The organism is Nitrospira calida (genome assembly GCF_976986435.1).
In genome coordinates this window covers 2,679,779-2,727,500 of the sequence record NZ_OZ335950.1, presented here as the reverse complement: position 1 = coordinate 2,727,500, position 47,722 = coordinate 2,679,779, and the positions used below count along the sequence as shown (strand labels likewise).

41 protein-coding genes, 1 rRNA gene and 3 pseudogenes (1 of these 45 only partly in view) are annotated in these 47,722 nt (G+C 59.7%); 29 read left to right on the top strand and 16 right to left on the bottom strand.

All coding sequences use genetic code 11. The features are described 5' to 3' along the window. The first annotated feature begins 80 nt into the window (after window positions 1-80). A 5S ribosomal RNA gene (gene rrf, locus ACWHTU_RS13430) occupies window positions 81-197 on the top strand. A 351-nt stretch (window positions 198-548) separates the two neighbouring features. On the opposite strand, the pseudogene ACWHTU_RS13425 reads toward rrf, so the two are convergent. The 4 genes and pseudogenes from ACWHTU_RS13425 to ACWHTU_RS13410 form a co-directional block, all read right to left on the bottom strand. Next, window positions 549-1,583 (bottom strand): annotated as a pseudogene (locus ACWHTU_RS13425) (IS481 family transposase). 523 nt (window positions 1,584-2,106) lie between these two features. Further along, on the bottom strand, window positions 2,107-3,810 hold the full coding sequence (locus ACWHTU_RS13420) for a cation:proton antiporter (protein ID WP_447859881.1): 1,704 nt from the start codon (window positions 3,808-3,810) through the stop codon (window positions 2,107-2,109). 54 nt (window positions 3,811-3,864) lie between these two features. Next, entirely contained in the window at window positions 3,865-4,779 is a 915-nt protein-coding gene (gene secF / locus ACWHTU_RS13415) for a protein translocase subunit SecF (RefSeq protein WP_447859880.1), read from the bottom strand. Between the two features lie 1,030 nt (window positions 4,780-5,809). Next, complete coding sequence (locus ACWHTU_RS13410) at window positions 5,810-6,124, bottom strand: transposase (RefSeq protein WP_447863365.1); 315 nt, start codon at window positions 6,122-6,124, stop codon at window positions 5,810-5,812. Between ACWHTU_RS13410 and ACWHTU_RS13405 the strand changes: the two genes are divergently transcribed. Then, on the top strand, window positions 6,123-6,737 hold the full coding sequence (locus ACWHTU_RS13405) for a hypothetical protein (protein WP_447859879.1): 615 nt from the start codon (window positions 6,123-6,125) through the stop codon (window positions 6,735-6,737). The genes ACWHTU_RS13410 and ACWHTU_RS13405 overlap by 2 nt on opposite strands. Before the next feature lie 400 nt (window positions 6,738-7,137). On the opposite strand, the gene ACWHTU_RS13400 is transcribed toward ACWHTU_RS13405, so the two are convergent. Next, window positions 7,138-7,749 carry a 2OG-Fe(II) oxygenase family protein gene (locus ACWHTU_RS13400; protein ID WP_447859878.1) on the bottom strand — a complete coding sequence of 204 codons (612 nt, stop codon included), beginning with the start codon at window positions 7,747-7,749 and terminating at the stop codon, window positions 7,138-7,140. A 107-nt stretch (window positions 7,750-7,856) separates the two neighbouring features. Beyond that, a pseudogene (locus ACWHTU_RS13395) lies at window positions 7,857-8,153 on the bottom strand (2-oxoglutarate and iron-dependent oxygenase domain-containing protein); the annotation flags it as partial. Between the two features lie 285 nt (window positions 8,154-8,438). Between ACWHTU_RS13395 and ACWHTU_RS13390 the strand changes: the two are divergent. The 4 genes from ACWHTU_RS13390 (at window position 8,439) to ACWHTU_RS13375 (ending at window position 10,926) form a co-directional block, all read left to right on the top strand. Further along, window positions 8,439-8,657 (top strand): ribbon-helix-helix domain-containing protein, encoded by a 219-nt coding sequence (locus ACWHTU_RS13390; protein WP_447859877.1) that lies wholly within the window; start codon window positions 8,439-8,441, stop codon window positions 8,655-8,657. Next, the gene (locus ACWHTU_RS13385; RefSeq protein WP_447859876.1) at window positions 8,654-9,067 is read left to right on the top strand and encodes a putative toxin-antitoxin system toxin component, PIN family; all 414 of its coding nucleotides are present in this window, start codon (window positions 8,654-8,656) and stop codon (window positions 9,065-9,067) included. Before ACWHTU_RS13390 ends, ACWHTU_RS13385 begins: the two co-directional genes overlap by 4 nt. 169 nt (window positions 9,068-9,236) lie before the next feature. Beyond that, window positions 9,237-10,067, top strand: a complete 831-nt coding sequence (locus ACWHTU_RS13380) for a formylglycine-generating enzyme family protein (protein WP_447859875.1) — start codon at window positions 9,237-9,239, stop codon at window positions 10,065-10,067. 544 nt (window positions 10,068-10,611) lie between these two features. Continuing rightward, window positions 10,612-10,926, top strand: a complete 315-nt coding sequence (locus ACWHTU_RS13375) for a PH domain-containing protein (protein WP_447863364.1) — start codon at window positions 10,612-10,614, stop codon at window positions 10,924-10,926. Window positions 10,927-10,936: 10 nt separating this feature from the next. On the opposite strand, the gene ACWHTU_RS13370 is transcribed toward ACWHTU_RS13375, so the two are convergent. Further along, window positions 10,937-11,263 (bottom strand): hypothetical protein, encoded by a 327-nt coding sequence (locus tag ACWHTU_RS13370; RefSeq protein WP_447859874.1) that lies wholly within the window; start codon window positions 11,261-11,263, stop codon window positions 10,937-10,939. A 503-nt stretch (window positions 11,264-11,766) separates the two neighbouring features. Between ACWHTU_RS13370 and ACWHTU_RS13365 the strand changes: the two genes are divergently transcribed. Both ACWHTU_RS13365 and ACWHTU_RS13360 read left to right on the top strand, forming a co-directional pair. Beyond that, window positions 11,767-12,120, top strand: a complete 354-nt coding sequence (locus tag ACWHTU_RS13365; protein WP_447859873.1) for a PilZ domain-containing protein — start codon at window positions 11,767-11,769, stop codon at window positions 12,118-12,120. A gap of 200 nt (window positions 12,121-12,320) precedes the next feature. Beyond that, window positions 12,321-12,932, top strand: a complete 612-nt coding sequence (locus ACWHTU_RS13360; RefSeq protein ID WP_447859872.1) for a hypothetical protein — start codon at window positions 12,321-12,323, stop codon at window positions 12,930-12,932. An 83-nt stretch (window positions 12,933-13,015) separates the two neighbouring features. Here the strand turns inward: ACWHTU_RS13360 and ACWHTU_RS13355 are convergent, their stop codons facing one another. Then, the gene (locus tag ACWHTU_RS13355) at window positions 13,016-13,732 is read right to left on the bottom strand and encodes a tetratricopeptide repeat protein (RefSeq protein ID WP_447859871.1); all 717 of its coding nucleotides are present in this window, start codon (window positions 13,730-13,732) and stop codon (window positions 13,016-13,018) included. Between the two features lie 187 nt (window positions 13,733-13,919). On the opposite strand from ACWHTU_RS13355, the gene ACWHTU_RS13350 reads away from it, so the two are divergent. Genes ACWHTU_RS13350 through ACWHTU_RS13335 form a run of 4 tightly spaced genes read left to right on the top strand, consistent with a single transcriptional unit; the run spans window position 13,920 to window position 17,406 of the window. Further along, window positions 13,920-14,702: an ABC transporter permease gene (locus ACWHTU_RS13350; RefSeq protein ID WP_447859870.1), complete on the top strand. Its 783-nt coding sequence runs from the start codon at window positions 13,920-13,922 to the stop codon at window positions 14,700-14,702. After that, window positions 14,699-15,427: an ATP-binding cassette domain-containing protein gene (locus tag ACWHTU_RS13345; protein ID WP_447859868.1), complete on the top strand. Its 729-nt coding sequence runs from the start codon at window positions 14,699-14,701 to the stop codon at window positions 15,425-15,427. Before ACWHTU_RS13350 ends, ACWHTU_RS13345 begins: the two co-directional genes overlap by 4 nt. A gap of 51 nt (window positions 15,428-15,478) precedes the next feature. Further along, window positions 15,479-16,465, top strand: a complete 987-nt coding sequence (locus tag ACWHTU_RS13340) for an MlaD family protein (RefSeq protein WP_447859867.1) — start codon at window positions 15,479-15,481, stop codon at window positions 16,463-16,465. Beyond that, on the top strand, window positions 16,462-17,406 hold the full coding sequence (locus ACWHTU_RS13335) for a tetratricopeptide repeat protein (protein WP_447859866.1): 945 nt from the start codon (window positions 16,462-16,464) through the stop codon (window positions 17,404-17,406). The genes ACWHTU_RS13340 and ACWHTU_RS13335 overlap by 4 nt, the downstream gene beginning before the upstream one ends. Before the next feature lie 48 nt (window positions 17,407-17,454). On the opposite strand, the gene ACWHTU_RS13330 is transcribed toward ACWHTU_RS13335, so the two are convergent. From ACWHTU_RS13330 to ACWHTU_RS13305, 6 genes are all read right to left on the bottom strand, one after another. After that, window positions 17,455-19,770, bottom strand: coding sequence for a GspE/PulE family protein (locus ACWHTU_RS13330; protein ID WP_447859865.1), 2,316 nt, complete (start codon window positions 19,768-19,770; stop codon window positions 17,455-17,457). A 228-nt stretch (window positions 19,771-19,998) separates the two neighbouring features. Further along, window positions 19,999-21,714, bottom strand: a complete 1,716-nt coding sequence (locus ACWHTU_RS13325) for a proline--tRNA ligase (protein ID WP_447859864.1) — start codon at window positions 21,712-21,714, stop codon at window positions 19,999-20,001. 137 nt (window positions 21,715-21,851) lie between these two features. Further along, window positions 21,852-23,243, bottom strand: a complete 1,392-nt coding sequence (gene rseP, locus ACWHTU_RS13320; protein WP_447859863.1) for an RIP metalloprotease RseP — start codon at window positions 23,241-23,243, stop codon at window positions 21,852-21,854. Between the two features lie 85 nt (window positions 23,244-23,328). After that, window positions 23,329-24,489 carry a 1-deoxy-D-xylulose-5-phosphate reductoisomerase gene (locus ACWHTU_RS13315; RefSeq protein WP_447859862.1) on the bottom strand — a complete coding sequence of 387 codons (1,161 nt, stop codon included), beginning with the start codon at window positions 24,487-24,489 and terminating at the stop codon, window positions 23,329-23,331. Between the two features lie 117 nt (window positions 24,490-24,606). Continuing rightward, a complete protein-coding gene (locus tag ACWHTU_RS13310; protein WP_447859861.1) occupies window positions 24,607-25,488 on the bottom strand; it encodes a phosphatidate cytidylyltransferase in 882 nt (293 codons plus the stop codon). Further along, a complete protein-coding gene (locus ACWHTU_RS13305; protein ID WP_447859860.1) occupies window positions 25,485-26,282 on the bottom strand; it encodes an isoprenyl transferase in 798 nt (265 codons plus the stop codon). The genes ACWHTU_RS13310 and ACWHTU_RS13305 overlap by 4 nt, the downstream gene beginning before the upstream one ends. 215 nt (window positions 26,283-26,497) lie before the next feature. Here ACWHTU_RS13305 and tldD point away from each other — a divergent pair, with 215 nt between their 5' ends. The 4 genes from tldD (at window position 26,498) to ACWHTU_RS13285 (ending at window position 30,713) form a co-directional block, all read left to right on the top strand. Beyond that, window positions 26,498-27,934, top strand: coding sequence for a metalloprotease TldD (gene tldD, locus ACWHTU_RS13300; RefSeq protein ID WP_447859859.1), 1,437 nt, complete (start codon window positions 26,498-26,500; stop codon window positions 27,932-27,934). Window positions 27,935-27,967: 33 nt separating this feature from the next. Beyond that, complete coding sequence (locus ACWHTU_RS13295; RefSeq protein ID WP_447859857.1) at window positions 27,968-29,356, top strand: TldD/PmbA family protein; 1,389 nt, start codon at window positions 27,968-27,970, stop codon at window positions 29,354-29,356. Between the two features lie 95 nt (window positions 29,357-29,451). Further along, window positions 29,452-30,165 (top strand): dienelactone hydrolase family protein, encoded by a 714-nt coding sequence (locus ACWHTU_RS13290; protein ID WP_447859855.1) that lies wholly within the window; start codon window positions 29,452-29,454, stop codon window positions 30,163-30,165. A gap of 68 nt (window positions 30,166-30,233) precedes the next feature. Then, complete coding sequence (locus ACWHTU_RS13285; RefSeq protein ID WP_447859854.1) at window positions 30,234-30,713, top strand: hypothetical protein; 480 nt, start codon at window positions 30,234-30,236, stop codon at window positions 30,711-30,713. A gap of 23 nt (window positions 30,714-30,736) precedes the next feature. Here the strand turns inward: ACWHTU_RS13285 and ACWHTU_RS13280 are convergent, their stop codons facing one another. Continuing rightward, on the bottom strand, window positions 30,737-32,179 hold the full coding sequence (locus ACWHTU_RS13280) for a uracil-DNA glycosylase family protein (RefSeq protein WP_447863363.1): 1,443 nt from the start codon (window positions 32,177-32,179) through the stop codon (window positions 30,737-30,739). 15 nt (window positions 32,180-32,194) lie between these two features. Next, a pseudogene (locus ACWHTU_RS13275) lies at window positions 32,195-32,449 on the bottom strand (uracil-DNA glycosylase); the annotation flags it as partial. Between the two features lie 219 nt (window positions 32,450-32,668). Between ACWHTU_RS13275 and ACWHTU_RS13270 the strand changes: the two are divergent. From ACWHTU_RS13270 to ACWHTU_RS13210, 13 genes are all read left to right on the top strand, one after another. Next, on the top strand, window positions 32,669-33,331 hold the full coding sequence (locus ACWHTU_RS13270; RefSeq protein WP_447859852.1) for a MarR family winged helix-turn-helix transcriptional regulator: 663 nt from the start codon (window positions 32,669-32,671) through the stop codon (window positions 33,329-33,331). Beyond that, window positions 33,328-33,669: a hypothetical protein gene (locus ACWHTU_RS13265; protein ID WP_447859851.1), complete on the top strand. Its 342-nt coding sequence runs from the start codon at window positions 33,328-33,330 to the stop codon at window positions 33,667-33,669. The genes ACWHTU_RS13270 and ACWHTU_RS13265 overlap by 4 nt, the downstream gene beginning before the upstream one ends. 16 nt (window positions 33,670-33,685) lie before the next feature. Continuing rightward, entirely contained in the window at window positions 33,686-33,964 is a 279-nt protein-coding gene (locus ACWHTU_RS13260; RefSeq protein WP_447859849.1) for a response regulator transcription factor, read from the top strand. 170 nt (window positions 33,965-34,134) lie between these two features. Next, complete coding sequence (locus tag ACWHTU_RS13255) at window positions 34,135-34,452, top strand: hypothetical protein (RefSeq protein ID WP_447859848.1); 318 nt, start codon at window positions 34,135-34,137, stop codon at window positions 34,450-34,452. Window positions 34,453-34,484: 32 nt separating this feature from the next. Then, window positions 34,485-36,662 (top strand): type I secretion system permease/ATPase, encoded by a 2,178-nt coding sequence (locus ACWHTU_RS13250; RefSeq protein ID WP_447859847.1) that lies wholly within the window; start codon window positions 34,485-34,487, stop codon window positions 36,660-36,662. A gap of 111 nt (window positions 36,663-36,773) precedes the next feature. Beyond that, a complete protein-coding gene (locus ACWHTU_RS13245; protein WP_447859846.1) occupies window positions 36,774-38,171 on the top strand; it encodes an HlyD family type I secretion periplasmic adaptor subunit in 1,398 nt (465 codons plus the stop codon). Window positions 38,172-38,367: 196 nt separating this feature from the next. Continuing rightward, window positions 38,368-39,330, top strand: coding sequence for a hypothetical protein (locus ACWHTU_RS13240; protein WP_447859845.1), 963 nt, complete (start codon window positions 38,368-38,370; stop codon window positions 39,328-39,330). Between the two features lies 1 nt (window position 39,331). Continuing rightward, complete coding sequence (locus ACWHTU_RS13235; RefSeq protein WP_447859844.1) at window positions 39,332-41,848, top strand: hypothetical protein; 2,517 nt, start codon at window positions 39,332-39,334, stop codon at window positions 41,846-41,848. A gap of 32 nt (window positions 41,849-41,880) precedes the next feature. After that, the gene (locus ACWHTU_RS13230) at window positions 41,881-42,783 is read left to right on the top strand and encodes a hypothetical protein (protein ID WP_447859843.1); all 903 of its coding nucleotides are present in this window, start codon (window positions 41,881-41,883) and stop codon (window positions 42,781-42,783) included. 19 nt (window positions 42,784-42,802) lie between these two features. Beyond that, on the top strand, window positions 42,803-45,733 hold the full coding sequence (locus ACWHTU_RS13225; protein ID WP_447859842.1) for a calcium-binding protein: 2,931 nt from the start codon (window positions 42,803-42,805) through the stop codon (window positions 45,731-45,733). Then, on the top strand, window positions 45,734-46,348 hold the full coding sequence (locus ACWHTU_RS13220; protein ID WP_447859841.1) for a hypothetical protein: 615 nt from the start codon (window positions 45,734-45,736) through the stop codon (window positions 46,346-46,348). A gap of 2 nt (window positions 46,349-46,350) precedes the next feature. Then, entirely contained in the window at window positions 46,351-46,758 is a 408-nt protein-coding gene (locus ACWHTU_RS13215) for a hypothetical protein (RefSeq protein ID WP_447859840.1), read from the top strand. Then, window positions 46,755-47,722, top strand: the 5' portion of a protein-coding gene (locus ACWHTU_RS13210; protein WP_447859839.1) for a calcium-binding protein. 397 nt of this gene lie beyond the right edge of the window; only the first 968 of its 1,365 coding nucleotides appear in the window; the start codon lies at window positions 46,755-46,757; its stop codon lies off the right edge, out of view. Before ACWHTU_RS13215 ends, ACWHTU_RS13210 begins: the two co-directional genes overlap by 4 nt.

Below are 47,722 nucleotides of genomic sequence, written 5' to 3'. Positions count from 1 at the left end.
ATGCTGAATACTGAATGTAGAATGCTGAATTGAGGATGGGAAAAATTTAGAATTCAGCATTCGCGCACCTTGCGTGTGTTCCCGGTGGCCATGCCGGAGGGGTCACACCCGTTCCCATCCCGAACACGGAAGTTAAGCCCTCCAAGGCCGATGATACTGCTGCCGCGAGGCAGTGGGAAAGTAGGACGCTGCCGGGTTACAAAAAGCCGGTCAGGTTGTACAACCTGACCGGCTTTATCTTTTACAGCCCGAGAGCGTCCGCGACTTTCTAATACTAATAAGTTAAGAAGAAAGTCGCAGGCGTTTATCCGTCTGCAACGGTCACGATAGCGCGATGAATAGCCGCGCGGTACGCGCAAGCGAGGTTTGAACCTCTGCCGGGTTACAAAAGGTCTGTTGGGTCTCACGACCCAACAGGCTTTTCTTTTTCGGACAAAGATCAAGACGGCGGGCTGGCCAGGCCGTGCCCTGCTTAGACGTTACGGCGTGATCGTGCTAAGCTGTATAATGCATGATTTCATTTGACGGACAGTGAGTCCTCACCGGGTTTAGGCCGCTAACATTTTCTCCTTCGTCAGCGACACGCTCGCAACAAATGGCTGCATCGGCGGCTTACCAGAACACCCGCGTCTCTGATGGGTTCGCTGTTCGTTGTACGCCTGCAACCAGGCATCCCAGTCAGTCTGGATGCTCGCCCAGCGTCCGATAGAGCTTCTTCCAGAACGCCACGCGATAGAACGCATTGAGCAGGGGCGTGTGGAATCGTTCACCGATTCCGTTGGTCTGGGGATGCTGCGTCTTGGTCCGGGTGTGATCGATGTTCTCGACGGCGAGATACCATTCGTACTCATGGCGCTCCGGCGCCCCACCGTACTCCGTGCCGCGATCCGTGAGGACGCGATTCAGCGGAATCGCGTGCTGCTCGAAGAACGGCAACCCCCGGTCATTCAGCAGCTCGGCAGCCGTGACCGGCGTTTGGGGGTCATACGGCTTGGCAAACCCGACCTTGCTGGAGGTATCGCTGAAGGTCTGTTGGTCGATCCGGCCCACGCCCTGGAGTGTCCCGAGAGAGAACGTGTCCTGCGCCCCCCAGGAGCCCGGGCATTCACTTTCAAACTCGCCATGCGCTTCTTTGTCCGCTGGGGCTTGCTCCAAGCCACGACTTGGGTTTCGGTTAAGACGCGGCCTTCTTGGGCGCCCTTCGCGTCTAGCGCCCTCAGCTGCGTCCGCATCGTCTCCAGATCGTGCCGGAGCCAGATGCACCGGATGCCCACGGGGGAGATTGGCAGGGCCTGTTTGCGGAGTTCGTTTGCCACGCGCTGTGGGCCCCAGGCTGGTTGGTCGCTGGCCATCTGCACAAGGGCCTGTTCCCCGTCGGGCGAGACCTGATTCTTCCAAAGCGGCTTCCGCCGGGAAATCTCCTGGAGGGCGGCCTCGCCCCCTGGGGCATAGAGTTCTTTGAACCGATAGAAGCTAGCTCGACTGTAACCCATCACCTGACAGGCCTTCGGGACGCTGCCGAGTTGCTTCGCCAACTCCAAGACATCCACCTTCGTCTTGATGATCTTCGGTTCCGTGGTCAGCGTCCTCGCTCCTTTCGGTGAAGGCAAGGACTCTCCCTGACTGTCCGATTAAGTTCTAGCTTTCACATATGAAAAGGCCGCTGGTCGAAAAATCAGCGGGCCTTTTCTTTTCTGACGAAAATCGAAGATTAAGATCGGCGGGATGGCAGACCTTAGCTGCTCAGATGCTCCGATTCCACCCGACTAAGGCTCGATCTGCTCGGCTGCGGAACTCGCTCCGATTCAAGCCGCGCTTGATCGGCGCTCAAACATTCTCGCCGGCCTGCGGCACGCATCTCTTCGCCAAGTCGGGTCCCGGAAGCTCCGCAATTCGCGACTGCAGGTCCGCCATCCCGTTTCAAGTGCTATTGAGGCTAAAGAGGAGACGGTGGAGCGCTGCGGTCGCTTGTAGACCGCAGCGCTTTAGGCGTTGACGCTCGGCGAACTGTTTGCCAGTGACGATCAACTCTGCCGAGAGTCGGTCCGCAAGGCGGGACGGTTCCCAGCCGATTGATGATGTCATTGACGTCGTCCCATCCTCTTGTCATCCCGCGTCCTGACGTTTCGTCTGCATCGCCTCGCGGTATCGTTCCAAATATTCGAGGACACCCTCCTTCGGCACCGCGAACAGGCTCAAGGCGTGGCGGATAAGCGTCGTAGAGGCTTCCACCTCAGGTTGGATGACTTCAGTCGAGCCGACGGCAGCGAGTTTTTCGGCCTCCATCAGTCCATGCGCGCGGGCCAGGATCGGCACCATGGGGTTGGGCGTGCGGACGCGGCGCACTGCGAGCACGGCGGGTTCGATTTCCGGCAACGCCACGACCACGAGCAACGCATCTGCTGTTCCGGCCTTCGCGAGCAATTCTTGATGCGACGCGTCGCCGTAGAGGCAGGGGGTGCCGCGGATCTGTAACCGGCGAACGATGTCTGGATCTCGCTCGATCACGATATATGGCAGTGCGAACGTATCCAGCGCTTTGCCTAACGCGCTGCCGACCCGACCAAAGCCGCACAGAACCACGTGCTGACGCGGCGTCTCGCGTTCCGATGGCCATGAAACCGAATCGTGCGAGTCCCGTGCGAGTCGCCGCCTGCCTATCCACACGGGCACGTACCGAACGAGGATGGCGTTCAGGAGAATCGTCAAAAGCGAGGCGGCGAGGGTTGCATTGTACACATCGATGCCGACATGTCCCGCCGTTTTCGCCATCTGCACAAGGACGAATGAGAACTCTCCGATCTGGGTGAGACCGATCCCGACCAAGAGCGCCGTCGCCAGCGCATAACCGAAGATCCGCACGACGACCGTCCAGATCAGGAGTTTGCCGGCAACGATCAAGGCGATCATCGTGGCCAGCAAAGAGAGATTTTCGACAATGACACGCGGGTCGATCAGGACGCCGATCGTCACGAAGAACAGCGCGACGAAGGCGTCCCGAATCGAGAGCAGCCGGGTCAGCGTCTCGTGCCCGTAGTCGGACCCACTGATGATCAGGCCTGCCAAGAAAGCTCCCAAGGCAAGCGACAGCCCAACCATCTGTGTGGCGGCTGCCGTTCCAAGCCCGATGGCCAGCGCGACGAGCAGGAACAGTTCTTGGTTCTGGGTCCTGGCCACGCGCGTCATGATCGGCGGAATGACCTTCGCGGCCAAATAGCCGAATGGAGCTAGAATCAGCAGTGCCTTCGCCAAGGCTTGGCCGATCAGGACCAATCTTCCCGACTCGAACGTGCCAAGAGCCGGAACAAGCACGGTCATAGCCACCACCGCCAAATCTTCGACCAGGGTAATGCCAATCATCACGCGCCCGTGCCGGGAATGGAGCTCGCCACGATCGAGGAGCAGGCGGGCGAGGACCATGGTGCTGGCCATAGAAATGGCCGCGCCGATCACGATGCTTTGGGAGGTAGGCCAGCCGATCAGGCTGCCCACGCCGACGGCCAATCCGATAGACATCAGGATCCCGAGGGGCCCCCCTACGAGAGCCACCCATTTGACCCGCATCAGATCCTTCACCGAGAATTCGATGCCAATCGAGAACATCAAAAGGACGACGCCGACCTCGGCAAACAACTCGAACGTATGCAACTCCGAGATGGCCGGTCCCGGTGTAAATGGGCCGATCGCGATGCCGCCCAGCACGTAGCCGAGGATCAACGGTTGGCGGGCGATCCATGCGAGCGTGCCACCGGCCACGGCGGCGAGGAATACAGCGGCGAGGTCTCGGAAGAATACCGGATCGGGTATCATGCGGCCCTCTGAGTCTCTACAGCAAGACACGGACGTGCACGTGTCACGGCGCTCCTAAGCTCGGAACAGATGCTTCCCGGGCGTCTTCCAGAGAAGGAGAAGGGGACTGGCCACAAAGACGGACGAGTAGGTTCCGATGATGACGCCAAGTAAGAGAGCTATTGAGAAATCATGGAGGACCTCGCCGCCCGCGACGGCGAGTGGAAGGAGGACGATGACGACAGTCAGGCTTGTGACGATCGTACGGCTAAGGACTTGATTGATCGCGTGGTTGATCACAATCTCCACCGAATCGCGCCGTCTCTGTCGCAGCAGCTCTCGGATCCGATCAAAGACGACGACCGTGTCCGTCAACGAATATCCGGCCAGCGTCAAGAGAGCCGTCACGACAAGGAGGGTAATCTCCTTATCCATGGCATAGAAAATCCCCAACACAGCGAGCACATCATGGAACGTGGCCAAGGCTGCCGCGATGCCGAAACGGAACTCGAACCGTGCCGCGATGTACAGTACGATGCCGGCGAATGAAATCAGGATGGCGATCAACGCATCTTGTTGGAGCTTCTTTCCGATGCTTGGGCCGATCTCGCTCGTTGCCTCGACGACAAACCGATTCTCGGGGAAGTCCTGGGCGAAGATTGAGAGAATCCGGTCTGCGACCCTCTCCTCCAGCGCACTTCCGAACTTGACCCGAATGAGCAGGGTGCGCTCGCCTACAAACTCTTGCAGTTCGGCATTATCGAGGCCGTTAGATTCGAGCGCCTTCCGCGCGGCGTCGAGCAGGACAGGTTGTTCGAACTTGAGCTGCACCGCGGTGCCGCCGGCAAAATCGATTCCAAGATTTGCTGCCCCACGCGCGATTTGTATCGTCGCGAGGAGCCCAAGAATCGCGAGTACAGAGGATAAGACAAAGGAATGGTAGCGCCATCCCATAAAATCAATGGACGTCTTCCCAAGAATCTCGAGCATGCTAGCCCCCTTCTTGAAAGCCACGCAGGTAGACAGTTGCGTCCACTGCGGTGACGGTCACCGGTAAGACCGCGAAGAAACGCGGCAGACCTGCGTTGGCAATATCCTAAGTGGATCGGTGCTGAGACTTAGGCGAGGAGGCTCGGGGGAGCACGCGAGGCGGCAGCGTCATCAAGCGTCCATGCCGCAGACGACTGCGTACCAGGTGTTTGGTTGCCAGCAAAGCAACCGGAATCGTCTTGAGTGACGGTTAAACTGCCATAGGCAATGGCCTTCTCGAGCAGAAGAAGAGATAAAGGGGGAAGGGTGGCGAGAGCCGGCACCAGAACTGGTTCAGGGGCGGTCACACGATGAGGAAGATGGCGCTCATCACTTGGATCAGGACCAGGATGGAGATGGAAAAGGGGCAGAAGTATCAGCAAGAGGCTGAGAGCGGCCAGGTTCGCTTGGCGTCTTATCAGGCAAAGTCGTCGCATGCGTAGCCTATTCCTAGGACAGTGTATACAGCCAGAGCCCCAAGTGCCACCCCCTTTAAGGTCAGAAGTATGTGAGGACGAAAAGGGGGCGCCCATCTCGAAGGCTCCGGTCAAGGGGGAAAACAACTCCTCCGCACGCCGCTGTGACCCTGATGCGGCGTGCACCCGTCGTGTTTTGGGCTCCTTCACCAGGTGCGAGCCCTGAGGCGCACCCCGGTTCTCGCTGCTCGTGGTGTCGACTCCATCAACTGAGTCGCACCGGTCACCCATCAGGATCAAGGCCAGGAAGGAGCACCCAGGGGTGCTCCTTCCGCCCTTGGCACACGCGGTGCCCCAGAGCACTGTCGGGACCCGGCTACGTCCATGGCGTTCGCACGCCGCACAGAACTCGTGGCTGCCTGGTGGCGCCACCCTTCGCGTGGCTCGCGGCCGAGGCGGCTCAGCTCCCTCACCGGTGGTGAAAGCGTCGGGGTGGGCAGGCGCCAGGCCACTCAGAAACGGCGGGCTCGCAGCCCCACCCCTTTGCGGGCTCCACACGCCTCCCCACGACTCTCTTACGCCGCGAACGCGCGGGGCACCTGAAACGGGACCTGGTCCCGCAGGAGGTGAGAACAGGCCCGCGCCAGTTTGTGCGCGACGGCTTTCAGTGCCACGAACTCGGCCGGCCGGGCGGCCTTGCGCTGGGAGAACCGGCGGATCAGCGGATCGTAGCGAATCGCAACGTGGGCCGCCTCAAAGAATGCCCAACGGAGATACTTGCTGCCGTTCTTGGTATTCCCGGCCCCCTTGCGTGTGCCGTTGCTCAGGGACTGGCTGCTCGCGCACCGACAATAGGAAGCGAACTGGCCGACGGTGGCGAAGCGCCGGATGTCGACGGTCTCCAGCAGAATCGTCGAGGCGAGTGTGGGACCAATGCCGCAGGGTGAAGCCGGGACGCTGATCGGCTTGGTGACGGACGGCGCGGTCCACCTCCGTGATCTGCGCCTCGAAGCAGCGCAGCACCGTCAGGGAACTCATGACGGACCGTCCCTGCTCCGGCGCCGACATGAGCGTGGCGACGGTCTCCGGGCTGCGCTGACGGATCCGATTCAACGAGAAGCGCTGACCCGTGAGCCGCGCCAGCAGGCTTTGCAGACTGAGGATGACGGTGGTCTTCTGCCGTACCTACTGCCCGCGCTTGCGCAGCAGGTCTCGCAGGGGCTGGTCAGCCGTCAGGTAAATGTGCCCAGTTGGCAGCCACCCCAGTCGCAGGAGGTGCGCCAACCAGCGCGCATCATGGGGATCATCGGCGTGCTTCCAGCCACTATCCGGCGGAAGGGCCGGGACCTGGGCGAGGTGCACGACGTAGCCCGCGTCCATCAGGCCGTCCACGAGCCAGTACCAATGATAGGTGGACTCCACGGCAATGCCCTGCAGGGTGTCCCGCAAGGGGGCGAAGGCCGCAGGATCCCCGCCAGCTCGTTGCGAAGCCGCTTCTGGTAGAGGACACGATCGTCTTCATCAAGCACCACGACCACATTGTTCGTCCCATGCAGATCGATCCCAGCAGCGCTCTTCATCGCAACCTCCTCTCTGTGGGGAGTCACCAGCACGCCGCCACGAAGTGACCTTATTCTCCAGCGAGGAGCCTTCGAGATGATTATCAGGAGTCGTTACGGCCTACACGAGAGGGTCGCCTCAGGCGACTCAGTGGCGGCTTTCCAGAGTTCTATGCGGCTACGTCTGCGCGAGTCCGCAGGCGGATCGGATGTCCCAAGGAGTCTGGCTGCAGCAGACGCAAGTCCGCCGTTCGCGCGTGATGATTGACGGTTTGAGCATACTTCATTTGAACAAGCGGCAGGGAATGCTCCGTTCCGGGTATAGGCAAGATACGATTCCTCGCTCAGGCTCTATCAACGCCGCGAATGCGGTAATCCGAGATCTGATTTTCTGGACCGTAGTCGGCGTAATCGCCTTGTTGTCTCTTCCACCGGAACTCCCCCCAGGTGATGGGCCGATATCTGGGCGGTGAGTGCTCGTTCGTTACAGCCGCAAGCGGCGCATAGATGGCCTCGTAGGCCGGGTTAAAGAAGAAGGGCAGGCTGTAGCGCTCGCGGTTCGTGCTCGCCCGCACGCGATGGACCGGTGCCGGATAACGATCGTTGCTCCGGACCTGGGCGATGTCGCCGATATTGACCACCAAGGCGCCGGTCACCGGCTCCACCAGAATCCATTGGCCATCAAGGCTGATCTCAAGGGCGCTCACTTCGTCATGGAGGAGGACGGTCAGCGCCCCGGCATCGGTGTGATGATGGATACCCAGATGACCCGTTGCAGAGGCCGGCTGCTCCGGACACAACGGATCGTGGCAGGGGTAATAGTTCAACCGAAGGAAGCTCGTGTGCCGACCAACGAAATCGCGGGTGAGCGCGTCGGGTGGCACGCCGAGGCTCTCGGCGATCGCCTCGAGCAGCGCGAACGCGACCCGCTCGCACGCGCGGAAGTATTCCTGCATTGTGGGTCTGAAATCGGGGCACAGACGGGCGTCGGGCCAACGGTTGAAACCATCTTGAGTCCAGTTGGCCGGATCATCGTCAGGGAGTTCCGGGTGGGGGTATACCAGAAGTCGAACACCTCTTTCATGTCTCGGGTGTTCTTTGTGAGTTCGCGGTTGTACCACCCTCGGGCGTTCTCCTTCGAACGCGACACGGCTTGTTTCGCGTCCAACGGGAGCGCAAAAAACCGCTTGGTCTCACCCCAGACGCGCTCGATCAGATCCGCCGGTAGGCCGTGTCCGGTGATGTGGAAGAAGCCGTACTCGCGACAGGCTGCCCCGATCGCCGTTATCGTCTCGTCGTGCCGGGGGCTCCGGCTGCTGAGGGGCTTTATGTCGATCGCCGGAACTCGCTTGGCAGGCATGGCGAGTCTCACAACAAGACCATTACTTGTCGTCAATCCAGCCATCCATACGCAAGGTCTGGACAGCCGCGCCCGTCGGCGAGAGCTTGCCGAGGCAGCCTTAGCGTTGCAGAGTTCCGACGCCCGTGATAAGGCAATCCATCGTGGATGTGCGGGGATAGGATTACCAACCTCATGGCCAGTGGGGAAAGGTTCAAGGGTCTTGTAATCGCACATTGGGTGGGCTGGCGGGGATGAGCTGGCCCGCCCTTGCTCTTCTTGCGGACTTGTATTACATTGTCTGACATGAAAGGTGTGATAACCATACGGCTGGATGCGGAGCTGGAGCGGATGCTCGACACGTTTTGTCGCCGATCCAAGCGCAAACGCAGCGAGGTGGTGCGGGATGCCTTGCGGCGTCAACTGTCGTTGTTCCTGTTCGAGCAGCTTCGGCATAAAGCGATGCCCTTCGCCGAGGCGCGCGGCTATCTGACGGATGAAGATGTGTTTAAAGCGGTGTCGTGAAGGTCTTGCTCGACACCAACGTCCTGGTTAGCGGTTTTGCGACGCGGGGACTGTGTGCCGACGTTATCCGCTTGGTGCTGGCCGAACATGAACTGATTGTAGGGGAGATCGTGCTGGAGGAAATCCGGCAGGTCCTCTGGAAAAAAATCCGTCTTCCGGATCCGCTCATCGCCGACATTCTCGCGTTTTTCGAAAACCAAACCATTCGGCCGAAACCAAAGACGATCCCCTCGATTCGCCTGCGTGACGGGGACGATCTCCTGGTTCTTGGATCAGCCTTAGCTGCGAAGGCCGACGTCCTGATCACCGGAGACCACGATCTCTTGGATGTCAGAGAGCAGGTGCATAACATGTTGATTACGGACCCACGCGGTTTCTGGAATCTAGTTCAGAAAAGACCAACGAAATAGTCAAAAGCCGGCAACGTGGGCGGGAGTCTTATAGAGACTTATAGAGACCTGAATGTGAATTGGGTATTGATCCGATGCCGGAGGAAAATGCGACACTTAATAACTCGGTGAGGGTATGACTGGCCACTACAGGGGACGTGTTCCTTTCGTTGCGGTTCTCTTCTTCAGCATGGTTTCGGGCTCCGGGACGGTGACCGCGGCCGATCAGGCCGGCGAGGGGCTTCAGAAAGAGTCCGGCGGCGAAGCGGCGCCTGCGGCGAAAGCCGACACCGCGGCCATGCCGAAGGAAATAGTGGGCAAAGACGGCGCGCCGATGGTGCTGATTCCGGCTGGCGAGTTTGTGATGGGGTCGCCCGACGGCGAAGGCCTGGATAACGAGCAGCCCGAACACAAGGTTTGGGTGGATACGTTTTATTTGGATAAGTATGAGGTGACGAACGCGCGGTACGAAAAATTCATGGAGGAGACAGGGCGCGCGAGGCCGAAATTCTGGGAACAGTTGGACCTCACCGTCCATAGTGAGCTGCCGGTCATTGGCGTAAGTTGGCACGATGCGAAAGCGTACTGCGAATGGGCGGAGAAGCGTCTGCCGACGGAGGCCGAATGGGAGTATGCCGCCCGAGGGACGGATCGCCGGCGATATCCGTGGGGCAATGCGGAACCGAACGGGCAATTGGCGAATTACGCCAAACGCTGGTCTTACAAGTTCTATGACGATCGTCTGGAGCCGGTGAACAGCCACGAGGCTGGCAAGAGTCCGTTTGGCATCTACAACATGGCGGGCAACGTGTTTGAGTGGGTGGCCGATTGGTATGAAATCAAATATTACATGCGCAGTCCGGATCGGAATCCCTCCGGCCCTGAGACCGGTGAATTGAAAGTTATGCGGGGCGGGTCGTGGAACTTCGCCGGTGAATATATCCGGACGACCAGCCGCATGAAGCTGAAACCCACGGAACGGGAGGCGGACGTCGGTATCCGGTGTGCACGCAGTCCTTAGCCCGTATTCTTGAAGAAGAACGCTGATACATCGGGAAAAGGCATGCAAGAACGTGCCGGGACACCGCGATCGTACTTATGGGTCACTCACACGCAATATTCAGCGATGGATCGCAGAACAGTGGTCCGATGACCGGCGGTCGCATGTACCGGCCAGAAGGATCTTGCGCACCCATCGGAGTATTGAGCGGCGGCCCGCCCGGCATGCCAGGAAGCCCACGGCCTGCGGTGCCAAACACCGTTTTGGCACCCGAGCCGACCGGCGGGTTGACCGGAGCCGGCACCGATGTCTGTTCTGAAGCTGCCGTGGGAACCCCGACGCTCGGCAAGGACGGTTGTAAACCGCCTTGTCCACTCTGCGGGGTTTGGCTCTGCGCACTAGGTGATACGGACACCGTTTGCGCGGCGCACGGCAACGTCATCGCGCTCAGTCCAGCGAGCACCCCGAGAGAGAAGGCCATCCGGACAGGTGGCTTCATGACCTTCCTTTGTTCCGACTGTCTTCTTTCAACCTCACGTTCATATCCTAGCTCTAGGATCGGAGGATAAGCCAGCTTTCTGCACTGCTGTGCACCGCAGCCTCGCGCCGATGGGCTCAATATGTCTTTACGTCACGCCGTGTCATCGTGAAAAACGGGTGCGCGGGCCGAGCTATTCAGGCAGTGACTCTCGATGACATCGCCGAGATCACAGTGCAGCAGGAGCCCGTTGCGCGGTTCTTTGACCTCAGACTCGGATTGTCCGGTTTTCCAGGGGAGACCGAGTCATCGTACTGCACGGAGTCCGCCATCCCGAAATATTCAAGGCGTGTATCCACACCCTCAGGCTGTCGGTCGGAACCGGGTAGGCGCGTGGTGTAGCGGTGTTCCCTCACAGACAGCCGACGGGGACGAACCCGGTCCCGAAAAGCCTTGCCAATGCGACCCATCGGGCATTGTCGTAAAACGAGTAGCTCGGCAACCGGAGGGTGCGCCCGGTTGGGTCGCCTCCATAGGAAGGGTCGCTGCCGAAAAAGAACCCGCCTCGGGTCCGTTCGTTTAGCCTGATCCATTCGGTGTAAAGGGCGCAAATCTCTTCGCGAGTCGAACCGGACGAAGCGACGCCGGCGTACCAGTCCTTCGACCAGTTAGGAACGTCCCCGATGCGCCCGGACCCTGGTACGTTTGCGTACCAATCGATCGGCGGCGGGTCGCTCAAGCGTCCAACTGCAGTGCCCGGCGTCTTTGGTTTGTCCGGGAGGCCGATAAACGGCGGAACCGTTGACAGCGGCTTGAGGTCGAGTGCGCGACATCCCGGCCGCTCGCGGTTAACATAAAGGGTCGTTCCTCCCGATTGCGGACATTCCCACACCTCAGCGGTGCCAGAAGGGGCAGGGGGTGGACAGGGCGGGGAGAGCGGTGACGAGCACGCCACCGACGGCGTACAGGATCAGATGATTCGGTCGCATAAGGCACCTCCATCATCATGATGCCCACTCAGAAGCAATTTATTGTATCGCGTCATCAAGGTGACAGGCTATGGCCGAGGGGAGCGATAGCTAGCCGGCTTTGGAGGGGGGGGACTACTAAAGGAGGGGCTTTCAGTATCGTGTTTGCGGGAGATCCGATCGGATTGCGTTTTTGATTCACCGGAATCCGCGTTTGCGGTACGCTCAATACGCAACGAAAATCGCAACGGCTTTGAAGGAGCATACCCAACCGATGCGTATGCAAGGACGACAGCACCAGAGAATGCAGGTTCCTGCTCCGTTCGTGTGTTCATTGCGGCGTCATGGGCTGGCGCCATTGTTCGCTCGGCGCAGCGCCGGCCTCGGTATCGTGTTCGATATCTCGCCCAAAGGGGCCAAGGTGATGAGCGAGACCGCGGTGAAAGCGGGAGATCGGCTTTCGCTCACCCTTCGCCTGCCGAAGCAGATGGTTCCCGTCTGGATCGAAAGCGCCACCGTCCGATGGGCCAAAGATCATACCTTTGGAGTGGAGTTCATGGTCCTTTCCCCGGTCGCGCAGATGCGTCTGCGAAAGTTCATGACGCTCACCTCAAGTTCGTCGCACTGATTCGCTCGCCTCGCTCGTAAACGACCGGCGATCCCGGCAGAGACTGTTCTGGGCACAGTGTGGGCGATCCACGCGCTTGGGACGACGCCCAGGAATGGTTTTCGCGAGGCGGCCGTTGACCCGTGGCAACAGTTCGGCTAGAAGCGAAGATCACTTGGAGAACCCGGCCAGAAGGAGCGGGCTGGGCGGGATCTGCTGATATGATGACACGGGTTCGAGGTGGCTTCGTCGCGGCCTACGATGCGTGCTGGGGTCTTGCCCTGCTGCTGGCAGCCGGATTGAGTGTCATGGTCGCACCGGAAGTTGGGTCTTCACCGAATGATCAATTGCAGACCGCAGAAACACAGCGGGCATCCATCGTTCAGGTTCTTCGGGCACCAGACTGGAAGGGAGCGGTGGAACTCGGGGATGAAGGGTGTATCGCGTCCCACGGGGAATATACCGTGTGGGTGTACGCCAAAGGGTCTCAGTGCGGTGTGCCGCGCGAGCAGGCCGATCGCGTCGTGGTGATCCGTCAGCCATTACCTGGCGTTGCTCCGATCAGAGGTGAGACACAACTTCCTGGAGGCCGCTACAAGGTATGGGTGTACGGCGCAGGCGATCCTGGCCATCCCGGATTGCGGTTGTGCGCCAAGATTTGCGTGACCGGAGTCTTGTCTGCAACGCCCAATTGGGTGTCTCTCGGCTGGATCGAACTCCGCGACAACCAACTGCTCTTGCTGCGGTCATGGGACCAGCCGGAAGCCCACAGCCTGTACATTCAGGCGGTGGTTCTCTCGTCGAACGACGTCCAACCGGATTGGACACCTTGAAGAAGACGTCGCGGATGACGTGTCAATCGTGCAAGTGGTCCTCGCGTTTAACGATGAACGTTCAACGCTGAACGATCTGCCGGCTATTCCCGGGCGAAGAGGGTATCGAGAATCCGGCGGGCGGCTTGCGCAACCCGCTCCGGATCGTGTTGAGCGCTCAGAATGGTCTCCAGCAGATGGTGAGCGTCCGCATTGTCCGGTTTGAGCTGGACCGCAAGGCGGAGGGCTTCGATTGCGTCGGTCGGATTGCCTTGGACCATGCGCACCAGCCCGAGATCGGCGTAGGTTTCGGCGTCGTCCGGTCTCAGTCGCGCGGCCGCCTCTAACGCGGCAGCGGCGGCGGTCCATTCGCCTCGCGCCATCAAGGCGCGGCCCAGCCAATAAAAGGCTTCCCCGTCGTGCTCGCGCAGCTGGACCGTGGCGCGGAGCGCTTCGACTGCCCCAGCCCAATCATGCCGGTCCATCAGCACGACTCCGAGACGACGGTGAGCCTCGGCGAATTCGGGGTTCAGCTTGATTGCTGCGCGGAACTCCTCGGCCGCTCCGGTCAAGTCCCCGTGGTGGTGCAGAGTCTCACCGAGCCGAAAATGGGTCTGGGCATCGTCGGCCTTGAACTCGGGAGAAGCCCGCAGCGCATCACGGGTTCTCCGAAAGTATTCTTCTAGGTCGGCTTCCGAGATCGATTCGTCCGCGCGACCAGTCTCTCCCGAACGACCTGCTGACCGGGCGGCTTCGCCAACCTCCAGTCCGATCGATGACCAGGTGAGGAATAGGAGCAGGCCGGACAGCCACACAGACATGGCCACATGCTACCGTTCGATTGCGCCCCAGGCAAGGGCCGTGGATCGGTGAAGCCTGATGAGGTTTTGGCCGAGAGGTCGTTGCGTTACCTGCAGGGTTCACCTACAATTTCGCCTCCGCTGGTCCGTAAGGCCCAGCGGCCGCTGGATCGCTGGTGGAGGCTGGAAACGGGATAGGTTACCGCGGATGATGGAATGGGTCGGACAGAAAGTCCTCGATGCGTTCGACTACGCCCGAGCGTTGTGGAAACTGATCGTGCGGGCCGCCTGGGAATTGGCGCGGCCGGCGGAACGGGGACGGCAAGAGGCGCTTCGGGTCATCACACGGCAGGTTCTCTTCACCGGCGTGGATGCCTTGCCGGTGACGAGCACGATCGCGCTGATGCTCGGCATGATCGTCATCACCCAAGCCGGGACGCAACTGCCCAAGCTGGGGGCGGGTGGGTTGGTTGGGAGCATCATCGTTATCGTGATCATCCGCGAGCTCGGCCCACTGGTTACCGCGCTGATCATCGCCGGCCGGTCCGGCACCGCCATCGCGACAGAACTGGGGAATATGTCGGTCAATCGGGAAGTCACCGCCCTCACGCTGATGGGGATTCCGCTCCAGCGGTTTATCGTCATGCCTCGAATGGTCGGTGTGGTGGTGGCGATGTTCTGCCTCACGGTTTATTTCGACCTGGTGGCCGTGCTGGGCGGATTTCTGATCGCCAACGCGCAGTTGACCATTCCGTTCGAAGCCTTCATCGAAGGCATCACACGCGCGCTGTCTTTGGCCGATGTCGGCTTCACCGCGCTCAAACCGCTGGCGTTCGGCGCCGCCGTCGCGGCGATTTGTTGTCATCACGGGCTTTCCGTCAAGGCGTCCTTGACGGAGGTCCCGCAGCAGACCACCAAAGCCATGATCAATTCCGTTACGGTTTGCCTGGTGTTGGACCTGCTGATCACCGTGCCGGCGTATCTCTCATGACCGCAGCCGTTGAACTCGCCGAAGTCGTGGTCGAGTTGGAAGGCGAGGCGCGTTCCAGCCGGATCTCGCTGACGGTGGAGTCTGGGGAGTTTCTCGTCTTGCTGGGGCCGAACCGATCCGGCAAGAGCCTAATTCTGGAGCTGTGCGCGGGGCTTGTGACGCCGCAGGCGGGCGCGGTCCGGGTGTTCGGCTATGACTGGGTCGACTTGACCGATGCCGACGCGATGGAGCTCCGGCTCCACATCGGGACGGTGCTGCAGCAGCCCGGATTGCTGAGCAACATGACGCTCTTCAACAACGTGGCCCTGCCGCTGCGCTATCATCGGGCGGACCTGTCGGAGCAGGAAATTCGGCGGACCGTGATGGCGCATTTGGACTCGCTGGGGATTGCGCACCTGGGCGACCGATTTCCCGCTCAACTCAATCCGGGGGAAATTCGGTGCGCCGCGATTGCGCGGGCGATGATTCTGGATCAGGAGCTGCTGCTGTTGGATGATCCGGTAGCTGGTCTCGACGCCGACATGGTGCTTCGACTGGTCCAGCATCTGGCGGCGTGCCGGAACCGCCGCCCGCTCACGATCGTGGCCACACTGCGCGCGCCCTCGCCCTTCATGGACCTCGCCGATCGGATCGCCCTGGTGCGCGCGGGGCGGATCGATGCGATCGGGCCGCGTGCGGCGCTGGCCCAGTTGGCGGGAGTGGGTATGGAAGCGTATCGGAACTGAGCAGGCAAAACGTCGAACCGTGACCGTCGCTTTCTTTCGATGGGGTGACGCATGAAAATGCATTATTCACACAGCTTGTCGAGCCGCCGGATTGCGCAGATCGTCGGAATCTTCGTCGTCGTTCCGCTCGCCGTCTTGGCGGTGGTGGGCATCTTTATGGCCAAGGCCCAGCACCTGTTCGAGCGGAAATATCATGTGAAGACCAGCCTGAGTAAGTCGTACGGACTGGAGCCGGGCTCCCCCGTGTTGTTCTCCGGCATTCCCATCGGACGTGTGGAACTGGTGGATCTCAATGACCGGGGTACGGTGGATGTCCTGCTCCAGCTTCGCTCGCGGTATCAGGAATTGGTGCGGGAGGATTCGGAGGCGCGCATTGCCAAGAGCGGGGTCGTCGTCGGTCAGACGCTGGTGGATATCACCATGGGGAGTGCCACGAAGCCGGCTTTGAGGGACGGAGCCATGATCAGAGCGGTCGAACCGAAGGATATCGGCGAGTTAGTGGACGAGATCAAACCGGTGCTGGATTCGGTCAAACAGACGCTGTTGCGGGTGGAGGACATCACCAAGGATATGCAGGCCGCTGTTCAGGCTGGCGGGCGGGTGGTGGGACAAGTCGAAGAGGCGACCCGCGAACTGCCCACTCTGATCGCTTCCGTTCGGAGCACGATTTCGTCGGTGGAACACACGGCCGCGTCCTTGCCGAATCTTACGGGCTCGATCACCAAAAGCCTAGCGTTGGTCGACGGGATCGCACGCGATGTGAAAACGACGACTTCCCGGCTGCCGGCGGTGATCGATTCCGCCGAGCAGACGGTTCGGAACGTGAGAGAGCTGACGCAATCCGTCAAAGGCGTAACAAACGAACTGCAGCCGATTCTCGAGACAACCCAGGCAACGATGGAGGACATTTCCACGATCGTGCGCGGAGCCAAAAACACGTTTCCGATCAGCACCTTCGTGAAAAACGCCGGCTCGGCTTTCGCCGACCGGTCGACTCCGGGCTTGACGAGTCTCCGCGGAGATCATGTAAACCGGTGAAACCGGGCGCTTTCATATGGTTCTGCACGGTCGGTCTGGGAGTCTGGACGGCGTGCATGGGCTGCGCGGCCGCACCGCCCGATCAAGCGGCTGCGCTGGTTCCGGAGGCCCAGCACCTGCATCTCCGTGGGCAACTCATCTTGCAACGGGGCGACGCGACCCGCGCCAAGGCGATGTTTGAAAAGGCCAAGCAATTGGCCGAACGTCGCGACGACCGGCTCGGGTTGGTGTATGCGCTGAACGACTTGGGGGCGGTCGCCTTAGCGGAGGGCTCTCCCGTCCAGGCGTTGAAGCTTCACCGGGAAGCGCTCTCGATCGCCGAGGGATTGGGTCAGCCGCCGGCCGTATTACTCAGTCTCGGGCACTTGGGTATGGCCCTCCAGCAGGTAGGGCGATCCGAGGAAGCCATCGCGGTCTATGGTCGGGCAGTCGGGCTGGCCCGCGACTTAGTCGATCGGCGGATGGAAGCGGTCTTGCTCAACAATCTCGGGCTGGCGCAACAAGAGACGGGAGCGTTCGGCGACGCCGCGCGGTCGTTCCAGCAAGCGCTGGATCTCAACCGGCGGTTGGGGGAACGGCAGGCCGCAGCGGCCAACCTCGTCAACTTGGGTTTGGCGGCCGAACGAAACGGATTGCTCGTGGAGGCGCAGCAGCGGTTGGAAGAGGCCCTCGCGCTCGACAAGAGTGTGGGCGAGGCTCGGCACATTGCGGCGGACCTTGCGCACCTGTCGCGGGTGGCTTGGCAGCGAGGGCTCGGAGCTTTGGCCTTGGATTACGCTGAGCGGGCTTATCGAGGCTATCGGGCATTGGGCGATCTGACGCGCGCGCGCGGTGAGCTCCAGCGCGTGCTCAAGCTGGTCCGTGAACAGGGAGATCAGCAGGAGATCGAACGATTCGAGACCGAACTGCGATCGCTGGGCGCCAACCATGCGATTCCGTGAGCGGGGCAGTCCGGGCAGAATCGGATCTGACGAACGTCGCGCTCACCGTTACTTGATCGCGACCGCTTTGACCTGCTTGTACGTCGTGTGGCCCTGGAGGACTTTTTCGATACCGTCCTGGACCAGCGTCGTCATGCCTTCCTCCAAAGCGACCTTCAGCATTTCTTCCGTCTTGGCTTTCGCTTGGATCAGCCGCTTCATACGGTCGGTGCCCAGGAGAAGCTCGTGCAAGGCGATCCGGCCCTTGAACCCGGTATTATTGCAGGCTTCGCAGCCCTTGCCGCGATAGAGCTGGAACGAGCTGTTGTAAGCGAGGCCGAGTCTGTCCCATGCTTCCGGCCCATAGCCGCTCCGCAGTTCCTCGTATTCTTCCTGCGGCGGATGGTAGGGTTCCTTGCAGTTCTGGCAGATGCGCTTGGCCAGACGCTGGGCGAGCACGCCCAGCATCGCGTCGGCGAAGCTGAAGGAATCGCACCCCATGTCCAGAAGCCGGGTAACCGTTTCGACCGAGCTGTTGGTGTGCAGCGTGCTGAAGACCAAGTGGCCGGTCAGTGACGCCTCGATGCCGATATCGGCCGTCTCTTTGTCCCGCATCTCGCCGACCATGATCACGTCCGGGTCGGCGCGCAGAAACGCCCGCATGGCCGCCGCGAAGGTGAATCCGATCTTCGGGTGAACCTGCACCTGCCGCAGACCGTATTGGGTGATTTCGACCGGGTCCTCCGCGGTCCAGATCTTGCGTTCCGGTTTGTTGATATACCCCAACACCGAGTGCAAGGTGGTTGTTTTCCCGGAGCCCGTCGGTCCGACGCAGAGGATGATGCCATACGGTTTCTCGGCGATCTTTTTCAGTTCCCGCAGATTGCGTTCCGAAAAGCCCATCCTGTCCAAGGGCAACGGCTCACTTGCAGCCAGAATACGCATCACCACGTCTTCGTTGTATCCGGCCGTCGGGACGGTGGCCACGCGCAGCTCGATTTCCTTGTTTTCTCCCAGCTTGAATTTGATCTTGCCGTCCTGCGGCTTGCGGCGTTCGGCGATATCCAAGCTGGCCATGATTTTCAGACGCGAAACAATGGCTCGTCGGTAGCTCGGCGGAATCTTCATGTACTCGAAACAACTGCCGTCCAGCCGGAAGCGAACCAGCGTCTCCCGTTTTTCGCCGTAGGGCTCGATATGAATATCTGAGCAGCCCAGCTTGTAGGCATCGGCGATGATCTGGTTGGCCAATCGGACAATCGCGCTGTCGTTTTCGTCGAGACCGCTGGTGGAGGAGGCTTCTTCCTCCGCTTCCTGTTGGGCCTCGCTGACAAGCTCGCCGAGAATGTCGGACACGCTTTCGTTGAGCTTGCTGAGCGTGTCGCCCTGTCCGGTCGCGGCTGCAAGGAACTGGGCGATATCGCGACGGAGGCTCACCGCAAACCGGATGTTCAGGCCGGGGAAAGTCCGTTTGATGTCCTGGACCCGATCCAGATCGCCAGGATCGTCGGTCAGGATTTCGATGGCGGTCTTGTCCCGCTTGAGCGGCATCCAGTGGTTTTTTTTGAGGTAGTCGATGTTGAGGTTTTTGAGCAGTTCGGGATCCACCAGGGTCCGTTCGTTGTATTCGATATACGGGCATCGGTGGAACTGCGCCAGCGATTTGCCGATGTCGGCCTTGGGCACTTTATATTTTTCGATCAGGATGGTCTCGATGTCGGACTGACCCTTGCGGGCTTCGGCGATGGCGGCGTCCAGTTCCGCCTGGGTGATCCGGTTGTTGGCGACGAGGTAGTCGAATTTCGTCGGGGTTTTCTTCGCGAGCTTGCGCAGATTGTAGAAGGCGATGCCCAGCGCTTTGGCGATCTCCGCGACGCACTCCTCGTCCTTGCGCGTGAACCGCCCGCCGCTCTTCTTGTTCAGAAGCTGCAGCACGCCCATGAGGTACTTGTTGTCCGCGACGATCGGATAGGTCAGCACTTGTTTCGTGCGGAACCCGGTCTTCTTGTCGTAGGAACTGTCGTGGACGAGCGAAGGATGGATGCTGGTCAGCTCGGCCTGATTGTAGGCGTCGGCGATGTTGACGGGCCGCAGGTACTTGGCGCAGAAGCCGGCGAGGCTTTGTTCGGTGATGGGAATGCGAACCTCCTCGACCTTGTCGATGTGCGGAACCTTCGAAAAGATTTCTTTTTTCTCCGGATCGACAGCGTAGAGCGTCAGGTCTTCGGCGTCGAAGAGGCCCAGGATATCGTTGTGCAAATCCAACAAAATCGTATCGATGTCGCTGGCAGCGTGGATCTGGTTGGTGATGCGCTTGACGTGCTCGGCGTATTCGACCTTTTGCTGAAGCTCTTGAAGGTTCTGCGGTAAAGCTTTTGCTTGCATACTCGCGCCTTAGCGGGGCTGTGTGATGAATCCATTATCGCCGGTTGACCGGGCGAATGAGATGAGGGTGTTCATGCCGAATCTGTCGCCCATCTTTCACGGATACCGTCGTTGCAAGTGTAGCCCAATCCGGTCTGAACGCAAGCGGAAACGGTTCTTATGCGGGGCGAGGCCGAGAGGCTGGAACGGCCCGAAGCAAGCGGATTATCCGGGAATGTGGGAGAGGCCCTATGCGCCGTCGGAACCGCCGGTGAGAAGCGCCTGGATTCGGGAGACGACGCGGTCCGGAGCGATCTTAGTCACGGCCCCGGTCCGGCGCTCCTTCAGTTCCACCGTGCCGTGAGCCAATCCTTTGTCGCCCACAAGAAGCTGAAAGGGCGCGCCAATCAGATCCGCGTCGTTGAATTTGACGCCGGCCCGTTCATCCCGATCGTCCCAGAGCACTTCGACGCCTGCGGCCACTAGCGAATCGTACAGGGAATGGGCGAGATTGGAGACCTGGTCGGACGGACTCAAGGGCAGCAGGTGGACATGGAACGGAGCGATTGGAACCGGCCAGATGATACCTTTGGCGTCATGGTGCTGTTCGATGGCGGCGGCGGCCGTCCGGCCGACACCGATGCCGTAGCATCCCATGACCGCCAACGTTTCCCGTCCCTGAGGGTCGAGGAACGTGGCCTTCATCGCCTGGCTGTATTTGGTGCCGAGCATGAAGACGTGGCCCACTTCGATGCCTTTGGCGACTTTCAGGATTCCGTCGCCTCTCGGCGACGGGTCGCCGGCTCGAGCGTTCCGCAAGTCGGCGAACCGCTCCACGGTGAAATCTCGGCCCCAGTTCGCGTCGACGTAGTGGGTGTCGGCTTTATTGCCTCCGACCACGAAGTTGCGCATCGCCCGGACCGCATGATCGGCGACGATGCGGACCCGTGTAAGACCGATCGGACCCGCGAATCCGACCGGTGCCCCGGTCAGCGCGGCGACCGTCTCAGGATCGGCCAGTTCGCTCTCTTGCACGCCGAGCACTTTCTTCAATTTGATCTCGTTGACGTCATGGTCGCCGCGGACCAACACAGCCACCGGATCCTTGGAGGTCTTGTACAGCAGGGTCTTCACCAGGCGTTGCGGCGGAATCTTGAGAAAGGCGGTCACTTCCTCCACCGTACGGCAATTCGGCGTGGCGACTTCCTGGAGCGGGCGAGTCGCCTCGAGCGACCCTTCCGGTTCGGGCAGCACTTCGGCCCGCTCGACGTTGGCGGCATAGGTGCCTTGGTCGCTATAGACGATCGTCTCCTCGCCCGTCTCCGCCAGCACCATGAATTCGTGCGAAGAGGTCCCGCCGATCAGGCCCGTGTCGGCCTCGACCGCCCGGAAGGTCAGCCCGCACCGCGTGAAGATGCGCGTGTAGGCGTCGTACATCTTCTGGTAGCTCAGCTTGGCTCCTTCTTCATCACGATCGAAGCTGTACGCGTCCTTCATGATGAATTCCCGCCCGCGCATCAGACCGAAGCGAGGGCGGATCTCGTCGCGGAACTTGGTTTGGATCTGGTAGAAGTTGAGCGGAAGTTGTCGATACGACCGGACCTCACGCCGAAACAGATCCGTGATGACCTCTTCGTGCGTGGGGCCCAGACAGAAGTCCCGATCGTGCCGGTCCTTGAAGCGGAGCAGTTCTTTCCCGTAGTAGTCCCAGCGCCCGGTTTCACGCCACAGCTCGGCGGGTGAGGCGATGGGCATCAAGACTTCCTGCGCGCCGGCTCGGTTCATTTCTTCCCGGATGATGTGTTCGATTTTCCGGATGACGCGGAGACCAAGGGGGAGATAGGTGTAAATGCCCGCGGCGACCTTGCGGATCATTCCGGACCGCAGCATCAGCCGATGGCTGACGGTCTCGGCTTCGCCCGGGTCTTCGCGGAGAGTAGGGATGAACAGGTGCGAGGTGCGCATGGGTGTGATGAGCAGTCAGCCCTCGGCTTCTGAAGGGGCACGTCCGAAAGCGGACCTTGTGCTGACTGTGTCAATCGAACGTTGAAAAGAGTACCGCGCCACTTTGCCAAAAGTTGATCGCCGACTGCCGAAGGCGGCTAGCGGTAGAACAACCGCTCCAGGTCGTTCCAGAACGCGAAGATCATGATGCCGACGAGGAGCAACAAACCGACTTGCTGGGCGAGTTCTCGTTGCCGCTCGCCCAAGGGTTTGCGGAGGATCGCCTCGATAGCGAAAAAAAGCAGGTGCCCGCCGTCCAAAATGGGAATCGGAAGCAGATTCAGCACGCCCAGATTGATGCTCAGGATCGCGATCAAAAAGACCACGCTGGACGCGCCTTGCGACGCTGCCTCACCGGAGATGTTGGCGATGGTGAGCGGCCCTCCGATGTTTTTGCTGGAGATGTCCCCGACGATCATTTTGTAGATCCCGATGGTCGTGAGCTCGGTCCAGCCCCACGTGGCCTCCAGTCCATAATAGACGGCCGTCAGCGGGTTGGATGCGCGGATGATGGAACGGCCAGGTCCCGAAATGCCGATCTTCCCGATTTCCACCGTCTGACCGTTGACCACGGCCGTCTCGGCAGCCGGCGTCACCGTCAGCGAGACGCGGGCGCCGTCGCGCAAGACCTCGAAGCGCAGCGGGCGATTCGGGCTTTCCTTGACGAGACCGGTCATCTGCGACCATGTATGAATCTCTTGATCTTCGATCTTGACGATCCGATCCCCCTCCTTGAGGCCGGCTTGCGCAGCCGGCGATCCGTGCATCACGGCGGTGACGAGGGGCGCAGTTTCCTCGATGCCGATGCGATATGCCATCTCCTCCGAATCCGTCTCCTGTCCGGACACCGGCTCGGGTGTCACGAGCACCGTCTTGACCTGCCCGTTCCGCCTCACGTCGAGCATCAATTGTTTGCCGCGGCTCTTCGCGACAGCGTCGAACAGCTCGCTGCGCGTTGAAATGTCCCGCTCGTTGACACGAATGATCCGGTCGCCTACTTTGATTCCCGCGCGATCGGCGGGAGAACCGGGCAGCAGCGCCTCGACGTCCGGGCTCAGGTCGCGGAACGAGGGGACGAACAACGGAGAGCCCGTCGATAACCAACCGAAAAAGATTAGATAGGCCAAGATGAAATTAAACCCGGGGCCGGCCGCGACGATCAGCACTTTGCCGGACAAGGATTGATGAGCGAAGGACCGCTTCCGATCCTCCGGCGTGAGCGCTTCGGCCTCGTCCTCGCCGAACAGTTTCACGTAGCCGCCCAGGGGCACAGCCGACACCAAGTACTCTGTCTCTCCCACTTGGCGCCCGAAGAGTTTCGGCCCGAAGCCCAAGGAGAATTTCAGCACTCTTACGCCAACCCATCGGGCAGCCAGAAAATGCCCCAACTCGTGGAAGGACACCAACACCCCGAGCACCACCAAAAACCACCAGACCTTCTGACCCAAAAGCCAGATGGTGTCCGGAGACCATGTGAACGCCGTCAACACGTTGTTACTTCTTCCTCCCTTATTCCTTTATCGGCAACTCAGCACGTATCGCTCAGCATTCAGAGTTCACGATTTGGCTGAGGCGTCACCGCGCCAACGCATGGACGAGCGCCTCGGCTTTCTCTCGAGCCCAGCGATCGGCTTCAAGCGCGTCGTCGATCGACTCGATTTCCCGTGGCGTGTGGGCTTCCATGGTGCTGCGAATAACCTCGGCGATGTCCGTGAACCGGATGCCCTCCTGCAAGTACGCCTCCACGGCAACCTCGTTGGCCGCGTTGAGCGCCGCCGGCATGGTGCCGCCGATGCGCAAGGCCTCATAGCCCAGATTCAGGCAGGGGAATCGGTCGTGGTCCGGCGTGAAAAAGGTCAGCTTCCCGATCGCCGCCAGGTCCAGCGACGGCAGATCGAGCGGCATGCGTTCGGGATAACGCATGGCGTACGAAATAGGGGTGCGCATGTCCGGCAATCCGAGCTGGGCGATGATGGAACGGTCTTCATATTCTACCAGAGAATGAATGATGCTTTCCCGATGGATCAGCACGTCGATCCGAGAAGCCGCGATATCAAACAGCCAACGTGCTTCGACCACCTCGAGGCCCTTGTTCATCAGGGTGGCCGAATCGATCGTAATCTTGGCGCCCATCTTCCAGTTGGGATGTTGCAACGCCCGTTCGGGTTTCACACCCTGCAGTTGCTCGCGCGAGAAGTCCCACAACGGCCCTCCTGAGGCCGTCAGAATAAGACGCCGGACATCCTCCCGGCGATGGCCCTCGAGCGATTGGAAAATCGCGCTGTGTTCGCTGTCCACCGGGAAGATCCGCACGCCGTGCTTGCGTGCTTCTTCCTGCATGAGTTTGCCGGCCATGACCATCGGTTCCTTGTTAGCCAGGGCGACGTGTTTGCCGGAGCGGATGGCGGCCAGGGTCGGGACCAGGCCGGCTCCGCCGACGATCGCCGAAATGACCAATTCGGCGTCCGGCACCTGCGCGACCTCCGCGACGCCATCTGTGCCGGAGAGGATCTCTGTGGAGAGGTCTCGGCAGCGGTCGCGCAATTTCGCGGCCGCCGACGCGTTCGACAGGGCGACGACGGTCGGCTTGTAGCGGCGGATCTGTTCCTCGAGTTTTTCGTCATTCGCGCCGGCCGTCAGTCCGACGATTTGGAATTCTCCAGGGAATCGGTCAACGATGTCCAGCGTATTGGTCCCGATCGATCCCGTTGACCCGAGAATCACGATTTTCTTCATCGCGAGTGCCCTTCCGCGCTGAGACGTCAGCCTCACGTATTCACGTGGAGTTCTTCTCCGCGAGCTCCTTACTTAAATTAAGGCGGTCACCCGATGGCTAATCGCCAAGACCGACGTCTAGTATCCTTTCCCCAGCGTCACATAGTAGTAGAACGCCGGAGCCGTAAACAATAGGCTATCGAGCCGGTCCAGCATTCCACCGTGTCCTGGAAGCAATCCTCCCGAATCTTTCACCCCCGCGCTTCGCTTCAAGGCCGATTCCACCAGGTCTCCCGCCAACCCCACGCCGGCCATGAGCAGCCCGAGCGCGACGCAATCGACCGTTGTCAAAGAGGGAAGAAACCACGCGCGGGCTCCAAAAGCTGTCAAGACGGAACACGCCACCCCTCCAATCAGGCCTTCGACGGTCTTGTTCGGGCTGATCGTCGGCGTTAATTTTCTCCGACCGAACAGCGTGCCGACGTAATAGGCGCCCGTATCCCCGGCCCACGTGGTTAGGACGACGAAGAAAACGAGAAACTCGCCGCCGTCCAGCGCGCGGGTTCGGAGCAGATGGCCAATGGTGAACCCAACATAGAGCACGCCGAACGCCAAAACCGCGCTGTCCATCAACGCCCGACTTAAGTCCCGTTGGGAAAACAGAGGAAGCAGCAGTGACCCGACCACCGTGAGTAGGAGCACGGTCTGTTCCGATAGCAGGTCCGGCCACTGCATGCTTGTGAGCAGTAGCGCGGTGGCTCCCACTCCCGCCACGATCGGGACGGCTCCCTGCTCGGTGCGGAAGTGCAGCCGGTAAAATTCGCCCGTTGCCAACAGACTGGCGGTCAGGACGAGGGAGAAGAAGGCGGAAGGCGGGAGATACCGGACCAGAACGTAGAACAGCGGAGCGAAAATCAGCGCCGGATAGATCCGGCGGATATCCAACCGCTTGGACGCCGAGGGTAGAGTTTCGACAGGCTGCTGGCCTTCCCCTCCACACTCGACGGCTCCCTGTTTCACAATCCGATCTGGGGAGAAACGGCGCTGAACACGCGACCGAATCGGCGATCCCGGCGTTGATATTCCAACAACGCCAGGAGTGCTTCACGCCGCCGGAAGTCTGGCCACAGCGTCGGCGTAAAGTACAGTTCGGTATAAGCGAGTTGCCACAGAAGAAAATTGCTGATGCGCGTCTCGCCGCTTGTGCGGATCAACAAATCCGGGTCGGGTAGGTCGCTGGTGGAAAGGTAGTTTTGAAACAAGGTCTCGTCGATATCTTCCGGCCGCAGCGCGCCGCGCTGGCATTCGCGGGCGATTTGAGAAACCGCGTCGATGATCTCCGAGCGGCCGCCGTAACTGAGCGCCACCGTGAGGATCAGTTTGTCGAGATGCGCGGTTTCCTGCTCGGTCGTACGGACCCAATGAAGGGCGGACGGCGGCAGCGCGGTGACGCGTCCAATGGTGCGGAACCGGACACCCTGTTGGACGAGGCTGGATCGCTCCGTCGCGAGATAGTGTTCCAACAATCCCATCAACGCGTCGATCTCCTGCGCTGGGCGATTCCAGTTTTCCTGGGAAAAGGCGTAAATGGTCAGCGCGTGGATGCCCAGTTCCAGACACAAAGCGATAACTTCGCGAACCGACTTGATGCCTTCCCGGTGTCCCGCAATACGCGGCAGCCCGCGGAGTTCAGCCCAGCGGCCGTTCCCGTCCATGATGATGGCAACATGCTTGGGAAGGAGGTCCGCCTCCAACCGTGAGAGCAGTTCGCCTTCGGAAAGGCGGTCCGTATCGAGCGTGGTGCTTTTCGTCATTGGAGCGGGTAAATGGACAACAGTCCTTTCCATGGCAGAGGTCCGGCAGGTGGGGCACAGTCTACTGGCGGGGTTGGTAAAAGTCAAACGATATTCACGAATTCCCTATCCAGGACGCAGGTGTTGCCGTAGAGTGCCAGCGCGCGTTGAAATACCTCGGCGTTCGCTTATATACTCCGCCTCGTGATGAAGAGAGAGGAAGGAACCTTACTGGAATGTCTACGGAACACGCTGTCGAGCTTGCCCATTTCGGCCTAACCGACCGGGAAATTCAACAGGTCCTCGGACGGGTGAAGGTCCGGGATGTGGATTATGCTGACCTCTATTTCGAATCGAGGCAGGCCGAATCGGTTTCCATGGAGGAAGGCATTGTCAAGCGGGCGACGAAAAGCGTCTCGCGGGGAGTCGGTGTCAGGGCCACTTCGGGAGAAAAAACCGGGTTTGCCTACTCCGATGAATTGACTCGGCGAGACCTGGAAATCGCCGCCGACGCGGCCCGTTACATCGCCGCCTCGCCTCGAGGGGTAGATGCCCTGCCGGTGACCCACTGCGAACGCCCGCCGCACGACTTGTATCCGGTCGAACGCGCAGCCGTCGAAGTCGCGACGAAGGACCGGGTGGCGCTTCTCAATGAGATCGATGCAGAAGCCCGCCGGTACGATCCGCGGATCAAGAACGTGATCGCATCGTTCAATACGGAATACAAGGTCGTGATTGTGGCGACATCGGAGGGCCGTCTGGTCGGCGACATCCAGCCGTTGTCTCGGTTGCAGATCACCTGCATCGCGGAAGAGAACGGCAACCGCCAAGTCGGGACCTTCGGCGGCGGCGGACGGATCGGGTTCGAGTGGTATCGGGAGGGCGACCGGCATCTGCACTACGCCAGAGAAGCGGCTCGCCAGGCGATCCTGAACCTGGACGCAGTGGATGCGCCGGCTGGGGTGATGCCGGTGGTTTTGGCTGGCGGATGGCCTGGCATCCTGCTGCATGAGGCGGTGGGGCATGGCCTGGAAGCGGATTTCAATCGCAAGAAGACATCCGCCTTCTCGAACCTGATCGGCCAGCGGGTGGCTTCGGAGATGTGCACGGTGGTCGATGATGGCACCTTACCGTTTCGGCGCGGCTCACTAAACATGGACGACGAAGGGACGCCGACCAGCCGGACGGTCTTGATCGAAAAGGGGATTCTTCGCGGCTATCTCACCGATCGACTGAATGCGTGCTTGATGGGTATCCCGCTGACCGGGAACGGGCGGCGAGAAAACTATCAAAGCGTCGTTTTGCCGCGCATGACTAATACCTTCATGTTGGCGGGCGAGTCCGAGCCACAGGACATCATCCGGTCCGTCAAGCGCGGCCTCTACGCCGTCTCATTCGGCGGCGGTCAGGTAGACATCACGAACGGCAAGTTCGTGTTCTCCGCCAGCGAAGCGTATCTCATCGAGGACGGCAAGATCACCAAACCGGTCAAAGGCGCGACGCTGATCGGGAACGGACCGGAGATTCTGACCAAAGTCTCGATGGTGGGTCACGATCTCAAACTGGACGAGGGCATCGGCACTTGCGGAAAGGAAGGCCAGTCGGTGCCGGTGGGGGTCGGTCTGCCGACCATTCGGATCGACGAGATCACGGTGGGAGGGACGAAAGTCTGATGGTGAGCGCTGAGTGCAGTGAGGAGTGCTGAATTGTCAATTGCGGACAAGTACGCAGGAGAACTGGCGGACAAGAACCGCCGTTTTATCGATCTCGCCGGGGATATCCTTGATCGGGCCAAGCGCTGCGGAGCGACGGAAGCGGACGTTCTGGTCGCCGACGGGGAGACATTGTCGGTGCAAGTTCGGCTGGGAACGGTCGACCGTCTGACCAAGGCCAGAGAGAAGCGCCTGGGGCTTAGAGTCTTTTTCGGGAAGCGCTCGGCCAGCGCGGCGACGTCGGATTTCTCGCCGGAGTCGCTGGACCGGTTTGTCAAGGATACGTGCGAGCTGGCTCAGGCGGTCGCCGAAGACGAACTGTCCGGCCTTCCGGCGGCGGAACTCATGGCCAAAGAGGTCCCCGATCTGGACCTGTATGATGCCACCGCACTGCAAACTGATGCCCAGATCGAACTCGCACGTCGGGCGGAAGCCGCGGCGTTTGCAGCCGATTCCCGCGTGACGAATTCGGAAGGGGCGGAGTTCGATTCCTCATCCGGGCGCATCGTGCTGGCGAACAGTCACGGATTTGCAGGCGAATACCGGAGTTCCAGCTTCTCGCTATCGGTGTCGCCAATCGCGACAGAGCCGGGCTCCGGCGCCATGCAGCGCGATGCTTGGTATAGCGTGCAACGGAAGTTCGCCAAGCTGGACAGTCCGGAGACGATCGGGCAGGAGGCGGCCCGCCGCGCGGTGCGGCGATTGGGGGCGAAGAAGATGTCCACCCGGTGCGCGCCGGTCATTTTTGATCAAGAAACAGCGGCCAGCCTGTTGAGCACCCTCTGCAGCGCCGTCTCCGGCTATGCCTTGTATAAAGGAGCTTCTTTCTTGGTCGGGCAACTCGGCCGGAAACTCGCACCCGACTTCGTAACCATTTATGACGACGGCCGGATGGTAGGCGGGTTGGGGTCCCGTCCGTTCGACGGCGAAGGGCTGCCAACGAAAAAGACGACCGTGGTCGAACGAGGCGTTCTGACAAGCTACCTTCTGGATACCTATTCGGGCAGGAAGCTCGGATTAGCCTCCACGGGCAATGCCTCGCGCAGCGTCGGCGAAAGCCCGTCGGTGGGACCGACCAACTTTTATTTGGCACCCGGAACCAGGAGCCCGGAGGAAATCATCGCCTCGGTGCGCGAAGGGCTCTACGTGACGGAACTGATCGGGTTCGGCGTGAATATGGTGACCGGAGATTACTCGCGCGGGGCTTGCGGCTTTTGGATCGAAAACGGAGAACTGGCCTATCCGGTTGAGGAGATTACCATTGCCGGGAATCTCAAACAGATGTTCTCGACCATCGAAATGATCGGGAATGATCTGGTCTTTCGCGGCCGCGTTGCCAGCCCGACGATCAAAATTGCGGAGATGACGATTGCGGGGAATTAGTTGATAGCGAATAGCTGACAGCAAGTAGCGGATAGCCTCAAACTCACGGCTTCGTGCTGTTGGCTGCGAGCTGTTCGCTAGGCAGGAGGTGAGTTATGGCTGAAATTAAAGACACGATGGTGCACTATCCAAGCGACGGCGTGACGGTCCGGGCGTATCTGGTGACTCCGCAGACCAAGGAGAAACGGCCGGCAATCATCGTGGTCCAGGAATGGTGGGGACTGAACGACCATATCAAGGATATTACTCGCCGGTTCGCGGCGGAAGGCTATGTAGCGATCGCGCCAGATCTCTATTCGCGGTTCCAGAACGAGGTCGTGTCGAACAGCAATCCCAAACGGGCCGGAGAGCTAATGGGGCAATTGAAGCAGGAAGACGGGCTCAAGGACCTGAACGCGACCGTGAACTATCTGAAAACGGCGCCTGGCGTGGATGCCGCGCGGATCGGCGTCACCGGCTTTTGCATGGGCGGCTCCTACGCGCTCATGCTTCCCTGCGTCAATAACGAGATTAAGGCGGCGGTGCCCTTCTACGGACAGGTGCCGAATCCGGACACGCCGCTTCAGAAGTTGGCCTGCCCGGTCCTCTATATCTATGGAGAAGAAGACGGGTGGATCACGAAGGCGGACGTGCAGCGGTTGGCGGCGGCGCTGAAAAAATATAACAAGCCGGGCGAGATCAAGACCTATCCTGGCGCGCCGCACGCATTTTTCAACGATACGCGCAAGGATGTGTACAAGCCGGCCGAAGCCAAGGATGCCTGGGCGCGCACGCTGGCGTTTTTCAAACAACATTTAAAGAGCGCGTAGCTCGTGGCCGATGGCGAATCGCTGAGGGCTGCTCGCTGCTTGCTCGGCGCTGTTTGCGGAGGAGAGCAATGGCCCTGAATGCGGAAGACGGAAAAAAAATGCTGCAAATGATCACGTCGCGTTACGACGACCGCCGTTGGCGCAAGAAAATTGAAAAGACCTTGAGCCTGCCGCAGTCGGGCGTGAGCGACGAGGTGCAACGGCAGATTTTCATGTATCTGAAGCTCGGCCTCAAAGCCTATAAGTCCCGGCGCGCTGATCCGGACACGTGGATTGTTGGCGGCTATGCAACCAAAGAAGTCATTGATCGGGCGAAGTTCCAGCCGCAGCAGGTAGGACCGTCGGTCACAAAGGAAGATGTGGCTTACCTCGGCATCGACCCAGGACCGGAAGTGGACGAAGCCTGGTGGGAGGAGATGCTCGTCAACTGGTTCGAGGAGCCGGAAAAGGGGAAGGAAGAAGCCGCTTCCGTTGAGGAAGGCCAACCCACCGCAGCAGAGGCCGACCAGCCTGCCGCCCACGCGTCAAAGGATTCCGCCAAAGCCTGAGAGGAAAAAGCAAGGAGGCTTTCTTATGATCCGAACAGGTCCATCTGCTGAACCTGCGGTTGCGGCGGCTCGATATGGAGCATGGTGCCGCCGGAGGCGGTGGAGGTCGCGTCAACGGAAGGCGGCCGGCTGTGACGATCGAGAAAGGCCTTCAGTTTCTTAAAGTCCTCGCGTAGCGGCGCCAATAGCCCGCCTTGGTGCAGAGCGGCAGCCGGGTGGAGGAGGGGGAAGATTACAAAATCCTTCTGGTAGAAGGCTTGTCCGCGCACTTTGGTAATCCCCACCTTGCGTTCCAGCAGCGTTTGCGTCGCCCAATTCCCCAATGTGCAGACCAGTTTCGGCTTGATCAGACTGATCTGCTGCATTAGGAACGGCTTGCAGGTCTCGACCTCGTCGGGTTCGGGATCACGATTGTTGGGCGGCCGGCAGTTATGGCTTACGATCCCAGCAGCGACATAGGATTCATCATCCTCGACGCCGATGTTGTAAAGCGGAAATGACCGACGGGTCCGGCGGTGATCAACTGTGGTAACGGTCGCCTCGACGAACACGTACTCACCGTGATGGTTCTTCAATAGCCGTTGCAGCAGTCCCCGCACGAGGTTCGGACTGTGCACGACTTCCTGCCACCATAGGTTGAGGACCAAGTAGCCGCGTTGTTCTGCCGCCTCGTGTTTGACGAGGGCGCGAGCCTGCGAATCTCGGTTCGAGAACGCCGGACCGCGAACCTCAATCAGGATCTTTTCGCTGGGTAGGCAGAAATCGTAGGTAAAGGCGGAACCTGCAAAGGCGAAGTGGTGGATGAACGGCACGTTTAGCTCTTCCAGGATGGCCTTCAATTCCTGCTCGCCATAACCGACAGGGCGCTTGCCGTTTCCTTCCGTTATGCTTTGCGCGATGGCGATCCGGCCACGATAACGTTCCTCCGCTGTCATATGCTGAATCTTGGCCTGCCCGGTGGCAACCAGCGCGCGCGTGCGAGAACTGGCACGAGCCGTGATGGCCGAAGGATCACACGGGCCTTCGGCGTATTGCCGGAGCATTGTTTGGCGAAGTTTCTCTTTCGCTTCCGGGCCATGGAACACTCGCCTGTTGTGACAGGTGGTACTGCAGGTGCGATATGTCCTCTGCTCGTATCGGTCATACCGGACGAAGAAAGTCTTGCCGCAAACTTCGCAACGATCCCCGAGCGTGGCCACACGATCGCCCGGCTGAATATCACGCGCGATTTTCCACTTCCCGTCGATGAGGAAGGGGTGTTCGGGAGTCACGGTGATCCGAACCGGCCTCCCTCTGCCCTCGCTCTGTGGGCGGATTGTGAGTTGAACTACTGCGCTCCCTTGTGGAAGAACTTCATGGGGACGGACATAGGTCACTTTGCGAAAACGTCCTGCGTGAGTCAGCACCAAGTCACCGACCCGGATGTCCTTGATCGGCTTATATCCGTTCGCAGTGTAGATGAGCACTCGTGGGCTGATGAAGCACTTGATGACGTTGGCGATATAAATGTCTGAACGCGACAGGCCGGCCGAGGCCAGCAACTCGTTCAACAGTTTCCCCGCCGCCCCCACGAACGGCTCACCCTGCCGGTCTTCATAAAACCCCGGTGCTTCTCCCACAAACATGATGCTGGCGTTCGGGTTGCCCGTCCCGAATACCACTTGTGTGCGGCCCATTTTCGAAAGCTTGCACCGCTGGCAGTTGTGCAGGGATTGAGCAAGGTCTTGGAGCGTCATCGGCGCGTCGTGAGGAAGGAATACCAGTGTAAATTGGCCGGCATCTTAGGCGGTCAGACCGGGCTTGTCAATCCGGTCAGAGTTCTCACGGAGGCCATCCTGCGGGGACGTGTGACACGACTGTGCGTAAGAAGAAGCTTGACAGTTGGCACGGCGTTTTCCTAGAGTCGCGGGTCTCACTACTAAGGAATCCTAAATATTGTCAGAAGAGCCAGACACATGGCCGACAAGTTGGAAAATACGACGGAACCGCTGAGCAACCGGGTGGTGGCCGGTCTGCAAAAAATCGGTCTAGCCATGAAAAGTCAGGCTTGGAAAGAGGCCAATCGCCGCCGGGTCACACCTCTGCAAGGGCAAACTTTGGCGTTGCTGCGCATGCGGGTCGGCCGCGGCGCAACGATGTCGGCTCTGGCACAAGAGCTGGCGGTCACGCTGCCCACCGCCTCCGATGTCATTCGGACGCTGGAGGTCAAGGGGTGGGTGCGGAAGAAGCGGTCGAAAGTGGATCGGCGTGTCATAACCATTACCCTAACCGCCGAGGGCATGCGCAAAGCCGACGGGGGAGCCGGCTGGCCGGATTTTCTCGCTGCTGTTGCGGACCAACTGCCGGTTGCAGAACAAGAGTCGCTGCTGCGCATCCTGATCAAGATGATTCGGACTCTTCAGGAGCGGAGCGAGATCCCGGTTGCGCGCATGTGCGTGACCTGTTGCTACTTCCGGCCTCGCGTATATGACGATCCAGAACGGCCGCATCACTGCGACTTCGTGAACGCGCCGTTCGGCGATCGGCTACTGCGGATCGACTGCGCCGAGCATGAGCCGGCGGCGAAAGCCCAGGCGGAGCGAAATTGGAAAACCTTCAATCAGGGGTCCAGACTATGAGCGAACAGTGGCCGGACTGGGCAGAACGACTGAACGTCCCCGCGCGAGGGGAACGGCAATCGATGCAGCGATTGGTACGCTATGAAGTTCGCAATCCTGGAGGGGCGCTTGATGCAGACCCTCGTCGGGAAGGGACGGGATTGACCATCAACGTCGGGGACGGCGGCCTCTGCCTGCTGCTGGATTGGGCGCCGACCGTAGGGGACATCCTACTACTCGAGATCGTGTCGCCGGCGGTGGCCATTTTTCCGCCCAGGTCGGCCGAAGTGCGGTGGGTCACCCCGTTACCTCTGGCCCATGACGATATCTATCTGGTGGGAATGAAGTTTGTGAGCTGAAGGCGGCGGCTGAAGCATGAACGAATATCACGCCAACTGTGCAAGCGTTCCTGTCCCGCACGGTGAGAGCTCGCCCACGCGGCTGGCCGCATATCTCTTCCTGACCCGCCGAGAACGGGAAATTCTCCAGTTGGTGGAAAAAGGCTTGAGTAACAAGGACATTGCGATCAGACTCGAGATCGAACTGCAAACGGTGAAGAATCATGTGCAGCACGTCTTCGCCAAACTGGGTTTCAAGAGGAGAAAGGAAGCCGTCCGGGATCCATCAGAACGCAGGGGCCTTGTACATTTTTGAGTATTCTCTGATCGCGAATCCCACCTGAACCTTCTGTCTGTAGGGATTTTCCTACAAGAACTGGTACTTTTTCCTCGTTGACAATTTTTAGGTGACAGCCTACATGAGCGATGGCCCATGCCGCCAAGCAGGAGGTTGGGCAGCGTCACGGAGGAATATCGGAGGAAGCCATGGCCGAACGAAACGAGAAAGGTGTCGCCTTGACCGTGAAGCTGACACCGGTCGAGCACGCGGACCAGCCGGTGTCGGCGAACTACACGACGGTCGGCGTGACGCAGGGCATTGCCTATCTCGACTTTGGGTTCATTGAGCCGGCGAGGCTCGCCATGCTCGCCCGCACCGCGCGCGACGGCAAAGCCATTCCGGAGAGTCTCGACGGCAAGCTCGTGGTGCGGGTGGCAATGGGACTGGATGTCTTGCAGCGACTGCATCAGCAACTGCAGCAGGTCCTGGTCGGGGTGCGGGGGAAAAGAGAAGTGAAGCCTTAACGGATTGTCGCCGGCCATGTGGAGGCCAGAGGATGGCCCCTGCCACAGAGCACACCACAGAAGAAGCCTCCGCCTCGCCTCTCTCTCCCGACCAGGATACCGGGCTCCTCTGCCTGCTGCTCATCGCACGCTTCTATGACTTGCCTGCCGATGGCGCGCAGGTGCGCCACCAGTTCGGGGAGGCCGGCTCCCCGCTTGCCGATCGCGACCTGCTCCGGGCCGCCAAGCACCTGGGGTTGAAGGCCGGGCTTGTCCAAACAGAATGGGCCAAGCTGGCCGGCACGCCGCTGCCGGCACTCGCGAAGCGTCGGGACGGGCGGTATGTGGTGCTCGCCAAGGTCGAGGCTGAGAAGGTCTTGGTGCACGACCCCGTCGGGGGGCGTCCGCGGATCCTGGCGCGGGCGGACTTCGAACAAAGCTGGTCGGGTGAGTTGCTACTTTTCACCAAACGGGTGCAGCTCCGGCCGCAGGATCTCACGTTTGACTTCACCTGGTTTATCCCGGCGATTGTCAAATACCGTCGCTTGCTCAGCGAAGTCCTGCTCGCGTCGTTCGTCCTGCAACTGTTCGGACTCCTTACGCCGCTGTTCACCCAGGTCGTCATCGACAAGGTGCTGGTCCACAAGGGTTTCACGACCCTGCATGTGCTCGCCATCGGCATGGTCGCGCTGGCGCTCTTCGAGGCGACGCTGGGCGGACTCCGGACGTATCTCTTCGCCCATACGACCAACCGGATCGATGTGGGATTAGGCGCGCAGCTCTTCCGGCACATCCTGGCCTTGCCATTGGCCTACTTTGAAGCGCGTCGGGTGGGAGACACGGTCGCCCGGGTCCGGGAGTTGGAGCACATCCGGCAATTCCTCACGAGCAATTCCGTCACGGTGGTCCTCGACCTGCTCTTTACGGTCGTGTTCCTGGCGGTGATGTGGGTCTACAGCTCGCTGCTCACGCTGGTCGTCCTGGGGTCGATGCCGTGCTATGCCGTTCTGTCACTCGTCATCACGCCCATCATCCGGGTACGGCTGAACGAGAAGTTCAATCGCGGGGCGGAGAATCAGTCGTTTCTGGTCGAGGCCATCAGCGGGATTCAGACCGTGAAGGCGCTCGCCGTGGAGCCGCCGCTCCAGCGCCGCTGGGACGAACAACTGGCCGGCTATGTGCGGGCGAGCTTCCGGGCGACCAGTCTGATCACCGTGACCAGCCAAATCGCCTCGTTCATTCAGAAGATCACAACGATCGCTGTCCTCTGGACCGGGGCCTCTCTCGTCATCGGCGGAGATCTCAGTATCGGCCAGTTGATCGCCTTCAACATGCTGTCGAGCCAAGTCACGGGGCCGCTCTTACGGATCGTCAATCTCTGGCAGGAGTTCCAGCAGGTCGGCATCTCCGTCCAACGACTAGGCGATGTGCTCAACACCCGCCCGGAGCCCTCCTACAGCCCCAGCCGGACCACGCTGCCGCGCGTCGTCGGGCGGATCGTGTTTGACGAGGTCACGTTCCGCTATCGGCCGGATGGGCCGGAGGTCCTCCGCAAGGTGTCGTTCGCGATTGAGCCGGGCCAAGTCATCGGCATCGTGGGCCGCTCCGGGTCCGGCAAGAGTACCATCGCCAAACTGATCCAGCGGCTTTATGTCCCGGAACGGGGCCGGGTGCTGGTCGATGGGGTGGATCTCGCGCAAGTGGATCCGTCCTGGCTGCGGCGGCAAGTGGGCGTCGTGCTGCAAGAGAACTTGTTATTCAACTGCTCTGTGCGGGACAACATCGCGCTGACCAATCCCGCGCTCTCGATGGATCGCGTCATCGAGGCAGCGAAGCTCGCCGGCGCGCATGACTTCATTCTCGAATTGCCTGAAGGCTACGACACGATGGTGGGCGAACAGGGCTGCTCGCTCTCCGGCGGGCAGCGGCAGCGGATCGCCATCGCCCGCGCCCTGGTGGCCAATCCGCGCATTCTCATCTTCGACGAGGCCACCAGCGCCCTCGACTACGAATCTGAAGCGATCATACAGCAGCACATGGCCCAGATGCGCAAGGGCCGCACGGTGATCATCATCGCCCATCGGCTCAGCACGGTGCGGCCCGCTCACCGCATCTACGTCATCGAGAAGGGCGAGATCGTCGAAGAAGGCACACACGACGACCTATTGAAGCAGAACGGCTTCTATGCCCGGCTGCACACACATCAGGAAGGACGGTTTGCAGTGGGGTAGCCGCACGTCAACCCTCTCCCCACCGTGGGAGAGGGAAGGGTGAGGGGGGAAGAGAGAGCTTCTCGCTGCACCGCTCATCGCCACAGAGCGGCCACACGTGACGAGGGACAAATGATCAATCTCCGGCGCCATCTCGCCGTCTGGCGCGCGGCCTGGCAGGCCGAAGTCAGTCGGCCGCCGCGGACCATGCCCTCGGACAAGGCCATGGAATTCCTGCCGGCCGTGCTGGAGATTCAGGAGGCGCCGCCCTCGCCCATCGGACGGGCGATCCTCTGGGTCATCCTGGCCGTGTTCACGGCGGCGGTTTTGTGGGCGTATTTCGGTTGGATCGACATCGTGGCCACGGCCCAGGGCAAGATCATCCCCAGCGGGTACTCCAAGGTCATCCAACCGGTCATCCAACAGTTCGAGTCCGGTCTTGTCCGAGCCATCCATGTGCAAGACGGCCAGGTGGTGAAGCAGGGCGACGTGTTGATCGAGCTGGATCCGACGCAGAACCGGGCTGATCGCGACCGCGCGTTGAATGAATACCGCGCGGCGACGGTGGAGGCCTCACGGCTCCGGGCCCTGATCGCCGGCCGGAGCACGTTCGACCCGCCGGCGGATGCCGATCCTAAGTATGTGATGTTGCAGCGGCAATTGCTCCGCGATCAACTGGCCGAATATCAGGCCCGGGTCGAGGCGGCCCGGCATCTCATCGAGCAACGCAAGGCCGCGTTGGCGCAGACGCAGGAGAACATCCGGCGGTTGGAAGCCACCGTCCCGATCGAAGCCGAACGGGCAGCGGCCTACAAGCACCTGCTCGAGAACCAGTTTGTCTCCAAGATGGACTACCTGCAATTCGAGGAGCAGCGCATCGACAAAGCCCAGGAGCTGACGGGCCAGCAGAAGAAGCTCGTCCAGGATCGAGCGGCTCTCGCGGAGGCGGAGAAGCACTATCGCGTCCTGGTGTCGGAGTTTCAGCAAACCAAACAGGCCGAACTCTCCGCGACCGAAACGAAAGCGGCCTCCCTGGCACAGGAGGTGGTCAAAGCCGAGCAGCGCACGGACCTGCAACGCCTCGTCTCCCCGATCGACGGCGTGGTGCAACAACTGGCGGTCCATACGCTGGGCGGGGTCGTCACGCCGGCGCAGCCACTCATGATCATCGTTCCACAGGACCATCCGGTCGAAGTCGAAGCGCAGGTGGAAAACAAGGATGTGGGGTTTGTCAAAGAAGGCCAGCCGGTCGAGATCAAAGTCGAAACGTTCCCGTTCACGCTCTACGGGACGATTCCAGGCACCGTCCTCAGTGTCTCCGATGACGCCGCGCCGCTGGAGAAGGTCGGCTTGGTGTACCCGACACGGGTCAGCCTGGACCGCGCGACGATTCAGGTCGAAGGCAAACACGTGAATCTCTCGCCCGGCATGGCGGTGACGGTGGAGATCAAAACCGGCCAACGCCGGGTCATCGAGTATCTGTTGAGTCCGCTGCTGAAGGCGGTGAAAGAGAGTTTGCGGGAACGGTAAGAGCCCAAATCGTTTTATGACCAAGGCGGCGTCGTCGAGAACCTGATCGGCGCCGCGCCGAAGCTTGGCGATGACGAAATCCACTGGCGCAAGGAGTCGCACGCGAAGGTTGGGTTGGGAGATTCGTTGCTGGGGGTGCTGGCAGTGTGTGGACGATAGAACTCCGTGCGCAATGGGATGAAAGGAGGCACACGGAATGATGAGCCGCGTGTATGGGGTTATGGTTGGCGTGCTGACGGTCTTGCCCGGGGTTCTGCTCACGGCGTTTGTCAGCATGGCGGAAACGCCGGGGGAGCACTTTGAGAAGCAGATGAAGAAGTTTGCGGAATCCTGTGCAAAGCGGAAGCGGGTAGAGGCCGGGGATCGGACCTGCGACATCCTCAAGCTCAAACCCGCCGATCCGCTGGCGACGGAAGCAGGCCGCTTCGCGCACTCGATCAAAATCCCCAACCCTGTCCCTGAAGATAGTGGCTACAAACCCGGCATGACGCCGCAGGAGTATTTCGACCATCTCTGCAAGACGGAAGCGGGGGAGTTCATCTACAAGACGGTCGAAAATGTGGAGGGGCTGTACCTGATGCGGCCGCGGAAGGAGGCCACGGATGATGAGCTGAGTCATCTGTATGCGTTGGAGGATCCGTATGGACAGGTTGTTGGTGAGAGTGAGCTTCCACAGGACTCCTATGTTCAACCGGCTATGGGCAAATATGAGTTTCTCGAAATGCCGTTGAGCAGTCCTTTGACGACGGGTGCAGCCACCGGAAAATTCAAGCGATATTACCGCGACGCACTCGCACATACTGATCGCCAATATCAGACCGCAATCAATGGGCGATCGGTCTTCGTCCCATATGTCGTGGCGGAAGCCATCGTTCCGGCCCTTAAAAGTCGTTATGGCTTCACGTGGCGTGGGATTACCCGTCCGCATGATCGAGAATTCGGGATTGCTGGGGGCGAACTAGTTGTCCTTGATTTGCAAACTCAGGAGGTCTTGGCCGTAAGGCGCGGTTTTATTCGAAGTGGATGGATGAAAAATCTAACAGGCATCTGGTGGCTGACCAGCCGTGTTTGTCCAGGCCCAGGCGCTAAGCGCGAACATCTTTTTATCAAGGAAATTCTCAAGCCCGTAAACAGCTCCGCTTCAGGGAAGGAGAAATAACATGACGCAGATTCGCATCTGGCTCGATTTCGCTCTTCAGCAGATGGCTACAGAATCCTATATTCATAGATTTTTATCAGGAGAATTATCGCTGGAGCGCGTTCTGAAAATGGGAAACAACAATCTTCCCGGCGACCAATCCGGCACAGATGTCTTGCCCGGCAAAACCAGGATGACGACCCTGCAAGCGCAGCAATTCACCCAGCGCTACCAAATCCTCGACCACCACGCCAACGATGCCACGGGGTTTTCGGCGACGTTGCTGCGGGATCGGACGACCGGGGAATACACGCTGTCCTTCCGCAGCACGGAATCCGCGCCGGTAGCTGAAGGCGGGGATCGCGAGCGGGACCTCTTCGGGGCCGACGTGGAGATCGGCGCGTTCGGCTTCGCCTTTGGGCAGCTCGTCGCCATGGAGGCCTATTACCAGTCGCTCAAGGCGAGCGGGACGCTGCCGGTGGGGGCCGTGCTGAACGTGACCGGCTATTCCCTCGGTGGCCATCTGGCCACCGTGTTTACCGAATTGCACGAGGGCGACGTCACGCATACCTACATTTTCAACGGGCCCGGGCGGGGGCATGTGCCGGGGCTGGCTGCCGAGGAAACGCGCATCCAGGACATGCTGACGTATTTCCGGTCGGTCTTGGAGAATCCGGACAATGCGCTCGACTCTTTCCCCCGCGACACGACATACGACCAAGCCAAGGCGCTCTATGCCCAACAGGGATCGAGCTGGCGTCCGTTCGACCCAGGGGCGCCGACTCTTTACAGCGATCCCCGGTACGAGTGGGCGAAAGCGGCCACGCTGGCGCTGTTCTCGCCGACGGGAGTGGCCTCCTTGCCGTCACCAGGCGACGTGCAGGATCAGGGGCCCTTTGCGAAGATCACCCAACTCTACGGCCAGGCGACTACTGAGGATGTGCAGTTTGTCGCCAATGCGGGCGTGCATGCGCCGGCGATTCCTGTGTTTATCGAAGGCCAGCCGCTGATTGCGGGGATGCCGCTCCCGAGCTTCACCGAAAGCGGCAATACCCATTCCCTCACGCTGATCGTGGATTCGCTCGCGGTTCAGGAGCTGATCCAGACCATCGATGCTCGCTATGGGCAAGCGAGTGCGGAACTGCTGATCAAGGCCGCCTCCAATACCAAAGCGGACACGGTGGCACCGCTGAACGTGTCGGATGTGGCGGAGGGCGATTCCCTCGAAAAAACGGTCGATGCCTTTCGGAAACTCTTTCGGGACCCTGCAGTGCCCCCGGCGGATCCATTGCCCGTCAACTCGCGTGTGGGCGGATTCGGCGACCTGGCCAACCTCAACCAGATGTATGCGGCGATCCAAGAAGTCAAAGACCGCGTGAGTGCCCTGCAGGCCCAAGGGGTCGTCTTCACGATCGACGATTTGACAGACCCCGCGCTGGACCATGCCGCCATTCTGGCCATCGCCGATGCCAACACCCCGGCGGGGCTGGCCTATCGCTACGCGCTCAGAGAACTCAATCCGTTTGCCGTGGTGGCAAACACAGAATCCGCGAACGATGCGTTGTATGCCGAGCATGTGCAAGGCGGCGGCCTCGATGTGTTTGACGACGCGACGGGGACGGGTACGCTGACGGCTCGCTATCTCGATGACCGCGCCAGGTTTCTGAAGGAGAAGATTGCGCTCAATCAGCTTGACCACCAGACCTCCGAGGGGACCATTCATTTCACGGATGTGGCCACGGGTTATGAGATCACGACCGACTCGGTGCTGACCACGGACCGGCACTTCGTCTTCGACTCCGACGACGGCCATACGGTGGCCGGCGACAGCGCGGCCGATGAGTTGTTTGGTGGCGGTGGTCACGATGTGCTGTTGGGGCAGGGTGGCACGGATTATCTCGAAGGCGGCGCGGGCCAAGATATTCTCGTAGGCGGGGCCGGTGATGATGAACTGCGGGGCGGGACGGGCTTCGACACCTACCTCTACACCTCCGGCGATGGACTAGATCGGATCGAAGACGCGCACGGCCAGAATGCCATCTTCTTTGATCAGCAGCTTCTGCAGGGTGGAATTCGCGAGGCCGGTGGCGGGGCCTATACGAGCCTGGACGGGCGGTTTACCTATGCCTTCTCGGGGACCGATCTGGTAGTCAATGGGGTCCTGACCCTGAACGAGCATTTTCAGAACGGCCAGTTCGGGATCCGCCTGTTTGAGCTGCCGGCCTATGCCGCGGCCACGCGGAGCGAGTTTCTGAAAGTGGATCATTACCAGCAGATCGGCACCGATCCGGAGGGCAACCCCATCTACGAGCCGGTCCACGCGCCCTTCTTCGATGACAATCCGAACAACACCACGACCACGACCGACCCTGGGCGGCTGGTGCCGTCCATTGGCGACGACCACAACCTGATTCATGCGTTGGGTGGGAACGATATGGTGATCAGCGGGGCGGGCGATGATCAGGTGTACGGGGAGGAGATGATCGAGGGCCTGTTTGGAAGAGGTAGCTATGATCGTCAGTCCGTTTCGGTGGCATAAAGGGGACTAAATACTCAGTGGAGGCGAGCAGCATGCAAAACAAAGTATCAAGTCTGATGGTGACCATGATGGGTTGCTTTCTGGTCCTATCTTGTGTCTCGTTCGCCGAGACACCGGGGGAACGGTTTCGCAAGGTTGTGAACGAAATGGCTGAGCTTTGCATTTCTAAGAAGTTAAAGCCTACAGATTCACGATGCGCGATTCCGAATCTTAAACCGGCCGATCCACTTGCAACACCAGAGGGCCGCTTCGCGCACTCGATCAAGATTCCCAATCCGGTGCCGGAGGACAGTGGGTACAAACCCGGCATGGCGCCGCAGGAATACTTCGAGCATCTCTGCAAGACCGAGGCAGGGGAGTTTATCTTCAAGGCGGTGGAGAATGTGGAGGGCATCTTTCAGATGCGGCCACGAGAAGAGGTTATGGACTCGATGCATCGGCATCTGTACGCATTGGAAGATCCTGCTGGCTACTCATTAGACCCTCATACACCGCAAGATTATTTTGTCCAACCACCAATCGGAAAATATGAGTTCTTAGAATTGCCGGATCAAAGCACGGATAACTATAGGCGATATTATAGAGATCCAAAAGCAAGTACTGGCAGGACATTCTCAGCTTGGATTAACGGTCGTCACCAAAGGATTCCTTATATCGTTGCTACAGAAGAAACCCAAATGCTTAAAAGCCAATATGGTTATACATGGCGCGGCATTGATCGTCCAAACGATCGAGAGCTGGGAATTGCTGGTGGCGAGGTGATTGTGCTGGACGTGAGAACGAAAGAAGTACTGGCTGTGAGGCGAGAATATTTTCTTGGTGACTTACATCCGGCAGGGATCGGGTTTGAATGGAAGCATGGTTGCCCAAACGTTCCCAAAAAGATGACGAATGAATTCGTCCAGCAAGTGTTAAAGCCGAAGCCATCTCTTTGATTAGGAAAGGACAACAAACATGGAAAACAATAGCATCAGCATTTGGTTGAAATTTGCCCTGCAGCAAATTGCTGCCGAGTCATACTTGGATTTCTTCATCACAGGACAGAGAAGCTTGGTAGATGTGTTGCGGTTGGGAAACAATAAGCCAGGTTTTGGCGAAAACAATTACACCCGTATGACTCTTGGGCAGGCAACTGCTTTTGATAACCAGTATGACCTTGTCGACCATCATGCCAATGACGCAACCGGGTTTTCAGCGACGCTGTTGCGCGACCGCACAACGGGTGAGTACACCTTGTCCTTCCGCAGCACGGAATACCGCAATCCCGATCAGGGCGGAGATTGGTCACGAGATGGGTTGGGGGCTGATAGCGAGATTTTCAGCAAGGGATTCGCGTTGGGTCAGCTCGCTGCGATGGAAGCCTACTACCAGGAACTCAAGAACAGCGGCAAGTTACCTGCCGGTTCCGCATTGAATGTCACGGGCTTCTCGCTCGGCGGCCACCTTGCCACAATTTTCACCGAGTTGCATTACAACGACAGCGACATCGCTTTTGGGCACACCTACACGTTCAATGGAGCGGGACGGGGCCACATTACGGGAGCAGGAGCCACGGAGGCCGAGCGCATCCATGAGATGATCCGATTGTTCACGGCCATCGTTCAGGATCCTGACCGAGCTCTGCCCTACACGACAGCGGATGATCCGGCCTATCTGGCAGCGAGTGCCGCCGGGGCGGGTTGGAATCCGTTTACCCAGGGTTCACTGGAGAACGCCTATCTCGACCCGCGCTATGCACTGGCCAAACAAATCGTTCTCAGTCAGTACGACACGACCGGACTCAGTGCGAGTCCGGCTCCGGGCGAAGTGGGGACCAGCGAGGCTTTCCAACAGATCACTCAGCTCTTCGGGCATGCCACCCATAACGATTCCGAATATGTCGCGAACCGCGGGGTGCATGGAGCCGCCACCGCAATCTTTATTGAGGACCAGCCGGATCTCGATGGGTTCGGCGGTTTCTTTGGATTAAACGGCGATTATGGGACGACGCACAGCATCATCTTAATGGTGGATGCGCTAGCGCTGATGGAACTGTTCCAAACCGTCAATCCCAGTCTGACACAGGCGGAGATCGAGCAGATCTTCGCGGCGTCCTCGAACCAACGAGCTACAGGGACCACTGTTGGGTTATCGGGCACAGCGGAGGCTGACTCACTGGAGAACGCATTGGATGCCTTACGCAAGATCTACCTCGGAGAGGTGTCGAAGACTGAGTCGAACCCAGCAACGGGTGGATTCGGGGATATTGCGAGGCGCAATGAGTTTTACACAAATCTTGAGCAAGTGAAGGCCCTCGTTCTGCCGAATCCTGGGTCCCTTGTGCCCTTGGTTGGCCTACCCGTTGACGATGTCAAGGCCCGCGCGTTGAACGACATTGCCTATCGCTATGCTCTGAAAGAACTGAATCCCTTCGCCGTGATCGGTGTGGACTATTCACGATTCAATCAGAACGGTGCGCTGGACCTATTTGATGAACTCCTGGGGACCGGTGCCCTCACGCAGCAGTACCTTGAGGATCGAGCTCTTTTCCTGGCCGAAAAGCTTGCTCTGAATCAGGGCGATCTCGACAAGTCCCCCAATGGGATTCATTTCAAGGATGTGGCCAGCAAGTACGAGATCCAAACGACCTCGCTGTTTTCGATTGACGATCGGCAATTTCTCTTTGGCGGTGATGACAGTGACGCCCTTCAGGGAGAGGGCAAGGACGATCATCTCTTTGGCGGGGATGGTCACGACGTGTTGATTGGGCAGGGTGGCACGGATTATCTCGAAGGCGGCGCCGGCCACGATATTCTCGTAGGCGGGGCCGGTGATGATGAACTGCGGGGCGGGACGGGCTTCGACACCTACCTCTACACCTCCGGCGATGGACTAGATCGGATCGAAGACGCGCACGGCCAGAATGCCATCCTCTTTGATCAGCAGCTTCTGCAGGGTGGAATTCGCGAGGCCGGTGGCGGGGCCTATACGAGCCTGGACGGGCGGTTTACCTATGCCTTCTCGGGGACCGATCTGGTAGTCAATGGGGTCCTGACCCTGAACGAGCATTTTCAAAACGGCCAGTTCGGGATCCGCCTGTTTGAGCTCCCGGCCTATGCCGCCGCCACGCGGAGCGAGTTTGTGAAAGTGGATCATTACCAGCAGATCGGCACCGATCCGGAGGGCAACCCCATCTACGAGCCGGTCTACGCGCCCTTCTTCGATGACAATCCGAACAACACCACGACCACGACCGACCCTGGGCGGCTGGTGCCCCCCATCGGCGACGACAACAACCTGATCCATGCCTTAGGGGGAAACGACACAATCGTCAGCGGAGCGGGCGATGATCAGTTGTACGGGGAGGACGGGGATGATGAAATCTACGGCAAAGGCGGGCATGACCGCATTTACGGCGGGGCGGGCCACGATACGATCAATGGCGATGACTCGTTGACCCCTGTGACGGGGAATGACTATCTCGACGGGGGTGAGGGTGATGATCTGTTGCAAGGCAGCGCCGGGTCCGATGTCATCCTCGGCGGCGCCGGGAACGACAACCTGAACGGCGATGATCTGCAGGCCCTGCAGCTGGGCATCTATGGCAATGATTTCCTCGATGGCGGCGCCGGCGACGATGAGTTGCATGGCGGGGGCGGGGCCGATGTGCTGATCGGGGGAACCGGCAGAGACCTTCTGATTGGCGATACGACGCCGTTTCAGGGCGGCTCGCCCGAGATCGGCGGAGCCGATACGGTGGAGGGCGGCGCCGGGGATGATCGGCTCAACGGCGGTCTGGATGCCGACACCTTTTCGGTCCCCTTGGTCGGCGGGACTAGCAGCGACCTCATGACCAGACCGGTTTGTGATGGTGACTATTTCACAACTCTGAGAAAGGCGGCGTAGATGATTGCGCTTTCACTTCTGATCGGTCTGGTGGTCTACATCTTTCTCGCTTGGTTTAGCGTTCGAGTGGTCGGCTGGCTGGCCAACGTCTTGGCAGTAACGGCTACCACGAAGAGAATTTCACAGGCCTTAACTGTCGCGATCTTTGTGTTGATTCCGACATGGGACATTGCTCCAGGCAGAATTCATTTTGCGCGACTATGTGCGACCGAAGCTGGGCAGCAGGTTTTCAAGACGCTTCAGTTGGGAAGTGAATTCTTCTTGGCTCCAGGCGAGCCTGATACTTCAAAGAATGGCTCGCCACCGGCTAAGGGAGGGGAATTAAATCTATCAAAGGTTAGGAACCACTTCGAACTTGGCAAGGAACGTCAGAGCAAATCTTTTAATGTTACCAAGGTGAACTTTTTCATAAGAGATAGGAAAACAGGAGAAGTTTTAGGCAACGCAACCATTTTTGAATATTACGGGGGATGGCTCACAGACTATTTAAACGAACATCGATTTCCAAACGTATGTCCTGAGGAAAAGCGACAGCCCTATGAACCTCCCATTTACGTCATGCTATCTTCGAACGTCTTTAAGCCCATAACCTCGCCTCAGCAAAAGGGGGACTAACGATGCCGACTCCAATCAATATGTATTTTACCAGCGCTCAACTCTCAATGGCTGCGTACGCTAACCTGACAGTCGGGATGAGTCTCGACCAATACAAGCAAGAACTCGTCCGAGTCGGCTTCACTGATGACCTTGCGCAGGAATTCGTTACGCAATATTCCATCGCAGCCGACACCTTTTCCAATGCCCAAGGGCTGGCGGTTAACCTTTTTCAGAAGACTGGGAGCACGGAAAAAGTACTCGCCATCCGGGGGACGGAAGGTATCAATACTCTCTCGGACCTTGTGGCCGATGGACGCATCGTCATCGGTGAAGCCGCGGACCTTAATCCTCAATATGCCGCATTGAAAAACTACTATCAGCAACTCGTCGCGTCAGGGGTGTTGGGGACAATGAGTGTCTCACCGTGACCGGCCACTCCTTAGGCGGCTTTCTCGCTCAGGCCTTCACGATCGATTTTCCAACGAACGTCACGCACGCCTACACATTCAACTCACCGGGGTTTGGTGGTCTTTTGACGGACATTCTGGACCGGCTCGGGATTGCTGATACCGCAGTGCCTTCAGGACTCATCACTAACGTGCTTAGCCAGAACGGGTTCTCTGCCGCTGCAGGATTCGGGACGCTGGTTGGGACAGTCGAGAACATCTTCATCGAAGAGACCCTGAATCCTATCACCAATCATTCAATTGGAACTGCCACGGATGCCTTGGCCCTCTACGATCTGGTGTCTCGGGTCGATCCGCACGTATCGATCTCGTTCATCACCGGCATACTGAATGCTTTATCGAGCGTCAGTGCCAACAGCTTGGAATTCGGTCTCAACGCTTTCTCTAAAGCGCTACTAGGACCTGCTGCGCCGACCACAGCGATTGGCGACCGGGAATCCTATTACACCAATCTCACCGTGCTCCGCGACATCTTGCCGGCGACGAGCCCGTATCGCGTGGACAGTTTGGTTGAGGTGGCAAGCAGCACGGTGTTCAGTCAGGCTAAGGCCGCCACGCCGGATGGCTTGGCCTATCGCTATGCGTTGTGGGAGTTGAACCCCTTCGTCGTGCAGAGCGTGGAGTACCAAGCGCTGCATAATCAAGACGGGTCACTTGACCTCTATGATGCCACGACAGGCCAAGGGACCTGGACGCTGGTGGCGCTCAGCGATCGAGCAGAGCTGCTGGCGGAGAAGATCGCCTTCAATCAGAGGGATGGCAGTCCAGCGAGTGGGACGTTGTTCGTGGATGAGACGACCGGATTTCATAATGGTCGTGGTGCCACGGCGACACAGGTCGTGATTTTCGGCGATGCCGAGGGGCGGGAGATGCTGGGCCGGTCAGGCGATGACCGCATCTATGGCGGCGGTGGGAATGATGTCAT

What these genes read in the sequence shown, in the direction of transcription:
- ACWHTU_RS13420 (WP_447859881.1), bottom strand. Translation starts at nt 3,810, where the DNA reads ATGATACCCGATCCGGTATTCTTCCGAGACCTCGCCGCTGTATTCCTC.
- secF (WP_447859880.1), bottom strand. Translation starts at nt 4,779, where the DNA reads ATGCTCGAGATTCTTGGGAAGACGTCCATTGATTTTATGGGATGGCGC.
- ACWHTU_RS13405 (WP_447859879.1), top strand. Translation starts at nt 6,123, where the DNA reads ATGTCGACGGTCTCCAGCAGAATCGTCGAGGCGAGTGTGGGACCAATG.
- ACWHTU_RS13400 (WP_447859878.1), bottom strand. Translation starts at nt 7,749, where the DNA reads ATGCAGGAATACTTCCGCGCGTGCGAGCGGGTCGCGTTCGCGCTGCTC.
- ACWHTU_RS13390 (WP_447859877.1), top strand. Translation starts at nt 8,439, where the DNA reads ATGAAAGGTGTGATAACCATACGGCTGGATGCGGAGCTGGAGCGGATG.
- ACWHTU_RS13380 (WP_447859875.1), top strand. Translation starts at nt 9,237, where the DNA reads ATGGTTTCGGGCTCCGGGACGGTGACCGCGGCCGATCAGGCCGGCGAG.
- ACWHTU_RS13365 (WP_447859873.1), top strand. Translation starts at nt 11,767, where the DNA reads ATGCGTATGCAAGGACGACAGCACCAGAGAATGCAGGTTCCTGCTCCG.
- ACWHTU_RS13360 (WP_447859872.1), top strand. Translation starts at nt 12,321, where the DNA reads ATGATGACACGGGTTCGAGGTGGCTTCGTCGCGGCCTACGATGCGTGC.
- ACWHTU_RS13355 (WP_447859871.1), bottom strand. Translation starts at nt 13,732, where the DNA reads ATGTCTGTGTGGCTGTCCGGCCTGCTCCTATTCCTCACCTGGTCATCG.
- ACWHTU_RS13350 (WP_447859870.1), top strand. Translation starts at nt 13,920, where the DNA reads ATGATGGAATGGGTCGGACAGAAAGTCCTCGATGCGTTCGACTACGCC.
- ACWHTU_RS13345 (WP_447859868.1), top strand. Translation starts at nt 14,699, where the DNA reads ATGACCGCAGCCGTTGAACTCGCCGAAGTCGTGGTCGAGTTGGAAGGC.
- ACWHTU_RS13340 (WP_447859867.1), top strand. Translation starts at nt 15,479, where the DNA reads ATGAAAATGCATTATTCACACAGCTTGTCGAGCCGCCGGATTGCGCAG.
- ACWHTU_RS13330 (WP_447859865.1), bottom strand. Translation starts at nt 19,770, where the DNA reads ATGCAAGCAAAAGCTTTACCGCAGAACCTTCAAGAGCTTCAGCAAAAG.
- ACWHTU_RS13325 (WP_447859864.1), bottom strand. Translation starts at nt 21,714, where the DNA reads ATGCGCACCTCGCACCTGTTCATCCCTACTCTCCGCGAAGACCCGGGC.
- ACWHTU_RS13315 (WP_447859862.1), bottom strand. Translation starts at nt 24,489, where the DNA reads ATGAAGAAAATCGTGATTCTCGGGTCAACGGGATCGATCGGGACCAAT.
- ACWHTU_RS13305 (WP_447859860.1), bottom strand. Translation starts at nt 26,282, where the DNA reads ATGACGAAAAGCACCACGCTCGATACGGACCGCCTTTCCGAAGGCGAA.
- tldD (WP_447859859.1), top strand. Translation starts at nt 26,498, where the DNA reads ATGTCTACGGAACACGCTGTCGAGCTTGCCCATTTCGGCCTAACCGAC.
- ACWHTU_RS13290 (WP_447859855.1), top strand. Translation starts at nt 29,452, where the DNA reads ATGGCTGAAATTAAAGACACGATGGTGCACTATCCAAGCGACGGCGTG.
- ACWHTU_RS13285 (WP_447859854.1), top strand. Translation starts at nt 30,234, where the DNA reads ATGGCCCTGAATGCGGAAGACGGAAAAAAAATGCTGCAAATGATCACG.
- ACWHTU_RS13270 (WP_447859852.1), top strand. Translation starts at nt 32,669, where the DNA reads ATGGCCGACAAGTTGGAAAATACGACGGAACCGCTGAGCAACCGGGTG.
- ACWHTU_RS13265 (WP_447859851.1), top strand. Translation starts at nt 33,328, where the DNA reads ATGAGCGAACAGTGGCCGGACTGGGCAGAACGACTGAACGTCCCCGCG.
- ACWHTU_RS13260 (WP_447859849.1), top strand. Translation starts at nt 33,686, where the DNA reads ATGAACGAATATCACGCCAACTGTGCAAGCGTTCCTGTCCCGCACGGT.
- ACWHTU_RS13255 (WP_447859848.1), top strand. Translation starts at nt 34,135, where the DNA reads ATGGCCGAACGAAACGAGAAAGGTGTCGCCTTGACCGTGAAGCTGACA.
- ACWHTU_RS13250 (WP_447859847.1), top strand. Translation starts at nt 34,485, where the DNA reads ATGGCCCCTGCCACAGAGCACACCACAGAAGAAGCCTCCGCCTCGCCT.
- ACWHTU_RS13245 (WP_447859846.1), top strand. Translation starts at nt 36,774, where the DNA reads ATGATCAATCTCCGGCGCCATCTCGCCGTCTGGCGCGCGGCCTGGCAG.
- ACWHTU_RS13240 (WP_447859845.1), top strand. Translation starts at nt 38,368, where the DNA reads ATGATGAGCCGCGTGTATGGGGTTATGGTTGGCGTGCTGACGGTCTTG.
- ACWHTU_RS13235 (WP_447859844.1), top strand. Translation starts at nt 39,332, where the DNA reads ATGACGCAGATTCGCATCTGGCTCGATTTCGCTCTTCAGCAGATGGCT.
- ACWHTU_RS13230 (WP_447859843.1), top strand. Translation starts at nt 41,881, where the DNA reads ATGCAAAACAAAGTATCAAGTCTGATGGTGACCATGATGGGTTGCTTT.
- ACWHTU_RS13225 (WP_447859842.1), top strand. Translation starts at nt 42,803, where the DNA reads ATGGAAAACAATAGCATCAGCATTTGGTTGAAATTTGCCCTGCAGCAA.
- ACWHTU_RS13220 (WP_447859841.1), top strand. Translation starts at nt 45,734, where the DNA reads ATGATTGCGCTTTCACTTCTGATCGGTCTGGTGGTCTACATCTTTCTC.
- ACWHTU_RS13215 (WP_447859840.1), top strand. Translation starts at nt 46,351, where the DNA reads ATGCCGACTCCAATCAATATGTATTTTACCAGCGCTCAACTCTCAATG.